At 39.8% G+C, this 57,671-nt stretch carries 54 protein-coding genes, 2 tRNA genes and 1 rRNA gene (1 of these 57 running past the window's edge); 55 read left to right on the top strand and 2 right to left on the bottom strand.

Translation table 11 applies throughout. The features are described 5' to 3' along the window. The 20 genes from rpsM to F0Q01_RS06855 form a co-directional block, all read left to right on the top strand. Positions 1 to 45 carry the final stretch of a 30S ribosomal protein S13 gene (gene rpsM / locus F0Q01_RS06950; RefSeq protein WP_028234412.1) on the top strand. 324 nt of this gene lie to the left of the window's left edge, so the window shows 45 of its 369 coding nt (coding positions 325-369); the start codon falls outside the window, past its left edge; the stop codon is at positions 43 to 45. A gap of 35 nt (positions 46 to 80) precedes the next feature. After that, positions 81 to 473, top strand: a complete 393-nt coding sequence (gene rpsK / locus F0Q01_RS06945; RefSeq protein WP_015548335.1) for a 30S ribosomal protein S11 — start codon at positions 81 to 83, stop codon at positions 471 to 473. Between the two features lie 16 nt (positions 474 to 489). Beyond that, positions 490 to 1,083, top strand: a complete 594-nt coding sequence (gene rpsD / locus F0Q01_RS06940) for a 30S ribosomal protein S4 (RefSeq protein ID WP_090487767.1) — start codon at positions 490 to 492, stop codon at positions 1,081 to 1,083. A gap of 158 nt (positions 1,084 to 1,241) precedes the next feature. After that, on the top strand, positions 1,242 to 2,201 hold the full coding sequence (locus F0Q01_RS06935) for a DNA-directed RNA polymerase subunit alpha (RefSeq protein ID WP_090153824.1): 960 nt from the start codon (positions 1,242 to 1,244) through the stop codon (positions 2,199 to 2,201). A gap of 135 nt (positions 2,202 to 2,336) precedes the next feature. Beyond that, positions 2,337 to 2,861 (top strand): bL17 family ribosomal protein, encoded by a 525-nt coding sequence (locus F0Q01_RS06930; protein WP_090487765.1) that lies wholly within the window; start codon positions 2,337 to 2,339, stop codon positions 2,859 to 2,861. Positions 2,862 to 3,003: 142 nt separating this feature from the next. Further along, the gene (locus tag F0Q01_RS06925; protein WP_177209276.1) at positions 3,004 to 4,368 is read left to right on the top strand and encodes an MATE family efflux transporter; all 1,365 of its coding nucleotides are present in this window, start codon (positions 3,004 to 3,006) and stop codon (positions 4,366 to 4,368) included. Positions 4,369 to 4,510: 142 nt separating this feature from the next. Then, positions 4,511 to 5,536, top strand: a complete 1,026-nt coding sequence (locus F0Q01_RS06920; protein ID WP_090487758.1) for an ABC transporter substrate-binding protein — start codon at positions 4,511 to 4,513, stop codon at positions 5,534 to 5,536. A gap of 74 nt (positions 5,537 to 5,610) precedes the next feature. Next, complete coding sequence (locus F0Q01_RS06915; RefSeq protein WP_090153815.1) at positions 5,611 to 6,540, top strand: ABC transporter permease; 930 nt, start codon at positions 5,611 to 5,613, stop codon at positions 6,538 to 6,540. Continuing rightward, positions 6,533 to 7,330, top strand: coding sequence for an ABC transporter ATP-binding protein (locus tag F0Q01_RS06910; RefSeq protein ID WP_090153813.1), 798 nt, complete (start codon positions 6,533 to 6,535; stop codon positions 7,328 to 7,330). Before F0Q01_RS06915 ends, F0Q01_RS06910 begins: the two co-directional genes overlap by 8 nt. A 236-nt stretch (positions 7,331 to 7,566) precedes the next feature. Beyond that, positions 7,567 to 9,606 (top strand): ATP-dependent zinc metalloprotease FtsH, encoded by a 2,040-nt coding sequence (ftsH, locus tag F0Q01_RS06905; RefSeq protein WP_177209275.1) that lies wholly within the window; start codon positions 7,567 to 7,569, stop codon positions 9,604 to 9,606. 3 nt (positions 9,607 to 9,609) lie between these two features. Next, on the top strand, positions 9,610 to 11,484 hold the full coding sequence (gene uvrC / locus F0Q01_RS06900) for an excinuclease ABC subunit UvrC (protein ID WP_090487752.1): 1,875 nt from the start codon (positions 9,610 to 9,612) through the stop codon (positions 11,482 to 11,484). Positions 11,485 to 11,519: 35 nt separating this feature from the next. Next, positions 11,520 to 12,455, top strand: a complete 936-nt coding sequence (gene hprK, locus F0Q01_RS06895; RefSeq protein WP_090487749.1) for an HPr(Ser) kinase/phosphatase — start codon at positions 11,520 to 11,522, stop codon at positions 12,453 to 12,455. Between the two features lie 32 nt (positions 12,456 to 12,487). Further along, positions 12,488 to 13,885 carry an aminopeptidase gene (locus F0Q01_RS06890; protein ID WP_090487746.1) on the top strand — a complete coding sequence of 466 codons (1,398 nt, stop codon included), beginning with the start codon at positions 12,488 to 12,490 and terminating at the stop codon, positions 13,883 to 13,885. After that, the gene (gene murB, locus F0Q01_RS06885) at positions 13,878 to 14,804 is read left to right on the top strand and encodes a UDP-N-acetylmuramate dehydrogenase (protein ID WP_090487742.1); all 927 of its coding nucleotides are present in this window, start codon (positions 13,878 to 13,880) and stop codon (positions 14,802 to 14,804) included. Before F0Q01_RS06890 ends, murB begins: the two co-directional genes overlap by 8 nt. Next, positions 14,801 to 15,673 carry an RNase adapter RapZ gene (gene rapZ, locus F0Q01_RS06880; protein ID WP_090487739.1) on the top strand — a complete coding sequence of 291 codons (873 nt, stop codon included), beginning with the start codon at positions 14,801 to 14,803 and terminating at the stop codon, positions 15,671 to 15,673. The genes murB and rapZ overlap by 4 nt, the downstream gene beginning before the upstream one ends. Then, positions 15,674 to 16,519 carry a DNA-binding protein WhiA gene (whiA, locus tag F0Q01_RS06875; RefSeq protein WP_090487737.1) on the top strand — a complete coding sequence of 282 codons (846 nt, stop codon included), beginning with the start codon at positions 15,674 to 15,676 and terminating at the stop codon, positions 16,517 to 16,519. A 37-nt stretch (positions 16,520 to 16,556) separates the two neighbouring features. Beyond that, a complete protein-coding gene (locus tag F0Q01_RS06870) occupies positions 16,557 to 16,805 on the top strand; it encodes an HPr family phosphocarrier protein (protein WP_090153799.1) in 249 nt (82 codons plus the stop codon). 20 nt (positions 16,806 to 16,825) lie between these two features. Next, positions 16,826 to 17,719 (top strand): diacylglycerol/lipid kinase family protein, encoded by an 894-nt coding sequence (locus F0Q01_RS06865; RefSeq protein WP_090487735.1) that lies wholly within the window; start codon positions 16,826 to 16,828, stop codon positions 17,717 to 17,719. Positions 17,720 to 17,793: 74 nt separating this feature from the next. Continuing rightward, the gene (fba, locus tag F0Q01_RS06860; protein ID WP_090153795.1) at positions 17,794 to 18,657 is read left to right on the top strand and encodes a class II fructose-1,6-bisphosphate aldolase; all 864 of its coding nucleotides are present in this window, start codon (positions 17,794 to 17,796) and stop codon (positions 18,655 to 18,657) included. A 103-nt stretch (positions 18,658 to 18,760) separates the two neighbouring features. Beyond that, on the top strand, positions 18,761 to 20,881 hold the full coding sequence (locus F0Q01_RS06855) for a glutamine synthetase III (protein ID WP_090487732.1): 2,121 nt from the start codon (positions 18,761 to 18,763) through the stop codon (positions 20,879 to 20,881). A gap of 415 nt (positions 20,882 to 21,296) precedes the next feature. Here the strand turns inward: F0Q01_RS06855 and F0Q01_RS06850 are convergent, their stop codons facing one another. Next, entirely contained in the window at positions 21,297 to 23,957 is a 2,661-nt protein-coding gene (locus F0Q01_RS06850; RefSeq protein ID WP_090487729.1) for a transglycosylase domain-containing protein, read from the bottom strand. 83 nt (positions 23,958 to 24,040) lie between these two features. On the opposite strand from F0Q01_RS06850, the gene F0Q01_RS06845 reads away from it, so the two are divergent. The 22 genes from F0Q01_RS06845 to F0Q01_RS06740 all read left to right on the top strand — a co-directional run bounded on the left by F0Q01_RS06845 (position 24,041) and on the right by F0Q01_RS06740 (position 45,893). Continuing rightward, a complete protein-coding gene (locus tag F0Q01_RS06845; protein ID WP_090487727.1) occupies positions 24,041 to 24,694 on the top strand; it encodes a YigZ family protein in 654 nt (217 codons plus the stop codon). 98 nt (positions 24,695 to 24,792) lie between these two features. After that, positions 24,793 to 24,864: transfer RNA gene (locus tag F0Q01_RS06840), tRNA-Gln, on the top strand. A 51-nt stretch (positions 24,865 to 24,915) separates the two neighbouring features. Further along, a complete protein-coding gene (locus F0Q01_RS06835; RefSeq protein ID WP_090487724.1) occupies positions 24,916 to 25,617 on the top strand; it encodes an acyl-[acyl-carrier-protein] thioesterase in 702 nt (233 codons plus the stop codon). Continuing rightward, positions 25,617 to 26,441: a S1 RNA-binding domain-containing protein gene (locus F0Q01_RS06830; protein WP_090153785.1), complete on the top strand. Its 825-nt coding sequence runs from the start codon at positions 25,617 to 25,619 to the stop codon at positions 26,439 to 26,441. The genes F0Q01_RS06835 and F0Q01_RS06830 overlap by 1 nt, the downstream gene beginning before the upstream one ends. Before the next feature lie 70 nt (positions 26,442 to 26,511). Further along, a complete protein-coding gene (locus tag F0Q01_RS06825; protein WP_090153784.1) occupies positions 26,512 to 26,886 on the top strand; it encodes a RidA family protein in 375 nt (124 codons plus the stop codon). 21 nt (positions 26,887 to 26,907) lie between these two features. Beyond that, positions 26,908 to 27,822 (top strand): thioredoxin-disulfide reductase, encoded by a 915-nt coding sequence (gene trxB, locus F0Q01_RS06820; RefSeq protein WP_090487722.1) that lies wholly within the window; start codon positions 26,908 to 26,910, stop codon positions 27,820 to 27,822. A gap of 152 nt (positions 27,823 to 27,974) precedes the next feature. Further along, complete coding sequence (locus tag F0Q01_RS06815; protein WP_090487719.1) at positions 27,975 to 29,204, top strand: C40 family peptidase; 1,230 nt, start codon at positions 27,975 to 27,977, stop codon at positions 29,202 to 29,204. Between the two features lie 651 nt (positions 29,205 to 29,855). Further along, positions 29,856 to 30,944, top strand: coding sequence for a PucR family transcriptional regulator (locus F0Q01_RS06810; RefSeq protein ID WP_090487713.1), 1,089 nt, complete (start codon positions 29,856 to 29,858; stop codon positions 30,942 to 30,944). Between the two features lie 37 nt (positions 30,945 to 30,981). After that, positions 30,982 to 31,662: a cell division ATP-binding protein FtsE gene (gene ftsE / locus F0Q01_RS06805; protein WP_090153776.1), complete on the top strand. Its 681-nt coding sequence runs from the start codon at positions 30,982 to 30,984 to the stop codon at positions 31,660 to 31,662. Then, entirely contained in the window at positions 31,652 to 32,560 is a 909-nt protein-coding gene (ftsX, locus tag F0Q01_RS06800; protein ID WP_090153774.1) for a permease-like cell division protein FtsX, read from the top strand. The genes ftsE and ftsX overlap by 11 nt, the downstream gene beginning before the upstream one ends. Before the next feature lie 95 nt (positions 32,561 to 32,655). Further along, a complete protein-coding gene (locus tag F0Q01_RS06795; RefSeq protein ID WP_090487710.1) occupies positions 32,656 to 33,936 on the top strand; it encodes a S41 family peptidase in 1,281 nt (426 codons plus the stop codon). Between the two features lie 205 nt (positions 33,937 to 34,141). Next, positions 34,142 to 35,279, top strand: a protein-coding gene (prfB, locus tag F0Q01_RS06790; protein ID WP_143096641.1) for a peptide chain release factor 2 whose coding sequence is annotated in 2 segments (ribosomal slippage) — positions 34,142 to 34,216 and positions 34,218 to 35,279 — 1,137 coding nt in all. Because the reading frame shifts where the segments join, the coding sequence is not laid out codon by codon here. Between the two features lie 127 nt (positions 35,280 to 35,406). Further along, the gene (locus F0Q01_RS06785; RefSeq protein ID WP_090153767.1) at positions 35,407 to 35,850 is read left to right on the top strand and encodes an ACT domain-containing protein; all 444 of its coding nucleotides are present in this window, start codon (positions 35,407 to 35,409) and stop codon (positions 35,848 to 35,850) included. Between the two features lie 4 nt (positions 35,851 to 35,854). Continuing rightward, a complete protein-coding gene (locus tag F0Q01_RS06780) occupies positions 35,855 to 37,051 on the top strand; it encodes a homoserine dehydrogenase (protein ID WP_090153765.1) in 1,197 nt (398 codons plus the stop codon). A 180-nt stretch (positions 37,052 to 37,231) separates the two neighbouring features. After that, positions 37,232 to 37,834: a bifunctional phosphoserine phosphatase/homoserine phosphotransferase ThrH gene (gene thrH / locus F0Q01_RS06775; RefSeq protein ID WP_090153763.1), complete on the top strand. Its 603-nt coding sequence runs from the start codon at positions 37,232 to 37,234 to the stop codon at positions 37,832 to 37,834. Positions 37,835 to 38,202: 368 nt separating this feature from the next. Continuing rightward, complete coding sequence (locus F0Q01_RS06770) at positions 38,203 to 38,781, top strand: glycerol-3-phosphate responsive antiterminator (RefSeq protein WP_090153761.1); 579 nt, start codon at positions 38,203 to 38,205, stop codon at positions 38,779 to 38,781. Positions 38,782 to 38,844: 63 nt separating this feature from the next. Next, positions 38,845 to 40,344 carry a glycerol kinase GlpK gene (gene glpK, locus F0Q01_RS06765; protein WP_090153759.1) on the top strand — a complete coding sequence of 500 codons (1,500 nt, stop codon included), beginning with the start codon at positions 38,845 to 38,847 and terminating at the stop codon, positions 40,342 to 40,344. 250 nt (positions 40,345 to 40,594) lie between these two features. Next, positions 40,595 to 41,317, top strand: a complete 723-nt coding sequence (locus F0Q01_RS06760; RefSeq protein WP_090487704.1) for an MIP/aquaporin family protein — start codon at positions 40,595 to 40,597, stop codon at positions 41,315 to 41,317. Positions 41,318 to 41,513: 196 nt separating this feature from the next. After that, positions 41,514 to 42,971: an NAD(P)/FAD-dependent oxidoreductase gene (locus F0Q01_RS06755; protein WP_090153964.1), complete on the top strand. Its 1,458-nt coding sequence runs from the start codon at positions 41,514 to 41,516 to the stop codon at positions 42,969 to 42,971. After that, on the top strand, positions 42,971 to 44,233 hold the full coding sequence (locus tag F0Q01_RS06750) for an NAD(P)/FAD-dependent oxidoreductase (RefSeq protein ID WP_090487699.1): 1,263 nt from the start codon (positions 42,971 to 42,973) through the stop codon (positions 44,231 to 44,233). The genes F0Q01_RS06755 and F0Q01_RS06750 overlap by 1 nt, the downstream gene beginning before the upstream one ends. 15 nt (positions 44,234 to 44,248) lie before the next feature. Continuing rightward, positions 44,249 to 44,614: a DUF1667 domain-containing protein gene (locus F0Q01_RS06745; RefSeq protein WP_090487694.1), complete on the top strand. Its 366-nt coding sequence runs from the start codon at positions 44,249 to 44,251 to the stop codon at positions 44,612 to 44,614. A 181-nt stretch (positions 44,615 to 44,795) separates the two neighbouring features. Further along, complete coding sequence (locus F0Q01_RS06740) at positions 44,796 to 45,893, top strand: hypothetical protein (protein ID WP_090487691.1); 1,098 nt, start codon at positions 44,796 to 44,798, stop codon at positions 45,891 to 45,893. A 79-nt stretch (positions 45,894 to 45,972) separates the two neighbouring features. On the opposite strand, the gene F0Q01_RS06735 is transcribed toward F0Q01_RS06740, so the two are convergent. After that, positions 45,973 to 46,554, bottom strand: a complete 582-nt coding sequence (locus F0Q01_RS06735; RefSeq protein WP_090487688.1) for a DUF4309 domain-containing protein — start codon at positions 46,552 to 46,554, stop codon at positions 45,973 to 45,975. Between the two features lie 157 nt (positions 46,555 to 46,711). On the opposite strand from F0Q01_RS06735, the gene F0Q01_RS06730 reads away from it, so the two are divergent. The 13 genes from F0Q01_RS06730 to F0Q01_RS06670 all read left to right on the top strand — a co-directional run. Then, a complete protein-coding gene (locus tag F0Q01_RS06730; protein WP_090487685.1) occupies positions 46,712 to 47,767 on the top strand; it encodes an acyltransferase family protein in 1,056 nt (351 codons plus the stop codon). 64 nt (positions 47,768 to 47,831) lie between these two features. Continuing rightward, the gene (locus F0Q01_RS06725) at positions 47,832 to 49,982 is read left to right on the top strand and encodes a Tex family protein (protein WP_090153746.1); all 2,151 of its coding nucleotides are present in this window, start codon (positions 47,832 to 47,834) and stop codon (positions 49,980 to 49,982) included. A gap of 300 nt (positions 49,983 to 50,282) precedes the next feature. After that, positions 50,283 to 50,786 carry a YcxB family protein gene (locus tag F0Q01_RS06720; protein WP_163927175.1) on the top strand — a complete coding sequence of 168 codons (504 nt, stop codon included), beginning with the start codon at positions 50,283 to 50,285 and terminating at the stop codon, positions 50,784 to 50,786. Further along, positions 50,783 to 51,220 carry a tRNA (adenosine(37)-N6)-threonylcarbamoyltransferase complex ATPase subunit type 1 TsaE gene (tsaE, locus tag F0Q01_RS06715; RefSeq protein ID WP_090487683.1) on the top strand — a complete coding sequence of 146 codons (438 nt, stop codon included), beginning with the start codon at positions 50,783 to 50,785 and terminating at the stop codon, positions 51,218 to 51,220. The genes F0Q01_RS06720 and tsaE overlap by 4 nt, the downstream gene beginning before the upstream one ends. A gap of 2 nt (positions 51,221 to 51,222) precedes the next feature. Next, the gene (gene tsaB / locus F0Q01_RS06710; protein WP_090153739.1) at positions 51,223 to 51,936 is read left to right on the top strand and encodes a tRNA (adenosine(37)-N6)-threonylcarbamoyltransferase complex dimerization subunit type 1 TsaB; all 714 of its coding nucleotides are present in this window, start codon (positions 51,223 to 51,225) and stop codon (positions 51,934 to 51,936) included. Next, the gene (gene rimI / locus F0Q01_RS06705; RefSeq protein ID WP_090487682.1) at positions 51,933 to 52,376 is read left to right on the top strand and encodes a ribosomal protein S18-alanine N-acetyltransferase; all 444 of its coding nucleotides are present in this window, start codon (positions 51,933 to 51,935) and stop codon (positions 52,374 to 52,376) included. Before tsaB ends, rimI begins: the two co-directional genes overlap by 4 nt. Positions 52,377 to 52,419: 43 nt before the next feature. Continuing rightward, complete coding sequence (locus tag F0Q01_RS06700) at positions 52,420 to 53,331, top strand: ribonuclease Z (RefSeq protein WP_090487681.1); 912 nt, start codon at positions 52,420 to 52,422, stop codon at positions 53,329 to 53,331. 1 nt (position 53,332) lies between these two features. Then, a complete protein-coding gene (locus tag F0Q01_RS06695; RefSeq protein ID WP_090487679.1) occupies positions 53,333 to 53,917 on the top strand; it encodes a DUF6715 family protein in 585 nt (194 codons plus the stop codon). Next, positions 53,907 to 54,932 carry a tRNA (adenosine(37)-N6)-threonylcarbamoyltransferase complex transferase subunit TsaD gene (gene tsaD, locus F0Q01_RS06690; protein WP_090487676.1) on the top strand — a complete coding sequence of 342 codons (1,026 nt, stop codon included), beginning with the start codon at positions 53,907 to 53,909 and terminating at the stop codon, positions 54,930 to 54,932. Before F0Q01_RS06695 ends, tsaD begins: the two co-directional genes overlap by 11 nt. 48 nt (positions 54,933 to 54,980) lie before the next feature. Then, positions 54,981 to 55,667, top strand: a complete 687-nt coding sequence (gene ispD, locus F0Q01_RS06685) for a 2-C-methyl-D-erythritol 4-phosphate cytidylyltransferase (RefSeq protein ID WP_090153728.1) — start codon at positions 54,981 to 54,983, stop codon at positions 55,665 to 55,667. Positions 55,668 to 55,806: 139 nt separating this feature from the next. After that, positions 55,807 to 55,892, top strand: a tRNA-Ser gene (locus F0Q01_RS06680). Between the two features lie 123 nt (positions 55,893 to 56,015). Continuing rightward, positions 56,016 to 57,038, top strand: a complete 1,023-nt coding sequence (locus F0Q01_RS06675; RefSeq protein WP_090487673.1) for a threonine aldolase family protein — start codon at positions 56,016 to 56,018, stop codon at positions 57,036 to 57,038. Positions 57,039 to 57,544: 506 nt separating this feature from the next. Beyond that, positions 57,545 to 57,671, top strand: a 16S ribosomal RNA gene (locus tag F0Q01_RS06670); the annotation flags it as partial.

Genomic DNA, 57,671 nt, shown 5'->3' with positions numbered 1-57,671 from the left:
ACTCGCAAGGGTCCAAAGCGTACAGTAGCAAATAAGAAGAAGTAATTTATTCAATAGAAAGAAAGTAGGTTAGTTTAATTATGGCTAAAGTTGCAAAGAAGACAACAAAAAAGCGTGTAAAGAAAAACGTTGAACACGGACAGGTACATGTTCAGGCATCTTTCAATAATACTATCGTAACTATTACAGATGCTCAGGGTAATGCTCTTTCATGGGCAAGTGCTGGTGGTCTAGGATTTAGAGGTTCAAGGAAATCTACTCCTTATGCTGCACAGATGGCAGCAGAGACAGCAGTTAAGGCTGCATTAGTTCACGGATTAAAGAGTGTAGATGTATTCGTAAAGGGACCAGGTTCAGGACGTGAGGCAGCAATCAGAGCGATTGACGCTAACGGCGTTCAGGTTCTTACAATCAAGGATGTTACTCCAGTTCCACATAACGGATGTCGTCCACCAAAGCGTAGAAGAGTCTAATTAGGAGGAAAATCTAATGGCAGTTAATAAGACACCAGTTCTTAAAAGATGTAGATCTCTTGATTTAGATCCTACATTTTTAGGATATGATAAAAAGTCACGTAGACAGAAGAATAGAGGAAGAGGCAAGAAGTCTGAGTACGCTCTTCAGCTTCAGGAGAAGCAGAAGGCTAAGTTCATCTATGGCGTACTTGAGAAGCCTTTCCGTAATTATTATGAGAAGGCTGACCGTCAGAAGGGTATGACAGGTGAAAACCTTATGACAATGCTTGAGAGCCGTCTTGATAACGTAGTATTCCGTATGGGATTCGCTCGTACAAGAAAAGAAGCTCGTCAGGTTGTTGATCACAAGATGTTCCTTGTAAACGGCAAGCCAGTTAACATTCCTTCATACCTTGTAAAGGCTGGAGATGTTATTGAGGTTCGCGAGAAGTCAAAGAGCCTTCAGAGATTTAAGGACATTACAGAAATCACAGCAGGCAGAACAACTCCTGAGTGGGTTGACGTTGATGCTGAGAACCTTAAGGGTACAGTTAAGGAGCTTCCTAATAGAGAGCAGATTGATGTTCCTGTAGACGAGATGCTTATCGTCGAGTTATATTCAAAATAATAAATTTTAGTAGATGTTTACAAAAAGCACTTATACAAGCTTGCTTGTATAAGTGCGATTTGTTACAATTTTATTATGCGGCAATGAGCAATTTAGCAGGATATTTTAGAATATTCTGTTTTTTAGAGTCTATTACATTATATTAAGGAGGCAATGTAGTGTTAAATTTTGAAAACCCAAACATTGAAATCGTAGAGATTTCTGAGGACAAAAAATACGGCAGATTTGTTGTAGAACCTCTTGAGAGAGGATATGGTATAACACTTGGTAATTCTCTTCGTAGAATTATGCTTTCATCTCTGCCAGGAGCTGCAGTTAGCCAGATTAAGATCGAGGGTGTTCTTCATGAATTTAGCGCCATTCCAGGTGTTAAGGAAGATGTTACTGAGATCGTTATGAATATCAAGGAGCTTGCTATTAGAAATAACAGTAGCTCTGATGAACCTAAGACAGCATATATTGAGTTCGAAGGTGAGGGAGTTGTAACAGCTGCTGATATCCAGGTAGATTCAGATATCGAGATTATTAACCCAGATTTAGTTATTGCACACCTTAATGGTGGTAATGATTGCAAGCTTTACATGGAGCTTACTATCACAAAGAATCGTGGTTATATCTCTGCAGATAAGAACAAGACTCCAGATACTCCAATCGGCAAGATTGCAGTTGATTCAATTTACACACCAGTTGAGCGTGTAAACATGACAGTAGAAGACACTCGTGTAGGCCAGGTAACAGATTACGATAAGCTTACACTTGATGTATATACAAATGGCACAATGGGTCCTGATGAGGCTGTTTCTATGGCTGCTAAGGTACTCAGTGAGCATTTAAATCTTTTTGTTAATCTTTCAGAGGCAGCACAGGATCTTTCAGTTATCGCTGACAAGCCAGATGATACAACAGGTAAGACTCTTGAGATGAGCATTGATGAGCTCGAGCTTTCAGTTCGTTCATACAACTGCTTAAAGAGAGCTGGTATCAACACTGTTGCTGAGCTTTGCGACAAGTCACCTGATGACATGATGAAGGTACGTAACCTTGGTCGCAAGTCTATGGAAGAAGTAGAGCAGAAGCTTAGCGAGCTTGGTCTTTCACTTAGAATGGTAGAGGACTAAATCGCCTAATATAGTTACAGGAAATAATACGTGGAGGGTAAGACCGATGAGCACATCTGCGTAAGCCTTTCCATAATCAAGTTACGGGATAAGACCGATGAGCACCTGTGACGCCAGTTATTAAGGAGAAAAGAAATGGCAAAGTACAGAAAGTTAAGCAGAACATCTTCACAGAGAAAAGCACTTTTAAGAAATCAGGTAACTGAGCTTCTTTATCACGGCAAGATCGTTACAACTGAGGCTAAGGCTAAGGAAGTAAAGAAGATTGCTGAGCACATCATTACACTTGGTGTAAAGGAAAAGGATAACTTCGAGGAAGTTACAGTTCAGGCAAAGGTTGCTCGTAAAGATAAAGATGGTAAGAGAGTAAAGGAAGTTGTTGATGGCAAGAAGGTTACTGTATACGATACAGTAGACAAGAAGATCAAGAAGGATTCAGCTTCTAGACTTCACGCTCGTCGTCAGATGATGCAGGTTCTTTACACTCCAACAGCTAAGGGCGACAAGAAGAGCCAGGCACACAAGGTAGATATGGCAAACTTCGTATTCGATGAGATCGCTCCAAAGTATGTTGATCGCAAGGGTGGTTACACACGTATCGTTAAGATCGGACCACGTAAGGGCGATGCAGCTATGGAAGTTGTTCTTGAGTTAGTATAATAAATATTGACTTATTTCCCAGGACCTTTGTCCTGGGTTTTTTTTATTCTATTATGATTAAAAATAAGTATTTTTTATTAGTAGATTGTTGTATTATGAGCATAAGAGGGTTAAATAATTATTAAAGGACAAGAGGAATATTATGGCAAGAACTTCAATTACTAAAATGACAGAGGGCAATCCACTATCTTTAATTCTTGGCTTTTCAATCCCTATGTTGGCTGGGCTATTATTCCAGCAAATGTATAATCTGGTAGATACAATAATTGTAGGTCAGACCCTTGGCGATAGTGCACTGGCAGCAGTTGGTTCTACAGGTTCAATCAACTTTTTAATTAATGGCTTTTGTATGGGTATGTGCTCTGGATTTGCCATACCTGTAGCACAGAGATTTGGTGCAGAGAGCTACGATTCAATGAGAAAGTTCGTTGGAAATTCAATAATACTTTCAGTTATTTTTTCAGCAGTAATTACTACAATAGTTAGTATTTATTGTTATCAGATACTGGCAATTATGAGGACTCCTGATGATATTATTGACTTAGCCTATTCTTATATTTCGATAATATTCTTTGGAATACCAGTCACCTTCCTTTATAATTTGACGGCGGGTATAATCAGATCTCTCGGTGATAGCAAAACACCTACATATTTTTTGATTATGGCCGCTGGTATCAATATAGTTCTTGATATAGTTTTTATTATCGTATTAAAAACTAGTGTAAATGGTCCGGCTCTTGCTACTGTTATATCTCAATTAATAGCAGGTTTAAGCTGTGTCATATATATGAAGCTTAAATTCCCAATTTTAAAGATGAAAAAAACGGATTTAAAGCTTGGACCACATCATTGTAATGTACTTGTTACAATGGGCATTCCTTTTGGATTACAGTATTCTATTACGGCTATAGGCTCTGTAATTTTACAGACTGCAGTCAATGGACTGGGCACAATTGCGGTAGCCTCAATGACAGCCGGTGCCAAGGTATCTATGTTTGTAGTTTGCCCGTTTGATGCACTGGGCGGAACAATGGCAACCTACGCAGGACAAAATGTTGGAGCTAAAAATATACCTAGAGTGAAAAAAGGTGTGTGGACAGCTCAGATGCTTGGTACAATTTATGCTGTATTTATCCTTATAGTATTATTTTTCGCTGGAAAATATTTGCTTAGGATGTTTACGGATACATCAGTTGTAATTGATCAGGCAAGGATGTTTTTGCTTGCTAATGCAGTTACATATACTTTGCTTGCAGCTGTTAACATATTTAGATTTGCAATACAGGGTATGGGATTCTCGGGATTTGCAATTTATTCAGGTGTGATGGAGATGGTGGCAAGAATACTTGTGGCATTTACATTAGTACCAATGATTGGATACGCAGGAGCGATATGGGCAAGCCCTGTTGCTTGGTTATTTGCAGTATTTTTCCTTATTCCAGGATTCTATTATTGCTGTAGAAAGCTTGAGTATAAATTCTGTGATGAAAACTGCCATCACCTATAGAGTAGGACAGTTTTATAAATTATTAAAATCAAGAGCTTTACCGCGGGGTGAGGCTCTTTTTTACATTCTCTTTTAATTATTGACTTTAGCCATTAAAAGTGCTAAAGTGTTCACCATAAGCGAAAGAGGAGGAGAAAATATTATGAAGAAATTTCTCGGTTTAGTCACTGCATCAGTTTTGGCTTTTGGTTTAGTTGCATGCGGCACTGATTCAGCTAAGGAACGCACAGAGGCAAATACAGACAGTGCAGCTACAGAGGCTACAGCAGAGTCTACTGATGGTCAGACTTACAAAGTGGGAGTTATTCAGCTTGTACAGCATCCAGCACTTGATGCGGCTACTCAGGGCTTTGAGGATGCTCTTAAGGAAAAGCTTGGGGATAATGTAGAAGTCACAGTTGAGAATGCATCTGGTGATAATGCTACATGCGCTACTATCGCCAATACATTTGTTTCAGACAATGTAGATCTTATCATGGCAAATGCTACACCAGCACTTCAGGCTGCTCAGACAGCTACAAGTGATATCCCAATCGTAGCTACATCTATTACAGATTATGCTACAGCACTTGGAATTAGCGACTGGAAGGGTTCCACAGGAATCAATGTAACAGGTACTTCTGACTTGGCACCACTTGATGGTCAGGCACAGATGCTCAATGAGCTTTTCCCTGATGCTAAGGAAGTTGGAATTATCTATTGCTCAGGTGAGGACAACTCATTATATCAGGCAAACAAGATGACAGAGTACTTAGAGGGTTATGGCTACAATGTTAGCGCATATACATTCTCAGATTCTGCAGATGTATCTACAGTAGTTCAGACTGCTTGCGGTTCATCAGATGTTATCTATGTTCCAACTGATAATGTAGCTGCAAGCTGCGCAGAGACAATCAACAATGTAGCACTTTCAGCAGGTGTTCCAATTGTTGCAGGTGAAGAGGGTATCTGCAAGGGTTGTGGTATCGCTACACTTTCAATTCAATACTATGACATCGGATACGAAGCAGGTCTTATGGCATACGACATCTTAGTTAACGGCGCTGATCCAGCAACATTCGAGATTAAGTATGCAAGCGATTTTACTAAGGAATATAATCCAGTAATTGCTAAGACACTTAATATTGAGTTACCAGACGATTACGTAGCAATCGAGATGGAAGACTAAGAAGATATTTCTTCTACATAAAATATTAAAATGCGGGCAAGGTCATTAACTGACCTTGCTCTTTGGAGTTTAAAATGGGAATCGAAACATTAATAGCAGGAATGCCTGGTACCGTTGCACAGGGTATCATCTATGGAATAATGGCACTGGGTATTTTCATTACATTTAAATTATTGAATTTTGCTGATTTGTCAGTTGATGGCTCGTTTGCTACAGGTGGAGCTGTGGCAGCTATGGTTATCGTATCTGGAAAATCATGGGTATTGGCATTAGTACTTGCTTTTGTGGCAGGTGCATCAGCAGGTTTAATTACAGGTATCCTCCATACAGTGCTTGGTATACCTGATATTTTGGCAGGTATTTTAACACAGTTGGCTCTTTATTCTATCAACCTTAGAATTGCCAACAACCAGCCAAATACACCTATTTCAGTTGATAAATATAATTTAGCAGTATCTCTTAGATATAAGGAAGATGCCCTTATTACAGTATTAATATTTGCGGTTATCATTATTGCAATTATGTACTGGTTCTTCGGTACTGAGGTAGGTTCGGCAATCCGTGCCACAGGTACTAATCCAGCTATGGCAAAGGCTCAGGGAATCAATGTTAATTTTATGAAGGCATTAGGTCTTGTTATCTCTAATGCAATTGTTGCCTTTGCGGGTGCTTTATTTGCTCAGTTTAATGGCAATGCAGATGTAAATATGGGCCGTGGCGCTATCGTTATTGGTCTTGCATCAATTATTATTGGTGATGTTCTTTGCAATGCATTATTTAGAAAGAAGAGAAACTTCATTTCTACTCTTTCATTTGTAGTATTTGGTGGTATTCTCTACTATCTGTTTATTGCGATTGTATTGTGGATGAAGATGCCAGCAAACGATATGAAGCTATTTACAGCTATAATTGTTGCTATTTTCCTTGCTGTTCCTTACCTTAAAAATAAGGCAAACAGCTCATTTAGAAAAGCTGCTAGGGAAGGAGGTAAGAACAATGCTTAATGCTATTAACTTACAGAAGACCTTTAACCCAGGCACAATCAATGAAAAGGTTGCATTGGCAGGCGCTACACTTCACCTTGAAGAGGGCGAGTTCTGCACAGTAATCGGAGGAAATGGAGCTGGTAAGTCTACATTTCTTAATGCAGTAGCAGGAGTTTGGCCAGTTGATGGCGGACAGATATTAATTGACGGTACAGATGTTACTGGTCTTCCAGAACATATGAGAGCAAAATATTTAGGTCGTGTATTCCAGGATCCTATGACAGGAACAGCTGCAAGCATGCAGATTGATGAGAATATGGCTCTCGCAGCAAGACGTGGCAAATCAAGAGGCTTAAGCTGGGGCGTTACTAAGTCTGAGCGTGTGAAATATCATGAGATGTTAAAGGAATTGGGACTTGGTCTTGAGGATAGACTTACAGCTAAGGTAGGCTTGTTATCAGGCGGACAGCGCCAGGCCCTTACACTTCTTATGGCTACAATTCAAAAGCCAAAGCTTTTACTTTTGGATGAGCATACAGCAGCCCTTGATCCAAAGACAGCAGCCAAGGTTCTTGAGATAACAGATATGCTTATCAAGGAGCACAATCTTACAGCTATGATGGTTACTCACAACATGCGTGATGCTATCAGATATGGTAACAGACTTATCATGATGAATGAGGGTAGAGTTATCCTTAACATCAGTGGTGAGGAGAAGAAGAAACTTACCATCGAAGACTTGCTTCACAAGTTTGAGGAAGTTTCTGGTGAAGAGTTCACTAACGACACTGAAATATTGTCTAAATAATACAATATAAACATAGAGCAGCTTGTTATACTTTCAAGTCTAAGCGATTGTTTTTGTTCACTAAAATGTGGACTTGTAGCAACGCTTAGAGCTTGATTGTCACAAGCTGTTTTTTTATAAATTTTAAAAAAAGATTGTTTACCATTAATTTGTATTAAAAATTTATTAAAATCGACATTTTTACACCAATATATGATAAATTAGAATAGACGATTTTAGATAATACGGAGGCAGATGTGAACGATAATAATAACAACCAAAATGGTAATAATAAGAAGAATCATCAGCCATTTTATACATTGGGAATTCTAGTGCTTATAGCACTTTTCTTTACAAGTATGGTGTATAAAGGTGCTTCTTCTAATTCTTCTCAAGAGATTAAATACTCAGAGTTTTTGAATTTAGTAGAAGAGGACAAGGTTGCTGAAGTCACATTTAAAGACGACTTAATCAATATTACCCTTAAAAAGGGCGAGACTTATGGACTCAGTGAAGAGGAAGCTGATTTGATGCAGCAGATATATGAGTCTACAGGTCAGAAAGCTTCGACTAAGCTATACACAGCCTATGTTAGAGATGATGATCTTGTTCCACTTTTAAAGGAACACAAGGTAGAATTCGAGGGTACAGAGGCTGATTCTACAGCAGCTATTATTTACAATATCCTTTCATTCATTCTTCCACTTGTGCTTCTTTGGGTGGTACTTGGATTTTTAATGAGAAAGATGGGCGGAGGCCCTATGGGCGTTGGTAAGTCAAATGCCAAGCTCTACAACATGGAAAAGGCAACAGGCGTTACGTTTAAGGATGTTGCCGGACAGGACGAGGCTAAGGAATCAGTGCAGGAGATGGTAGATTTCCTCCACAATCCTAAGAAATACACAGAGATTGGTGCGAAGCTACCAAAGGGAGCACTTCTTGTAGGCCCTCCTGGTACAGGTAAGACTCTTCTTGCAAAGGCAGTTGCTGGTGAGGCGGGAGTACCTTTCTTCTCCCTTGCAGGTTCTGATTTTGTAGAGATGTTTGTAGGTGTTGGTGCATCTAGAGTTCGTGATCTCTTTAAAGAGGCTCAAAAGGTAGCTCCTTGTATTGTATTTATTGATGAGATTGACGCCATCGGTAAGAGCAGAGATGCTCATTACGGCGGCGGTAATGACGAGCGTGAGCAGACACTTAACCAGCTTCTCTCAGAGATGGATGGTTTCGATTCAAACAAGGGTCTTTTGATTCTTGCAGCTACAAATAGACCAGAGGTACTTGATAAGGCACTTCTTCGTCCAGGACGTTTTGATAGACGTATTATTGTAGATAAGCCAGATCAGAAGGGACGTCTTGAAATCCTCAAGGTACATGCCAAGGATGTTAAGATGGATGAGTCTGTAGATTTAGATGCTATGGCCCTTGCTTCAGTTGGATTAGTAGGTTCAGATCTTGCTAATATCATAAATGAGGCCGCAATTTTAGCAGTTAAGGACAAGCGCAAATACGTTAATCAAAAGGATTTATTTGAGGCATTTGAGCTTGTTGCTGTAGGCGGTAAGGAAAAGAAAGACAGAGCTATGAGTGAGAAGGAACGAAAAATTGTTTCTTATCACGAGGTTGGACATGCACTTGTTTCTGCACTTCAAAAAGATGCAGAGCCAGTTCAGAAGATTACAATTGTACCACGTACAATGGGAGCCCTTGGTTATACACTTCAGACTCCTGAGGAGGAGAAGTTCCTTGAGACTAAGGACGAGCTTATAGCTAAGATTGTCACCTATATGGGGGGTCGTGCTGCAGAGGATATCAAGTTTGGTAGCTACACTTCAGGAGCAGCTAACGATATTGAGCAGGCTACTAAAATCGCCAGAGCGATGGTTACACGCTTTGGTATGTCAGAGAAATTTGGAATGATGGGACTTGCTACTGTTGAGAGTCAGTATCTTGATGGAAGAGCATCTCTTATTTGCGGCGATAATACAGCAGCCCAGATTGACGAGGAAGTTCTCAAGATGATTACTGATGCCTATTCCAAGGCAAAAGAGCTTCTTGCAGAAAATATGGAATGTCTCGACAAGATTTCTGAGTATCTCTTTGAGCACGAGACAATTACTGGTAAGGAATTCATGAAGATCTTTAGAGAGATTAAGGGATTGCCTGATCCAGAAGAGGAAAAGGATTCTTCTGAAACTGAAGATGATGAAAAGTCAGTTCCAGAAGAGACAAAAGAGTACAAGAGCATCTTTGATGACAATGATTCAAAAGATGATCATGATAGTATTTTTGATGAGTAATTTATGGTAACAGAAAAAGACCTTAGTAAACTCCCGGATCAACCGGGAGTTTATCTCATGCATGGACGAAATGATGAGATAATTTATGTAGGCAAGGCGCGTTCTCTTAAGAATAGAGTTCGCCAGTATTTTCAGCCTAGTCACGATGAGGGGCTCAAGAAAAAGCAGATGGTGGCAAATATAGACTATTTCGAGTTTATTGTTACAGATTCTGAGCTTGAGGCCCTTATTTTAGAATGCAATCTAATAAAAGAGTACAGGCCGAAATACAATACCATGCTTCGAGACGACAAGACATATCCTTACATCGAAGTCACACTTACAGAGGACTACCCAAGGGTGCTCTTTTCTCGTCGTATGAAAAAGAATGGCAGCAAGTTCTTTGGCCCATTCACTTCTGCAGGGGCGGTACATGATACAGTTGAGCTTGTTCAAAAGCTTTATAAAATTCGCACATGTAACAAGAAATTTCCTGAGAGTTTTGGCAAGGGAAGACCTTGTCTTAACTACCATATTGGCCAGTGCCTTGGAGTTTGTCAGGGCAATGTTTCAAAAGAGGAATATGGTAAAAACGTAGAAAAAGTAATCCAATTTTTAGACGGTGATTACAACGACACTTTAAAAGATTTACAAGAAAAAATGCTTGCGGCTTCTGAGGAGATGGACTTTGAAAAGGCGGCAATCTACAGAGATTTGATTGAGTCTGTAGAGGCCTGTGCTGGAAGACAAAAGGCCACTCAACTGGATGGAGAGGATAGAGATATTATTGCGATGGCAAGGACTGCAGAAGATGCAGTTGTTCAGGTTTTCTTTATCCGTGGCGGCAAGATGATTGGCAGGGAGCATTTCTTTATAAATGTTCGCGTGGATGACAAAAAAGAAGATTTGCTGGAGTACTTCATAAAGGATTATTACACTGGCACTCCATTTATCCCAAGGGAGATTTTTGTACAGTTCGAGATAGATGAAGTGGAGCTTTTGGAAAAATGGCTTACAGACAAAAAAGGTTCTAGGGTTTACATCAGGACGCCTAAGCGAGGGGATAAGGAAAAGCTTGTGGAACTTGCGGCAAAAAATGCCCAGATGGTTTTAGATCAGGATAGAGAGAAAATCAAAAAGGAAGAGGGCAGAACTATTGGAGCTATGAAGGAAATAGCAGAGCTTCTGGGGCTTCCAGGTGCCAGCCGTATGGAGGCTTACGATATATCGAATATTTCTGGTTTCCAATCAGTAGGTTCAATGGTGGTATTTGAAAAGGGCAAGCCTAAACGTTCAGATTACCGCAAATTCAAGATTAAAACCGTAGAGGGGCCAAATGATTATGCTTCTATGCATGAGGTGCTTACAAGGCGTTTCTCTCATGGTATTGAGGAGCTGGAAGCCAATGGAGGAGTCATTGAGGACAGCTTTACTAAATTCCCAGACATTATCATGATGGATGGTGGCAAGGGCCAGGTGCATATTGCAAAGCAGGTATTGTCGGAGCTAGGACTTCATATTCCAGTAGCTGGTATGGTAAAGGATGATCATCATAGGACCAGGGGATTATACTTTAATGATGTGGAGCTTCCAATAGATACCCACTCAGAAGGATTCAAATTGATTACAAGACTTCAGGATGAGGCCCATAGATTTGCTATTGAATATCATCGTAGCCTTAGAAGCAAGGGACAGGTTCACAGTTTCCTTGATGATATTGATGGAATTGGTCCGAAGAGAAGGAAGGCGCTTATGAAAAAATACGTCTCAGCAGAAAAGATGGCACAGGCTTCTATTGAGAATTTGATGGAGACGGAAGCTATGTCAAAAGAGGCTGCAGAGAATGTATACAATTACTTTCACCCTGTTAATTCTAAGGGAAATGATATACAATTTTAATAGTGATTTTATAGTATAATGTGGGAGGAATTTCTATGGCAAATACAAAATATGTTACTGTTGCAACTGTGCAGGAGAGATTTAATCTTATTAACTATACACCTGAGCTCAATCTAGAAGATATTCATGTAACTGTTGCTGATGTCAACAGACCAGCTCTTCAGCTTCATGGATTCTATGAGCATTTCGAGCCAAAGCGTATCCAGGTAATCGGAAACGTTGAGGTTGCATATATTGCTAAGAAGACAGATGCAGAAAAGGCAGAGAGTTTTAGAAAGCTTTTCTCTTATGATATTCCATGTATTATTTTCTGCCGTGGTGAGAAGCCAGGAGATATTTTACTTGAGGAAGCAGTTAAGGCTAACGTTCCAATTCTTGGAACAGAGCGAGCTACATCTGAGTTTATGTCAGCTTTGATTTTCTCCCTTAATAAGGATTTTGCTCCATACACTACAATTCACGGCGTACTTGTAGATGTATATGGTGAGGGACTTCTTATTACTGGAGAGTCTGGAATAGGTAAGTCAGAGGCAGCATTGGAACTTATCCGAAGAGGCCACCGACTTGTTTCAGATGATGTGGTTGAGATTCGTCGTCCTAATAACGAGAGACTATATGGTAGAGCACCATCTATCACTCAGTATCTTATCGAGCTTAGAGGTATTGGCATTATCGATGTTAAGTCACTCTATGGTGTTGAGGCAGTTAAGGATGAGCAGCGTATTGATCTTGTTATCAAGCTTGAGGATTGGACAAAAGAAAAGGAATACGACCGTCTAGGTATGACAGACGAGTACATGAATATTCTTGGCATTGATGTAACATGCCATTCTCTTCCAATTAGACCAGGTCGAAATCTGGCTATTATTTGTGAGACAGCAGCAGTTAACCATCGTCAGAAAAAGATGGGTTACAATGCAGCAGAGGAGCTTTATCGTAGAGTACAGGACAATCTAGACGAGAATAAATAAAGCTTAAGTTATAGAGTTAGGAGTTATAAATAATGGAACGTAAAAATGCATGGCAAAAATATACCTCAGAGAAAGATAAGAAAAAGGTATTTAAGTTTGCTGAAGATTATAGAAAATTCTTATCAGAATGTAAGACAGAGAGAGAATGTGTAAGCTTTTTTATTGAGAAAGCTGAGAAAGCAGGCTACAAGAATCTTGATAAGATTATAAAAGAAGGCAAGAAGCTCAAAGCTGGTGACAGAGTATACACAGCTAACAAGGGCAAGGAGATTATTTTATTTAATATTGGTACAGAGTCACTTGAAAATGGTATCAATATTCTTGGGGCGCACATCGACAGCCCACGTATGGATTTAAAACAGAATCCAGTTTTTGAAGACAGCGATTTAGCTATTTTAGATACACACTATTATGGTGGAATCAAGAAATATCAGTGGGTAACTATTCCACTTGCACTTCACGGTGTAATGATTAAGAAAAATGGTGAGTCTGTCATAGTAAATATTGGCGAGGACCCATCTGATCCAGTATTTGGTATTTCTGATTTGCTTATCCATCTTGCAGCAGACCAGATGGATAAAAAGGGAGCCAAGGTTATAGAGGGCGAGGACTTAAATGTCATCGTTGGAAGTATTCCTGAGTTCTCAAAGAGCGGTAAGAAAGAAAAGGAAGCTGTTAAGGCAAATGTGTTAAAGCTTCTCAAGGACAAGTACGGCATTGAGGAAGAAGACTTCATCTCAGCAGAGATTGAGGTGGTTCCAGCTGGTCCAGCTAGAGATTTTGGATTTGACCGTTCTATGATTTTGGGATATGGCCATGACGATAGAGTTTGTGCATACCCTTCATTTATGGCATTAGTAAATTGCAAAGAGCAGCTTAAGAAGACAGCTTGTGCAATCCTAGTGGACAAGGAAGAAATCGGCTCAGTAGGTGCTACAGGTATGGAATCAAGATTCTTTGAGAACACTGTGGCAGAACTTTTCAATTGCTTAGGTGATTATTCTGAGCTCAAGCTTCGCAGAGCTCTTACAAATTGCAAGGTTCTTTCATCAGATGTATCAGCAGCATTTGATCCTACTTACGCTTCAGCATTTGAGAAGAACAACTCTGCATATCTTGGACGTGGTGTTGTATTTAACAAGTACACTGGTGCAAGAGGCAAGGGCGGCTCTAACGATGCTTCAGCTGAATACGTTGGCGAGATTCGCGGCATCATGGAAAAGGAAAATGTATTCTGGCAGACAGCAGAGCTTGGCAAGGTAGACCAGGGGGGTGGCGGAACAATCGCCTACATCATGGGCAATTATAACATGCAGGTAATTGACTCTGGAGTTGCTGTGCTTTCAATGCACGCTCCATGTGAGATTATCTCAAAAGTAGATTTATACGAGGCATTATTAGGTTACGAGGCATTTATTAAACATGCTTAATAAGAACTATAAAGAATTAGCAGAAGATTTAAATACAAAATTTCCAGAGGCATTAGTCTTTGTGGATGAACCTATGAAGGGGCATACCACTTTTAGAATTGGCGGTCCGGCAGATATTTATATTGAGCCAGACTATGCATCTATTATCCCGTTGATTAAGTACCTTAAGGAGCAGGATGTTCAGTTCATGATCATTGGCAATGGCAGCAACCTTCTTGTATCTGATGAGGGAATTGACGGTGTAGTGATTTCCTTAGGCAAGAATTCAGATGCTATCACAATCAATGGAGACACTATGGTTGTGGAGGCAGGTGCAATGCTTTCTTCGGTTGCCAATGCAGCTGCAAATGCAGGTCTTACAGGCTTAGAATTTGCATCCGGCATACCAGGTTCCATTGGTGGTGCGGTATATATGAACGCAGGCGCCTACGGTGGAGAGATGAAGGACATAATAGAGTCAGTGCTTATTCTCACAGACGATTTAGAGACTAAGGTAATGACACCAGATGATTTACACATGTCCTATCGCCATTCTTCTTTAATGGAAGATGGAGGTTATGTGCTTTCAGCGGTGATTAAGCTTGATAAAGGTAACGAAGAGGAGATTAAGGCCAGAATCGATGACATCAGACAGCAGCGTATTTCTAAGCAGCCTCTTAATTTCCCAAGCGCAGGTTCTACATTTAAGAGACCTGAAGGATATTTTGCAGGCAAATTAATAGATGATACAGGCCTTAGAGGCTATAGCGTTGGAGACGCTCAGGTTTCTGAGAAGCACTGTGGATTTGTAGTTAATAAAGGAAATGCTAAGGCAGCAGATGTACTACAATTGATGAAGGATGTAGACGTAAAAGTTTTTGATAAATTTGGCGTTCACCTTTCACCAGAGGTAAGAATAGTTGGGAGGAACATCCATTGAAGCTACTTATTTTGACAGGAATGTCTGGAGCAGGTAAAAATACAGCTTTCAAAATGCTTGAGGATATGGGCTATTATTGTGTGGATAATTTGCCTATACAATTACTTAAGTCAGTGGTAGAATTGGCTGAAAATGGTACCTTCGACAAGAAAATTGTAGTTGGAATAGATGTGCGAGGCGGCAACGCTGTAAAGCTTTTACCAGATATATTGCAAGAATTGGACAATGATCAGCGTCAATATTCTATATTGTTTTTGGATGCTGAGGACGATGTACTTGTTAAAAGATACAAGGAAACACGTAGAAACCATCCTCTTTCTGGTAAGGAGCGCATCATGGCTGGTATCCAGGAAGAGCGAGAATCTATCGGATTCCTAAAGGACGAGGCTGATTATGTAATAGACACTACTCATCTTCTTACAAGAGAACTGAAGGAAGAGCTTGAAAAGATTTTTGTTGAGGATGCAGATTACAAGAGCCTTTTCGTAACAATCGTGTCATTTGGTTTCAAATATGGTATCCCAGAGGATGCGGATTTGGTTTTTGATGTTAGATTTTTACCAAATCCATATTATGATACTGACTTGAGACCTTTTACCGGCAACGACCAGCCCATTAAGGATTTTGTTTTAAAATATGATGAGGCTCAGACATTCTTAGCTAAGACTACTGACTTGATAAAGTTTCTCATTCCAAATTATATTAAGGAAGGAAAAAATCAGCTTGTCATTGCAGTTGGTTGTACTGGCGGCAAGCATCGTTCAGTATGTTTGGCTGACGAGATTTTTGAGGCACTTAACAATGATGAGTCTTACGGACTTAAAATAGAGCATCGTGATATAGGAAAAGATGCATTGAGAGGAAAATAATTGTCATTTTCAAAGAAAGTTAAAGAAGAGCTTTTTAAAGTAATCCCTAAGAGCAGACACTGCATAGTTGCAGAGCTCGCGGGGATTATAACATTGCATGGAATTGATTCATTAGAACATGATTCAAATGATGTATTAAATAGAAAGGTCTTTACTTTATTAAATAAAACACTTAATATAGGGAAAGATGTCACAGCATTTAATGGGGATGTCTTATTTGAGACTCGTAAAATGCTCAAGCTATCAGATGATAATACATCGGTAGATGAATTAGTATTGCAGCAGCCTTGTTGCAAGCGAGCATTTATACGTGGCGCTTTTTTAGCGGCTGGCTCAATCACAGATCCTAACAAGGGATATCATTTCGAGATTGTATGCTTTAATGATAAACAGGCTGATTTAATTATTAGAGCAATGAGTGCTTTTGATGTAGAAGCTAAGCAAGTAGAGCGAAATGGTAAGATTGTTGTTTACCTTAAGGAGGGAGCTCAGATAGTTGAGGCTCTTCGTATAATGGAGGCAGCACACTCTGTAATGGAGCTGGAGAACATCCGTATAGTTAAAGAAGTTCGTGGCACAATAAACCGCAAGGTTAACTGCGAGACTGCTAATATCAGCAAGACTGTTAGTGCAGCAGTTCGTCAAATCGAGGACATCAAGCTTATAGATGAGAAGCTTGGCCTTGATACATTGCCTGTCCAATTACAGGAAATAGCCCAAATACGACTCGATTATCCGGACACACCTTTGGGAGATTTAGGTCAATATCTAGACCCACCAATTGGCAAATCAGGAGTTAATCACAGGTTAAAAAAGCTGGCAGCTATAGCTAGGGAGTTGAGGTAGCCAGTAGAGGTTTTATTTAGTTATTCAGGAGGACGTCATGCAAAAAGAAGTTACTATCCAGATGTCGAATTCGATGGAAGCAACACCTATCGCACATTTGGTGCAGCTTGCGAATCAGTTTACCAGCTCAATCTATTTCGAGATGGATGAAAAGAAAGTTAACGCAAAGAGTATCATGGGAATGATGAGTTTAGTTTTATCATCAGGCTCTAGAGTTGTAATTGATGCAGCAGGAGATGATGAGGAAAAGGCAGTAGAGGAGCTCTCAGAATTCCTTACAAAATAAACTTATTTAGGTAGAGGCTTATGTCAAAGAGATTATTATTTATTATTAATCCCCGTTCAGGTAAGGGGCAAATAAAAGCACATCTTGCGGACATCCTCGATATTATGATTAAGGCAGGTTTCGAAGTCAGTGTTCATATTACACAGGCTGGAGGCGATGCTACAAAGCAGACAATAGAGCAGGCAGAGAATTTTGATAGAATCGTTTGTTCCGGTGGTGATGGTACCTTGGACGAGGTCGTAACAGGTATGATGACCCTAGAGCCATCTAAGAGAAAGCCTATTGGATATATTCCGGCTGGTTCTACAAATGATTTTGGAAATTCTCTGGGCATAGATAAGAACATGTTAAATGCAGCCCAGATTAGTGTATCTGATCACCTATTTCCATGTGATATAGGTCGATTTAATTCAGATTCATTTGTTTATGTGGCTGCATTTGGTATCTTTACAGAAGTATCCTATGCTACCTCTCAGGACATGAAAAATATTCTTGGACACGCTGCTTATATCATAGAGGGTGCTAAACAGTTGCGTGATATTCCATCATTCAGAATGCAGGTGGAGCATGACGGCAACGTAGTTTATGATGAATTTATTTACGGAATGATTACTAATTCCAAATCAGTAGGTGGCTTCCAGGGTATTATCAGAGGCGATATAGGCCTCAACGATGGAGTATTTGAGGTCACTCTTATTAAGATGCCTAGAAATCCAATCGAACTCAACGAGATTCTTGGCTTTATGACAGGCATTATACCTGATTCAGATATGGTTTACTCATTCCAGACTAGTGATATAAAATTCACCTCTGCAGAGGAAGTCCCTTGGACTTTAGATGGAGAATATGGTGGAAGTCACAAGTCAGTAGAAGTATCGGATGAGCAAAGTGCCCTACAAATAGCTATTGAATAGACTTTATCGTTATGTTAAAATTTGCGTTAGATGGGGTCAAATGACCCAAATAACGTTTTTATGGAGGAATAATTATGTTAGTTTCTGCAAAAGAAATGCTTGATAAGGCAAAAGCAGGCCACTATGCAGTTGGTCAGTTTAACATCAACAACCTTGAGTGGACAAAGGCCATTCTTCTTACAGCTCAGGAGCTCAATTCACCTGTAATCCTTGGTGTTTCTGAGGGCGCTGGTAAGTACATGACTGGCTTCAAGACAGTAGCTGCTATGGTTAAGGCTATGGATGAGGAGCTTGGTATTACAGTTCCTGTAGCACTTCACCTTGATCACGGTTCATACGAAGGATGCTACAAGTGCATTAAGGCTGGTTTCACATCAATCATGTTTGATGGTTCACACTATCCATTCGAGGAGAACCTTGCTAAGTCTACAGAGCTCGTTAACGTAGCTCACGGTCTTGGTCTTTCTATCGAGTGCGAAGTTGGTTCAATCGGTGGTGAGGAAGACGGCGTTGTAGGTATGGGCGAGTGTGCTGATCCTAACGAGTGCAAGACAATCGCTGACCTTGGCGTTGATATGCTTGCAGCTGGTATTGGTAACATCCACGGTAAGTACCCAGAGAATTGGCAGGGACTTTCATTTGAGACACTTGATGCTATCCAGCAGAAGACAGGTGCTATGCCACTCGTTCTTCACGGTGGTACAGGTATCCCTTCTGATATGATTAAGAAGGCTATCGAGCTTGGCGTTTCAAAGATCAACGTTAATACAGAGTGCCAGCTTTCATTTGCTGATGCTACACGTAAGTACATCGAGGCTGGTAAGGACCTTGAGGGTAAGGGCTTCGATCCACGTAAGCTTTTAGCTCCTGGTACAGATGCTATCAAGGCAACAGTTAAGGAAAAGATGGAGCTTTTCGGTTCAGTTGGAAAGGCTTAATTTATCATGATGTAATAGCTCTTACATGAGCTTTTAGAATAGACAATCGGTGCATTTTACTGATTGTCTATTTCTATATAATGTTTGAAAGGATTACAAATTAATGGAAGAATTTTTTAATGTGGCAGACATCTTTGGCGAGAATGTTTTTAACGATTCTGTTATGCAGGAGCGTCTCCCAAAGAAGACCTATCAGAAACTGAAGCAGACAATTTCTGAGGGTAAGGAGCTAGATTTAGAGACAGCAGATGTTATTGCTCACGAGATGAAAGAATGGGCAATTGAAAAGGGAGCAACTCATTATACTCACTGGTTCCAGCCACTTACTGGTATAACAGCTGAAAAGCATGATTCCTTCATTTCAGCCCCACTTCCTAGCGGCAAAGTTTTAATGAGCTTTTCTGGTAAGGAATTGATTAAGGGCGAGCCAGATGCATCTTCTTTCCCTTCAGGTGGCCTTAGAGCTACATTTGAGGCAAGAGGCTATACAGCTTGGGATCCTACTTCTCCTGCATTTGTTAGACAGGATGCAGCAGGTGCAACGCTTTGCATTCCTACAGCTTTCTGTTCATATACAGGCGAGGCTTTGGATCAGAAGACTCCACTTCTTCGTTCTATGGAAGTTGTTTCAGAGCAGGCTGTTAGATTGCTTAGATTATTTGGAAATACTACATCAAAACGAGTTATTCCTTCAGTCGGCGCAGAGCAGGAGTATTTCCTTATTGATCGTGAGATGTATCTTGCTAGAAAAGATTTGATGTATACAGGTCGTACTCTCTTTGGAGCTATGCCACCAAAGGGACAGGAAATGGATGATCATTATTTCGGTACAATTCCAGAGCGTATAGAGGCTTATATGCGCGATGTAAATATAGAGCTTTGGAAGCTTGGAGTATCATCAAAGACACAGCACAATGAGGTTGCACCAGCTCAGCACGAGCTTGCTCCTATTTATGCACAGTGCAATGTTGCAGTTGATCACAACCAGATTATTATGGAGACTCTTCGTAAGGTGGCTAATCGCCATGGACTTCAGTGTCTACTTCACGAGAAGCCATTTGATGGTGTCAATGGTTCTGGTAAGCATGACAACTGGTCACTTGTAACAGATGATGGTATCAATCTATTTGAGCCAGGTAAGTCACCACATGAGAATGTTCAGTTCTTACTTATTCTTTGCCTTGTACTTAAGGCAGTAGATAAGCATGCAGATCTTCTTAGAGAGTCTGCTTCAGATGTAGGAAATGATCACAGATTAGGTGGTAACGAAGCACCTCCAGCTATCATATCTGTATATCTTGGAGAGCAGCTTGAGGATGTATTGACTCAGCTTATCTCAACAGGTACAGCTACAAAATCTAAAAAGGGCGAAAAGCTTGCTACAGGTGTTAAGACTCTTCCTGATTTCAGAAAGGATGCAACAGATCGTAACCGTACATCACCATTTGCATTCACCGGAAACAAATTCGAGTTCAGAATGCCAGGATCTCAGGATTCAGTTGGTGAGCCTAATGTAGTTTTAAATACAATCATGGCAGAGGCACTTTGTGAGGCATGTGATGAGCTTGAAAAAGCTAAGGATTTCGACAGTGCAGTTCATGATATGATTAAGAAGCTTGCTACAGAGCACCAGCGCATCGTATTTAGCGGTAATGGATATGCAGACGAGTGGATTAAGGAAGCTAAGAAGAGAGGTCTTCCAAGCATTAATTCTCTTGTAGAGGCTATTCCAGCCCTTACAACAGAGGCTACAGTATCTATGTTTGAGAAGTTTAAAGTATTCTCTAAGGTAGAGCTTGAGTCACGTGCAGAGATTGAGTATGAGCAGTATATTAAGTCAATCAATATTGAGGCTCGTACAATGATAGATATGGCGTCAAAGCAGATTATTCCAGCTGTAATTAGCTATGCTACAGAGCTTGGACTTTCTATTGGCACTATTGCAGATGCATGTCCTGAAGCTGATGTAAGCACTCAGAAGGAGCTTCTTATCAAGGTATCTAATTACCTTCGTGAAGCTAAGGATGCACTTGTTAATCTCCGCGAGACTAATGAGAAGGCATACACAATGAAGGCTGATAGCTGCAAGAAGGCTAACTTCTATCACGATAAAGTTGTTAAGGCTATGGAAGAGCTTCGTGCTCCTGTAGATGCACTTGAGATGATTGTGGATAAGGAATCATGGCCAATGCCAAGCTACGGCGATATGATTTTTGAAGTTTAATTAATAATAACATTGGAAATCTGGAAATCCCCCTAGTTACACTCTCAAGCCTTTGATATTCCTTCCGGTCACTAATATGTGACCTGCAGGAACACAAAGAGCTTGATAGCTACTAGGGGGATTTATTATTGCTAGTTTTTAATTATAATACAAAAATCTATCCCCCTATTTACGAACTCTCAAGCCTTTGATATTACTTCCGGTCACTAACATGTGACCTGCAGGAACACAAAGAGCTTGATAGCTACTAGGGGGATTTATTTATGTTTAGCTTTTTATAATAATACAAAAAATCCCCTAGTTATACTCTCAAGCCTTTGATATTCCTTCCGGTCACTAACATGTGACCTGCAGGAACACAAAGAGCTTGATAGTTACTAGGGGTTTTTATTATAAAAATTATAAATCACCTAATTTATTGCGGCGGTGCACCTGGTACTCCTGGCACCACAGGTGCTACTGGAGGTGTTGGTGCGGCAGGTGCCGCAGGTGGCGCTGCAGGAACTACTTCTACTGTGCCTTCGCCTCCTGGATTGGCTGGAGCAATTGCTCCACCACCTCCGATTGCTCCGGAGTTAGGTAGCGGATATCCACCATGAATAGGGCAATACTGTCCAAATGTAGCGGCATCTAATCCATACTGTGCATCTGCAGAACCAGGTGCTGCACCTAGGATAAATACACCGGTGTAATATGGACATTCTGAATTAGCAAACATGTGAGTTGCGGTACATACATTTCCGGCGTAGTGATGATCACATGTTTCGGTAGGTTCTGTACCTTCTTCGAAGTACTCTGTGTAAACTTGAGAACCACGAGGGTCACAATCACATACACCAGGAATAGCAAGCTTACCAGATTTCTTACAAACTTGTTTGGTAACTATCCCGCTAGGCTTAGTGAAATCTTTGTACTCAAGATTCTCGTGAATTCGGCTCATTACTGCCTTCCAAATTACCTTAGAGTATGTTGTATAGCTCTGAGGGGTATTGTCATCAAATCCACCCCAGATAACTGCTGTATAGTAAGGTGTGAAACCGGCAAATACTGTATCTTTGTTTTTGGTTGTAGTACCTGATTTACCAGCTATAGCCATACCTTCAAAGTTGGCAGCTTTACCAGTACCGGTTGTCATAACATCTTCCATAGCGCTTGTAAGTAACCAAGAAGTAGTTTCTTTTAAAACACGCTTTGATTGATTCTCTCTGTTATCAAGAATTATATTTCCTTGATGATCAACTATAGTCGTATAGAAGATTGGTGAATTATACTCACCGCCATTTGCTATTGTTGCATAGGCTGTAGTTAAATCTAAGTTTGTAACACCCTTAGTGATACCACCAAGTGCAAGAGCAGCATTGTTATCTGTATCAGTCAGGGTAGTGATGCCAAGGTTCTGAGCATATTGATAACCAAGGCTTGTACCAATATCCTGCATAACCTCAACTGTAACTACGTTAATAGAATATGTAATAGCTGTACGAATATTGGTCCAGCCCAAGTATTCCTTATTGTAGTTGGAAAGCTTAGTACCATCAGCATATGTGGTAGGCATATCATTTTCAACAGATGCAAGTGTCATACCGCCTGCATCAAGTGCTGCAGCATAACATGCTACGACCTTGAATGTAGAACCAGGCTGTCTAGTAATGCCTGTTGCTCTGTTAAGAGTCTTGGCCGCTTTTTTATCTCCACGACCACCAACTAAAGCCACAACCTGACCAGTGGAATGATCAATAACTGTCATAGCTGCTTGAGGCTGTAATGTGTAGGTGACGGATTCAGCAAGAACTTCGTCACCATCTTCCATGATGGCGTCTTTATATGCTGCGATGGCTGCGTCTGCTTCTTCTTGAGAATCAAATTCCAAATCATAATTTTTGTCGCTTGCTTGGTAGTAAGAAAGCATTGTTATATCTGAATAGTTTGCAGTGGAACCATCGGCCTTTGTTATTGTAAGTCTATATGAGAAAGAAATTTTTTCTATATCATTGTAGTTTTCAGTGTTGTTTACTTCTTCCTCTACGATAGTCTGAATTGAACTGTCCTGTGTAGAATAAATAGAAAGTCCACCAGAATATAAAAGATTATAAGCTTCTGTTTCAGAATATCCTAACTTAGTCTGTAAATCATCGATGACTTGATCTGTTAAAGCATCAACGAAGTAAGAAGTAGAAGAAGTACCATAATCTGTATTAGCAACCTGAATCCTATCATATACATCATCTGCAATAGCTTCTTTGTATTGAGATTCGGTTATATAACCCTGTTTAAGCATATCGCCTAAGACTTTCTTACGACGCTTTGCATTGTCCTCGGGATGAGAAATAGGATTATATTTTGTAGGGTTCTGAGTGATACCTGCAATAACAGCACATTCTGAAAGGCTAAGGTCTGAAACTGACTTACCAAAATATCTTTGGGAAGCAGCTTCAACGCCAAGAGTATTCTGACCTAAGTTGATACTATTGAGATAGTTTTCAAGGATGGTATCCTTGCTGACTACCTTTTCTAGTTGAACTGCTAAATACTGTTCCTTGATCTTACGATTGATACTGTCGATAAAGGTATGCTCTGAAGTCCAAGTTGTAAAGTAGTTGTTTTTAAGCAACTGTTGGGTGATTGTACTAGCACCCTGTGAGAAATCAAAACCATTTGTAACACCGGTGTACGCTGCACGAATGATACCTTGAATATCTACACCATTGTGTTCTCTAAAACGTGAATCCTCGATAGCAATGAAAGCATTTTGAAGATTCTCTGGAATATTCTCTAGCTTCACATAAGTTCTGTTTGAACCGGTAGCTGCAAGAGTCTCGATTTCATGACCATCTGAATCGTAAACCTTACTTAAATAACCAGTAGGGGAAATATTAATCTCTGACACATCTTCAGGAAGTTCGGAGATGAGATTTTTTGCGTAGAGGTAAGCAAATATTCCACCAGCAACAAATACAGAGACAATGCATATCAATGATATACGAATGATGGCAAGCCCTGCACTGTGGCGTTTGCGTTTGCCTCGTCCTGCAAGCTGTGCGGATCGCTTAGCTGCATTTTCTTTTCCGTAATTCATAATAACCTCCAATTTAGACTTCATTATAGCAAACTCTTCATTTATAATAAAGAGAATCGGTATTTTAAAAGAATAGGACAGATATGGAAGAAAAAGAGTTTAAGATAGTATATGAAGCAGGCCAGGGTGAAATAGAAGAGAAGAAGTCTAGATTTATTGCTCACGTGGCACCTGTTACCTCTGAGGAGGAGGCTGTTTCATTTATTAATGGAAAGAAAAAGGAATACTGGGATGCCAGACACAATTGCTCTGCCTTTGTAATCGGTGACAACAATGAAATAACCCGATGCAACGACGATGGTGAGCCGGCCCAGACTGCAGGCAGACCAATGCTTGATGTACTTCTCAAGGAAAATGTTCATAACTGTGTAGTTGTGGTTACCAGATATTTTGGTGGAGTTTTGCTTGGAACTGGCGGATTGGTTCGCGCCTACCAGAAGTCTGTCCAGGAAGGACTTAAAAACGCAAGACTTATTGCGCCTAAAAAGGGAAGAGTCTGTCATATTACTACCGATTACAATGGTTATGGAAAATTAGAATACATTCTACGTGAAAAAGATTTTCCTATTTTAAATACAGATTTTGGTGCTGATGTAGTAATTAAATCTGTAATACCATCTGAATTTGTTGAGGAATTTACAAAAGCGGTAGCTGATAAAACCGCTGGAAGTGCCCTAATTTCCTGGGATGACGAGATTAAGTACGCCATTTTAGATGGGCAATTGATAAATTTTTAAAAAAGGTTTGAAAAAGTGCTTGCTATTTTAAAATCTATGCTTTATAATAGCATTCGTTGACGCCGATAAGACAGTCAGCCAGCTAATTTAAGCTATATTGGCCCATCGCCAAATGGTAAGGCAACGGACTCTGACTCCGTCATTTCAAGGTTCGAATCCTTGTGGGCCAGCTAAGACCTAAGCATAGCGCTTAGGTCTTTTTCTTTTATGGAGGTAACATAATGTATCAGTATAGTGACAGGATCAGCTACAGTGAGGTAGATGCTAATCTTAATCTTACATATTATAATTTGGTAAATTACATGCAGGATTGCAGCTGCTTCCATTCTGATGATGTGGGAGTTGGAGTTCATTATCTTGCACCACTTAATCTAGGCTGGTTCGTTACAACATATGAGATTCATATTAATCGTCTTCCTAAATATATGGAGCGTATCAAGATATCGACTTATCCATATCAGGTTCGCGGAATGATGGCGCGCCGTGTATATGTTATTGAATCAGAAGAAGATGGAGAACTTCTTATATATGCAGATTCTCTTTGGGTGCTGATGAATCTTGAGAGTCTTCACCCTGCAAGATTAAATGATAAAATTATAGAAGCTTATCCTCTTGATGATGCTAAGCCGGATTTTAAATTTGACAGAAGTAAGCTTCAGTACAGAGATGAGGGCGAGCTTGTTGGTAAGTTCAAAGTTAATGAAAATCACATCGATACTAATGGTCATATGAACAATTCCTTCTATATAGATGTGACCAGAAGATATCTTCCAAAAGAGGACTTTTCTCAGATTACAGTCAACTATAAAAAAGCAGCTCTGCTATTTGATGAGTTGGATGTATATTTGGTAGAATTAGAAAAGGGTTACCAGGTAGTTCTTAAAAAGGACGATGAAGTTTATACAATAGTGGAGTACAAATAATGAAGCTAGGAGAAATACAAAAGCTTAAGATAGAAAAAAAGGTAGAATTCGGAGTATACCTATCTGATGGTACAGATAGAGTCTTGCTTCCTAAAAAGCAGGTTCCAGAGAATTATAAAATTGGCGATGAGATATCTGCCTTCATATATAAGGATTCCAAGGACAGGCTTATTGCTACCACCAACACCCCAAAACTTACTTTAGGCCAGTACGGTCTGCTTACCGTTAGCCAGGTTAATAAAGTTGGTGCATTTATGGATTGGGGTCTTGAAAAGGATTTATTCTTACCATTTAAGGAAATGACTCGTCAGCCAAGTGAAGGTGATGAGATTTTAGTAAGAGTCTACATTGATAAAAGCGAGAGATTATGTGCCAGCATGAAGGGCATCTATGATATGCTTTCCAAGAAGCCACCTTATCAGGTGGGAGATGAGGTTGAGGCTAGAATTTATGAGTTCGGTCATGACTTCGGTACATTTGTTGCACTTGAGGATAAGTATTCTGCTATGATTCCTCGTCATGAGGATGTATCCAAATTTAGAATTGGAGATGTTCTTATGGTTAGAATCACAGGAATAAAAGAAGATGGCAAGTGTGACGTTACAATCAGAGACAAGGCATACGTTCAGATGGATGAGGATGCAGAGGCTCTTCTTGATTTGATTGATAGTTATGCAGGAGTATTACCTTTTACAGAAAAGGCATCTCCAGAAGTTATTAAGAGAGAGACAGGACTTTCAAAGGCTGCATTTAAGCGAGCCGTAGGACGTTTATATAAGGAACGTAAAATTTCTCTCGAAGGTGGTAAAATTCGCCGCATATAATATCAGATTAGTGATATACTATATATAATTTATGCTAGAAATGAGTTGAAAGACAAAAGGAGGAAATGTAATGAAAAACGTAATTGCAACAGACAAGGCACCAGCAGCTATCGGACCTTACTCACAGGCTATCGAGGTCAATGGAATGGTTTATACATCAGGTATTATTCCAGTAGATCCAGCTACAGGAGAGATTCCAGAGGGTGCAGCTGCACAGGCAGACAGAGTATTCAAGAGCATGACAGCTCTTTTAGAGTCAGCAGGTACATCTATGAAAAATGTTGTTAAGACTACAGTCTTCATCAAGAACATGGATGATTTCGCAGCTATTAATGAAGTATATGCTAAGTATTTCCCAGAGCCATTCCCAGCTCGTTCTTGCATTGAGGTGGCACGTATTCCTAAGGATGTTTTATTAGAGGCAGAGGCCATCGCTACAAAGTAATTTTTCGGAGAATAAAGTTTTATGGTTTATGATGTAATTGTAATAGGTGCAGGCCCAGCTGGGCTTACAGCTGGTATTTATGGCAAGCGTGCGGGGCTTGACATTCTTGTCTTAGATACCAGTTCTATTAGTGGGGGGCAAATTCTTAATACATACGAGATAGATAATTATCCAGCACTTCCCGGTGTATCAGGCACCCAGTTGGCAGAGAGCATGCGCAGCCATTGCGAAAAGCTTGGAGTTGAGTTCGCTAGAGGACGAGTTACTTCTATTAATGAGAAGGATGGCCTCAAGGAGCTCATTACTAAGAAGGCTACTTTTTTAGCAAAGGCTGTAATCATCGCTACAGGAGCTTCCAATACAAAGCTTGGTTGTCCTGGCGAAGAAGAATTTTCAGGTATGGGCGTTTCTTATTGTGCAACATGCGATGGAGCCTTCTTCAAGGACAAGACAGTGGCTGTAGTTGGTGGCGGAGATGTAGCTCTTGAGGATGCAGTTTACCTAGCCAGATTCTGCGAAAAGGTATATCTAATTCACAGGAGAGCTGAGTTTAGAGGCGCAGCTTCTTTGCAACAGCAGGTTCTTTCATCTGACAAAATTCAAATAATCTATGACACTACAGTTGAGGCAATCAATGGAACTGAGGCTGTGGAGTCAGCTACAATTAAAAACAAGAAGACAGGAGAGACTTCCACTCTTAAGGTGGATGGAGTGTTTATTGCGGTTGGTACTGCTCCAAACACAGCATCAATAGCAGGTCTGCCTGAGCTTGATGAGAGAGGTTATATCATAGCTGATGAGACTTGCGAGACAAATGTGCCAGGCATATTTGTTGCAGGGGACGTAAGAGCTAAGCAGCTTAAGCAGGTTATTACAGCTACAGCAGATGGAGCTAATGCCATTACATCTGCCCAGAGATATTTACAGGCTAAATAACTTACTAAAATATTACGAATATTACGGATTTTAAACTCCTAAAAAACATAAAACTTTTGAGGTAATTTACGGGTTGACAGAGGCAAATTTAGATTATATAATGTCAACACAGTCGTAACAAGTTTGTAATAAATTTGGAGGTTTTCTTACAAATGAATTTAAAATTGACAAAAGCTGTTAGCTATTCACTTGCAGCGTGTGTTTTAGCATCTAGCATAGCTCTTACATCAGATGCTGCTAGTGCTGTATCAGGCGTTAGTGCTTTGTCTAGTGTGACAGGTACATTAGAGGATTCTGATTACAGTGCATACGCTGGTGCACAGCTTACAGTTGACTATATGCTTGCTGATGCTACTGCTATTTCAGCAGAGTCACAGCTTGCCGCTAACGAGGCAGAGAAAGTTGCCTCAGCGGATGATCCTTATGCAAATATAGCAATTGCGCAGGTTGATAACTATGTATATATTCGAGAGTCAGCATCTCCTGATAGCGAATATGTTGGAAAGCTTTATAACAATTCAGCAGCTACAGTTTCAGAGACTGTTGAGGCAGCGGATGGTACATGGCTTAAGATCACATCTGGTGATGTTACAGGTTATGTTAAGAGCGAGTACGTAGTACAGAATGACGAGGAGCTTGCTAAGTCAGTTTCTAGACGTCTTGCTACATGTCATACTACTACTCTTTATGTTAGAGAAGAGGCTACTACAGATTCAGACGTTATTGATATGATTCCTGACGGCGATGATGTTACAGTTATCGATGAGTCTACAGCAGCAGATGGCTGGGTTAAGGTAACATGTAATGCTGGAGAGGGTTACGTTAGTTTAGATTATGTTTCTCTTTCAACAGACTTTACAGTAGCTGAGTCAAAGAATGCTGAGATTGCTCGTTTGGCTCGCGAGGAAGAGGAAAAGCAGAAGGCTAGAGAGGCAGCTGAGAAGGCTACAATTACTGCACAGGCAGTTCAGGCTAATGAATCATCATCTTCATCGTCATCATCTTCATCATCAGGAAAGACTTATGCAGCACCTTCAGGTAGCACTGGTGGTTCAGTAGTTTCTTATGGTGCACAGTTCGTTGGTAATCCATATGTATATGGTGGATCATCACTTACTAATGGTACAGACTGTTCAGGATTTGTTATGAGTGTATACTCAGCATTTGGTGTTAGTCTTCCTCATTCATCAAGTGCACTTCGTAGCGTTGGTTACGGTGTATCTTATGATGAGATGCAGCCAGGTGATATTGTATGTTACTCAGGTCATGTTGGTATCTATGCTGGTAATGGTCAGTTATTACATGCATCTACATACAGAACAGGTATCACATATTCAAATGTTAACTACAAGAATATCTTAGCTATTAGACGAATCTTCTAAAAATATAAATAATTTAGGGCACCGGAGTTTCGGTGTCCTTTGTTTTTGTAATATTCATCAAGTTACGAAAACGATTTATGTGTCTTGAAACAGGAATTTTGTAATATTGGATGATAAGAAACACTAATTGTCAGAATTTTAAATTTCAAAAAACTTGGCTTGATTTTAAAAATTGCACAAAAACAGAAGAAGTTAAAAATACATATAATATAGTATGTGGGGAGTCGGTAACAATTAATCAACAAATTGTCAAACAATCAAGGCTGAAAATCGGACTTGTAAACGAGTTATCCACTTTATCCACCGAAAACGATGAAAATTGTGAAAAGTTATCCACAATCCACATAAACGAATGTTTTGTCTTAATTTTACAAAAGTTGGCATTTTGTAGTAAAAGATTGACAAAATAGAGAAAGGCTTTTTATCAGAAAAAAGCTGACGTTTTCTGAAAACAGAGAGAATTGTATCAATATTTACAAATGATATTTGGGCAAAATGGATACTAGTTGTAAATTTGCATAACAAAATCCCAGTTTCCTATTTTATTTTTTGGTTATTTATATTAGAATGGGCATAGGTTATGTGAAATAGTATGCAAAATTAGGATTTAGCATTGTTTATATTGCATATATTACATAGGAGGTATTCGATATGATTTCGAATCAGATTATGCAAAATACAATAGAGGGCTTGCATCAGCTCACAAAAGTTGATTTGGCTGTAATGGATTCCGAGGGTACTGTATGTGCCAGCACATTTATGGATACTGCTGGATATACAGATGCTGTTTCGGTATTTGCTTCTTCTGAGGCAGATAGTCAAGTCGCACTTGGATGTCACTTTTTTAAGGTGTTTGATGATCAGCAGCTTGAATTTGTGATTTTAGCCCAGGGTGATGATGAGCAGGCTTCTACTATTGGAAAGATTGCTGCTTTCCAAATTCAGGAATTGATGATTGCCTATAAGGAGAGATTTGATAAGGACAACTTCATTAAGAACTTGCTCCTTGATAACTTACTTCTTGTAGATATCTACAATCGTTCTAAAAAGCTTCATGTAGACATAAATGCACGTCGTGTAGTTATGATTGTTGAGGTAGGCCCTGATAAGGACGGAGATGAGCTTGATAGAGTTCGCTCCGTGTTTGGTGGCAAGACAAGAGATTTTGTTACTGCTGTAGATGAGCACAATATCATAGTAGTAAAGGAACTTGGAGAGAATGACACATACGCAGACATTGATAAGATTGCTGCGGTTATTATCGATGCGTTCCATGACAAGAATTCTAAAGACATTAGAGTTTCCTATGGTACAGTTGTAGGAGAGATTAAGGAAGTTTCTCGTTCATATAAGGAAGCATCTATGGCTATGGATGTTGGCAAGATTTTCTTTGCTGACAAGCGAATCATTGCATACTCAGCTCTTGGAATTGGCCGTCTCATATACCAGCTTCCAATTCCACTTTGCAAGATGTTCATATCAGAGATTTTTGAAAATAAGTCTCCAGACGATTTCGATGAAGAGACTTTGACTACAATCAGCAAATTCTTCGAGAATAGCTTAAATGTTTCTGAGACATCTAGACAGCTTTATATCCATCGTAATACTCTTGTTTATCGTTTGGATAAGCTTGAAAAGAGCACAGGTCTCGACTTGCGTATTTTCGAGGATGCAATCACATTTAAGATTGCGCTTATGGTAGTAAAATACATGAAGTACATGGAAGATGAAAAATTCTAGCACTTCATATTAGGTAATAAAGAAAGAGGTACTTACATTGATACGATTAGATCACGTTAGCAAGTCCTATGAGGTTGGTAAGCCAGCCTTAGAGGATGTGACTATACACATTGATCCAGGCGAGTTTGTTTTCGTCGTTGGTGATTCAGGATCTGGTAAGTCTACACTTATTAGACTTCTCCTTAAGGAATTGGAGCCAACAAAAGGCAAGATTTACATTAACGGTCAGGACCTTAAAAAGGTTACACACAAAAAGATTCCAATGTACCGTAGAAATGTTGGCGTTGTATTCCAGAACTTTAGACTTCTTCCAGATAGAAATGTATATGAAAATATAGCATTTGCTATGAAGGTTGTTGAGTCATCAAATCGTGAGATTAAAAAGAGAGTTCCTACAATGCTTTCTCTTGTAGGACTTGCAGCAAAATATAAGTCAAGACCTAGCCAGTTATCTGGTGGTGAGCAGCAGCGTGTTGCTATTGCTAGAGCTTTAGTAAATGAGCCTAAAATCATTCTTGCTGACGAGCCTACAGGTAATCTTGACAGCGATAACACATGGGAAATCATGCGATTGTTAGAAGAGATTAATCGCAGAGGCACAACAGTTGTTGTGGTTACCCATAACATGGAAATAGTTAGAGCTATGAATAAACGAGTTATCACCATTAAAAAAGGCGTGGTAGTAAGTGACGTTGGAGGTGATGACTATGAAGATTAGCACTCACTTATATAACATTGGCCAGGGTATTAAAAATATTTGGAGAAACAAGCTTTTCTCATTGGCATCTATAGCGACTATGACAGCTTGTATTTTCCTTTTTGGTATATTCTATTCACTTGGCACCAACTTCCAGACTATGCTTAAGGAAGCTGAGGAAGGCGTTGCAGTAACTTGTTTCTTTGACAAGGGTATTACTCAGGAGCGTATTGATGAAATAGGTTCAGAGATTAAAAAACGCCCAGAAGTAGCTTCTTACAATTTCGTTTCAGCTGAAGATGCTTGGGAGAATTACAAAGAAGTTTATTTTGAGGGACACCCAGAGGCAGCTGAGAGTTTTAGAGAGGATAATCCTCTTGCAGATTCTGCTAACTATGAGATATATCTCAGTGACGTTTCTATGCAGTCTACTCTTGTATCTTATCTCGAAGGACTTGAAGGCGTCAGAAAAGTAAACAAATCTGAGGTAGCAGCTAAGACACTTACGGATATCAACAGTGCGATTACGATAGTTTCAATGGCAATTGTCATTATTCTGTTATTCGTATCTGTATTCTTGATTAGTAATACAGTTATGGTTGGTATTTCTGTCCGTAGAGAAGAAATTGCCATTATGAAGTTGATAGGAGCCAAGGATGCATTCGTCAGAGCTCCATTCGTAGTAGAGGGTATTGCAATTGGTCTGATAGGTTCTATCATTCCTCTTGTATTATTGTTCTTTATATATGAAAAGGTAGTTGCTTATGCAGCAAGCGAGTTTAATTTCTTAAGTAGCATGGTTTCTTTCATACCAGTAAAGACAATATTTAACACTCTTGTACCGATATCATTAATACTTGGTGTGGGAATCGGTTGGGTAGGTTCTAGACTGACCTTGCATAAACATCTTAGAGTTTAGTATAATAATGAAATCTGGGGAGTGCCTTGGCAGACGCCGAGGCACTTTTAGTATATGGTTAGCAACTAGTTTTATTTTGAACAGAGGGAATAGTAATGAATGAAGAATTTGAAGAAGTAAACACAAGTCTTAACACAGAGGCGAGTTCTGGGGAAGTCGAAAATCTAAACCCTGTAGAGGAGAATCCTCAGGGTGAAAAGAAAGTGCATAAGAGTTTAGCAATAGCGCTATACGTATTTATAGGAATAATTGTTGGCACTAGCATTACCATGGCTATAAGCAAAAGCTATATAGATACACAGAATGCTAAAATCATGCAAAATGCCGATTCTAAACTGTCATATTTAGAGAACTTGATAGATGCTTATTATTATAATGATGTGGATCAAGAGACACTTCAAAATGGAGCATATCATGGAGTATTTGAAAGTCTTGAGGATCCATATTCTCAGTATTTTACACCAGAAGAATATGAAGAATATAGTAGCGTAGTCAATGGCAATTTTGGTGGAATTGGCGCAGGTCTTCAGAAGGATGCAGACACAGGAGAGGTAGTAGTTACAAAGGTATATGCTGATTCTCCAGCTGAAAAGGGAGGCGTCAAAGAAGGAGATATTATTGTTTCTGCTGATGGCCATAAGGGTGTCAACTATTCACTTGAGGATTATGTATCTAAATATCTTCGCGGCGATGAAGGCACAGAAGTGACTATTGTTATTGATAGAGACGGCGAAGAAATAGAGATTACATTAGTTAGAGATATTATTGAGGTTGAGACAGTTTCCTATAAGATGCTGGATGACAATATCGGTTATATCCAGATTTCTCAATTTACAGGAAGCACAGATAAGGAATTTGAAAAAGCATTTGAGGATTTACAGGCTCAGGGCATGACATCTGTTATCTATGATTTGAGAAACAATGGTGGCGGTATAGTTGATACAGCTACTAATATATTAGATTATCTTTTGCCAAAGGGTACTGTAATGTACACAATGGACAAGGCGGGCAATCGCAGAGATTACAATTCAGATGCTAGCCACAAAGAGATTCCTACAGTAGTACTAGTTAATGGAAATACAGCATCTTCTGCTGAGATTTTTACAGGAGCTATACGTGATTTTAAGTATGGCACTATTATTGGCACACAGACCTATGGTAAGGGTATTGTTCAGACAAGTTTTCAATTACAGGATGGTTCAGCTATTAAGCTTACTACTAATAAGTACTACACTCCAAGTGGAGAGTGTATCCACGGCCAGGGCATCACACCGGACGTTGTCATAGAATATGAATTCTTAGGTGGCGAGGATGATGAATATGCTGTAGAGTTTGATAATCAGCTTCAGAAGGCCTTAGAAGTATTGCGCCAGTAGTACAAGTGGCAGAGCAAGTTATAGCAAGAAATAGTGGTGGATAATAGTTTTATCAGTAATAGCTATTTTAAAATAGCCTGTAGCTATCAATCTCTTACTGTTGCTTAGCGAGACGTGTTAGTCGAGTGATGCAATAGTAAGGATTGAGAGCGTAACAGGCGGGTGTAAAAAGCGTAACAAGCGAGAATTGAAAAGAGGTGATTTCGTGATAGAACTTGATCAGTTCAAACAGCGACTTGCGTCGCACAAAAATTCTATGACGGAAGTGAGGGATTCACTTTGACGTCGCAGCTAAGAAGGCTCGTATAGAAGAGCTTGAGCGCGAGATGGAAGCTCCTGATTTTTGGGCAGATGCGCAAGTGTCTACCAATAAAATGAAAGAGCTTAAGTCCATGAAGGATGATGTTCTAATCATCGATAAGCTTGAGGACTTATATAAGGAAATAGAAGATTACATCGAACTTGGAAATGAAGAGGAGGACCAGGAGATAGTTGATACTGTTGGCCTTCTTATAGAAGAGTTTGAAAGTGACTTAGAGACTCTTAGAATGAAGACTCTTTTATCGGGAGAGTATGATAGTGACAGCGCTATTGTGACACTTCATTCTGGAGCAGGTGGCGTTGAGGCATGTGATTGGGTGCAGATGCTTTATCGTATGTATTCTCGTTGGGCTTCTGATGCTGGATTTTCCGTTGAGGAGCTTGATTACCAGGAGGGAGATGAGGCTGGTATCAAATCAGTCACATTTCAGGTTAATGGAGAAAATGCATACGGCTACCTTAAATCAGAAAAGGGAATTCACAGACTTGTTAGAATTTCTCCATTTAATGCACAGGGTAAGAGACAGACTTCATTTGCATCATGCGATGTTATGCCTGACATAGAAGAGGATGTGGATGTTGAAATCAAAGAAGAGGATATCCGTATTGATACATATCGCTCATCAGGTGCTGGTGGCCAGCATATTAACAAGACCAGCTCGGCTATACGTATCACACATTTCCCTACAGGAATAGTTGTTACTTGCCAAAATGAGCGTAGTCAGTTCCAAAACAAGGATAAGGCAATGCAGATGTTAAAGACTAAGCTCCTTCTTTTGAAACAGGAGGAGAATGCAGCCAAGGCTAGTGGAATCAGAGGCGAAGTCTCAGATATAGGATGGGGAAATCAAATACGTTCATACGTATTACAGCCATACACTATGGTCAAGGATCTTCGTACAGGCGAGGAGTCAGGCAATGCAGATGCAGTATTAGATGGCAAGCTTACACCATTTATGAATGCCTATCTCAAGTGGCTTTCTCTTGGTTGTCCAGACCGTGGAGCTACTGCTGAGGACTAAAAAACGAAAAAGCCTAATTTTACTAGGCAATAATTTAATATAGTACTTGAAATTAGGTAGTGTTTAATGTTATTATCTTCTGAGCGTGTACAAATGTTTTTGTGCTAAAGACACTTATGGAGGATATATGGCAGAGAAGACTACCTATTTTGTTTTAAAAGAAAAGGCGGTTCCTGAGGTTTTGCTTAAGGTGGTAGCTGCGAAGAAGCTTATTGAAACTGGCAAGTGTGATTCAGTTCAAGAAGCTACAGAACAGGTTGGAATTAGTCGTAGCTCTTTTTATAAGTATAAGGATGACATTTTTCCATTCCACGAGGATGCAAAAGGGAAAACCGTTAATATGGTCATCCAATTAGAGGATGAGCCTGGAATTCTTTCCAAGGTACTTGAGGAGATGGCTCATTTTCATGTGAATATTTTGACAGTACACCAAAGTATTCCAGTCAACGGATTCGCTACAGTTACTATTTCAGTAGATGTTCTTGAGGATTCAGGAGATTTCTCCGAATTAGTTAATTCTATCGAAAATGTTGGCGGTGTTAACTACGTAAAGATTTTAGCAAGGGAGTGACAACATGAAAGCAGCAATTATGGGATACGGAACAATTGGTTCCGGTGTAGCAAAAGTTCTTGATACAAACAGAGATATTATCAAGGCTAGATTAGGTGAGGAACTTGAGCTTAAATATATCTTGGATTTGAGAGATTTTCCTGGTGACCCTCACGAGGATTGCTTCGTCAAGGATTACAAGAAGATTGCACAAGATGAAGAGGTACAGATTGTCGTTGAAACTATGGGTGGTGTGGAGCCTGCCTTCACATTTGTTAAGGAAATGCTTGAGGCTGGAAAGTCTGTCACTACTTCAAATAAAGCCCTAGTAGCGGACAAGGGCGCAGAGCTTATGGAAATCGCTGACAAGCACGGTGTTAACTTCGTGTTCGAGGCAGCAGTCGGCGGTGGTATTCCTATTATCCGTACACTTACTGCATGTCTTACAGGTGATGTTATCGAGGAAATCGATGCAATTTGCAACGGTACTACTAACTACATGCTTACAAATATGGAGCAGTTTGGCAGTGATTACAATGAAATCCTTGCTGAGGCACAGGCTCTTGGTTATGCAGAGAAGGACCCAACAGCTGACGTTGAGGGTCATGATAGCTGCCGTAAGATTGCAATTCTTACATCACTTATTTCTGGAAAGACAGTTGATTTCAATGATATTCCAACAGAGGGTATCAGCAAGATTTCTTCTACAGATTTTAAATATGCTAAGGAAATGGGCTGCAGCATCAAGCTTGTTGCTCGTAGCGTTAAGGAGGGAGACACATATTCATGCCGTGTAGCTCCATTTATGATTAAGCCAGAGCAGATGCTTTACCATGTAGCAGGTGTTATGAATGCTGTTTCTGTAAAGGGAAATATGCTTGGTGAGTCTATGTACTATGGTGCAGGCGCAGGTGCTCTTCCTACAGCATCAGCAGTAGTTGGTGATATGGTATTCCTTGCTAGAAATACAAATAGACAGGTTAAGATTGGCTGGGAGGCTGAAAAGCTTACACTTGCTAATCCATTAGAGCAGAGATATCGTTTCTTTGTTAGAACTTCAGCTTTACAGTCTAATATCGAAAATGAATTTGGCAATGTTGAGTACGCAAGCCTTGATTTAGACAATGAGACAGGTTTTGTTACAGCAGAGATGTCTGAGGCAGAGTTCGAGGAGCGTGCAGCAGCACTTGGTGGCATCATTTCAGTGATTCGTTTCTACTAAAATTTGTGGTAGATAAATCTAATGTAATGCTGTAAATTGAAAACTTAATGTAACTATGTTGTTAAAATGAGCCAGCAGCTATCAAGCTCTAAGGTCTCTCAAGTGAAATATGTAGTTGAGCTAAGAGACTCTAAGGCTTGTAGCCGTAACTGGCGTACTAATAGAAATTGGAGAATTGTTATGTATATTACTTGCTTAGATTTAGAAGGTGTTTTGGTTCCAGAGATTTGGATTGCTTTTGCAGAGGCTACAGGTATTCCTGAGCTCAAGAAGACAACAAGAGATGAGCCAGATTATGACAAGCTTATGAAATATCGTATTGATATTTTAAAAGAGCATGGCTTAGGTCTTAAGGAGATTCAGGAGACTATCGCTGGTATCGATCCACTTCCAGGAGCTAAGGAGTTCTTAGATAAGCTTAGAGCATTTGGACAGACAATTATTATCAGTGATACTTTCTCACAGTTTGCAGGACCTTTAATGGAAAAGCTTGGCATGCCTACAATTTTCTGCAATGAGCTTATTGTTGGAGACAATGGTGAGATTACAGGATATAAGATGAGATGCGACAAGAGCAAGCTCACTACAGTTAAGGCTCTTCAGTCTTGCGGTTTTGAAACAATCGCCAGCGGTGATAGCTTTAATGATTTAGCTATGATTCAGGCATCAAAGGCAGGCTTCCTTTTCAGAACTACTGAGGCTATTAAAAATGACTATCCACAGTATCCTGCTTTTGAAGAGTACGACGACTTATATAACGCTATTGTGGCAGTACAGCAGTAATTAATAATCAAAGCAAGTTTTATTATCAAAACTTGCTTTTTTTATGTCCAAATTTAATAAAAATTGCGGTTAAAAGGACAGACTGTCCAATAAATAAAGTCCGGGAACCGTCTTAATTAGTGCAAAGTTGACAGATTGTTAATAATAAGACAATGACAATATTAGTCAATTGTGCATACATAAGCTAAATTATGTGAAAAATTTATGTTGATATTTACCTATAACTGCGTTATGATTTAATCAGATAAGTTAATAAATGCCCGTGAGAGATGAGAATGTGGCTGTGACAAGAGATGAGCTCTTGCTCCTTTAGGCATGTTCTTTTTTTGTGCCTAAACTTAGGCAAAGGTGCTAGGGAGGAGTATAAAATGCATAGAGAATTCATCGAAAAGCTGGAGGTTAATCCAGTTATCGCAGCCATAAAAGACGACGAAGGTTTGGCTCATGCTTTAGAGACGGATTGCGAGATAATCTTCATATTATACGGAGATGTTTGTACGATTCCGGATATTGTACAAAAAATAAAATCAGTCGATAAGGTAGCTATGGTGCACCTGGATTTGATTACAGGCCTCAATAACACCAAAGAAATCTCAGTCGACTTTATTAAAAATAATACTGAGGCAGACGGTATTATCACCACCAAAGGAAATCTCATTGGACGGGCGAAGGAGTTAGGCTTATATACGGTGCTTAGATATTTTGTAATTGATAGTATGGCTCTTGTGAACATTGAGAAGCAAGACCGTCATGGAATATCTACACCGGACGTCATCGAGATTCTTCCTGGCATAGTCTTACCTAAGATTATCCAGAGGGTGAACAGAGCTAGTAGAGTTCCTGTCTTAGCGGGGGGCCTTATTAGTGACAGAGATGATGTTATGAATGCACTTAATAATGGGGTGCTGGCAGTATCGACTACTAATGAAGAGGTCTGGCAGCTATAAGTGTTAAAAGCCTTCTCCGAAACTAGCCAATGCCAAATGGCGCAAAAAGAAGGAGGAGTAATAATGGCAAAATACGTAATGGCTCTTGATGCCGGAACAACAAGTAACAGATGTATCCTTTTCAATGAAAAGGGCGAGATGTGCTCTGTTGCACAAAAGGAATTTACGCAGTATTTTCCACAGCCAGGTTGGGTAGAGCATGATGCTAATGAAATCTGGCAGACACAGCTTTCTGTTGCTCGTGAAGCTATGAGAAAAGTGGGTGCTACATCAGATGATATCGCAGCAATCGGTATCACAAATCAGCGTGAGACAGTTATTGTTTGGGACAAGGCTACAGGACAGCCTATCACACATGCTATTGTTTGGCAGTGCCGTCGTACAGCTGACTTTGCAGAACAGATGAAGGGTAAGATACCTGGAATTGTTGAGAAATTCCAGCAGAAGACAGGTCTTAAGTTTGACCCATACTTCTCAGGAACAAAAATCCGTTGGATTCTTGATAATGTAGAGGGTGCTCGTGAGAGAGCAGAAAAAGGTGAGCTTGCTTTTGGTACAGTAGATTCTTGGTTAATCTACAAACTTACAAAGGGTAAAGTACATGTTACTGATTACTCTAATGCGAGCCGTACATTATTATTTAATATTAATACTCTTGAATGGGATGATGAGCTTTGCCAGATCCTTGAGATTCCAAAGAGCATGCTTCCAGAGGCTAAGCCTTCTAGCTGCATCTATGGAGAGACAGATCCAGAATTCTTTGGCGGCCCTATCCGCATCGCAGGTGCTGCTGGTGACCAGCAGGCAGCTCTTTTCGGACAGACATGTTACAAAGAGGGTGAAGCTAAAAATACATACGGAACAGGTTGCTTCATGCTTATGAATACAGGTGAGAAGCCAATATTCTCTAAGAATGACCTTCTTACAACTATTGCTTGGGGACTTGATGGTAAGGTTACATACGCACTTGAAGGTTCTGTATATGTAGCTGGTGCAGCTATTCAGTGGCTTCGTGATGAGTTGAAGATTGTTGATTCTTCACCAGATTCAGAATACTTTGCAACACGTGTTAAGGATACAAATGGATGCTATGTTGTACCTGCATTTACAGGTCTTGGCGCTCCATACTGGGATCCATATGCACGTGGAGCTATCACAGGACTTACACGTGGTGTTAATAAGTATCACCTTATTAGAGCAACACTTGAGTCACTTGCTTATCAGACATACGATGTATTACATGCTATGGAGCTTGACTCAGGAAAGCATCTTACAGCACTTAAAGTTGACGGTGGTGCATCAAACAACAACTTCTTGATGCAGTTCCAGTCAGATATTATTAATACAGACGTTCTTCGTCCAAGCTGTGTTGAGACAACGGCTATGGGTGCTGCATATCTTGCAGGTCTTGCAGTTGGCTACTGGAAGAGCAAGGAAGATGTTATCAAGAACTGGTCTGTAGACCGTGAGTTCAAGCCAGCTATGACTGATGCAGACAGAACAGCAGCTATTAAGGGCTGGTCAAAGGCTGTAGCAGCAACACGTGGTTGGGCTAAGGAATAGCCTGTGGTAAAGCAACGTTAAGTAAAAATATAAGCACCTTTCGTAAAGTGGGGAAGCGCGAGTAGGGTGCTGAATGTCCAGGGGACATTCGCCCAGCACCGACCGTAGTGGAACGGAGATGGCATCCATGCCGGGGAAGGAGGGTGCCCCTTTAGGGGAGTTCCCTTGCCCGAGTATGGAAGGTGGCCTACGGGAGCATGTAGTGCTAAATAGGTGCTTATAAAGTTATTAATTAAAGGGGGTAATATTTATGTCAGTTTATGTAGGCGAGTTTATTGGTACTATTATACTTGTATTACTTGGTGATGGTGTTTGCTGTAACGTTTCTTTAAATAAGTCTGGTTTTAAGGGCGGCGGAGCAGTTCACATCCTTATCGGTTGGGGAATGGCCGTTATGGTTCCTGCATTTGCAATGAGCAGTTTCACAGGATGCCCTTCAGCATTCAACCCTGCAGTTACAATTGGTATTGCAATCAGAAGCGGTGATTGGAGCACAGTACCTGGGCAGATAGTTGCTCAGATGCTTGGTGGTTTTGTAGGTGCAGCTATATTGATGCTTCTTTATCACGATCATATCAAGGCTACTGCTGAGGATGATGTTGTTAGAGGTTGCTTCTGTACAGCACCTTCTATCCCAAATCAGTTCCTTAACTTTATGTCAGAGTTCGTAGCTACATTTATTCTTGTATTTACACTTGCTCTTATTCCAGCAGGTTCTGACCGCACAGTTTGGGTACTTGTATATGGTGTAATCGTTGCTTGTGGTGCTTCATTTGGTGGTCTTACAGGATACGCAATGAATGCAGCAAGAGATACAGCTCCTCGTATTGCTTATCTTTGCCTTGCACCAAACTTTGGTAAGAAGAACGGAAATTGGAGCTATGGATGGATTCCAGCTGTAGCACCTATCTGTGGTGGTGTTGTTGCATCCCTTCTATACAACGCACTTGCTGCAGCTCAGATGTTTGGTTAAAAGAACTGTTCACAGAAATGTAATCTATGTGAGTTATTATTAATTCAGTATTCAATACTGAAACCTGTAACCATTTTTTAAACTTTATTATTGATACACTGAGGATTGGAGTCGGTATTGAACGCATGATGAGATGCGTCTAATTGCCGACTCCTTTTTTCAAAAGAATATGTAAAAGGTAGGAGAAAAAACTATGTTGTATGATGTCATAATCATAGGCGCAGGCGTTTCCGGTAGCGCAATTGCAAGAGAACTCTCACGCTATGAGGCAAATGTCTGTGTACTAGAAAAATGTGAGGATGTATGTGAGGGTACCTCAAAAGCTAATTCGGCAATTGTACATGCAGGCTTTGATGCAGCAGCTGGATCATTAATGGCAAAATTAAATGTCAGAGGAAACGAGATGATGGACGACCTTTGCCGTGATTTGGACATTCCGTTCAAAAGAAATGGTTCCATGGTTGTATGCATCCACAAGGAAGCACTTCCAGGGCTTCAGGATCTCTATGACAGAGGTATTAAAAACGGTGTAAAGGGTATGAAAATCTTGAGCCGTGAAGAGGCACTTGAGATGGAACCAAATCTTTCTGACAACGTAGAAGGAGCACTTTATGCACCAACTGGCGGTATTATCTGCCCATTTAAGCTATGTATTGCAATGGCAGAAAATGCAAATGTAAATGGAGTTGATTTTAGATTTAATACCAAGGTAGAAGATATTAAAAAGAGCGAGGATGGATTGTGGCACATTCGCACTAACAATGGTGAGTATGTTTCTAGATACGTAGTAAATGCTGCAGGCGTTTATTCAGGCGTGATTCACAATATGGTAAGTGAGGATGATGACAAAATTGAGATTATCCCAAGAAGAGGAGATTACTGCTTACTTGATAAAGAAGTAGGAAATCATGTTAGTCATACGATTTTCCCACAGCCAACAAATCTTGGTAAAGGCGTGCTTGTTTCACCTACAGTTCATGGAAATCTTATTGTTGGACCAACAGCAATAGATATTGATGACAAAGAAGGAACAAACACAACTGCAGAAGGAATCAATGACCTTATTGCAAAGGCTAATGACCATGTGAAAAACCTTCCAATGAGAAAGGTAATCACATCATTTGCAGGTCTTCGTGCTCACGAGGCTCGCCATGAATTTATCATCGGTGAGGTAAAGGGAGCAAAGAATTTTATTGATTGTGCAGCTATTGAGTCTCCTGGTCTTACCTCAAGCCCAGCCATAGGCGAAATGGTTGGAAATATGTTAAAGGATATGATGGGACTTACTCCTAAGGCTAACTGGATTAGTAAGCGTAAGGATGTAATGAATCCTGAAAATCTATCCATTGAAGAAAGAAATGAATTAATTAAGAAAAATCCGGCGTATGGTAACATTATTTGCCGCTGTGAGTCTATTTCAGAGGGAGAAATTCTTGATGCAATTCACAGACCACTTGGAGCTCGTTCATTGGACGGAGTAAAGAGAAGAACGAGAGCTGGAATGGGAAGATGTCAGGCAGGTTTCTGTTCTCCAAAGACAATGGAAATTCTTCACAGAGAGCTCGGCCTTGATTATGAAGAAATAACAAAGAGTGGTGGTCGTTCAAATATCGTTATTGAGCGCACCAAAAATCAGAAGGGAGGCGAGCAGTAATGATGAACTATGATATTGTTATTGTTGGCGGCGGCCCAGCAGGACTTGCAGCAGCTGTTGCAGCACGAAATGCCGGAGTAGATAAAATCCTTATATTGGAAAGAGATAAGGAGCTAGGTGGAATTTTAAATCAGTGCATCCACAATGGTTTTGGACTCCACACATTTAAAGAAGAGCTTACTGGTCCAGAGTATGCTTATAGATTTATTGAAAAAGTATTAGATGCAAAAATAGAGTACAAGCTTAACACAATGGTAATGGATATCTCTGAAGACAGAGTTGTAACAGCTATGAGCCGTGAGGATGGAATGTACCAGATAAAGGCAGGGGCTGTTATCCTTGCCATGGGATGCAGAGAGCGCCCAAGAGGAGCTTTAAATATTCCTGGCTTTAGACCGGCAGGTATTTTCTCGGCAGGTACTGCTCAACGTCTTGTAAATATTGAAGGTTACATGCCAGGTAGAGAAGTAGTAATTTTAGGATCTGGTGATATTGGCCTTATTATGGCACGCCGTATGACACTAGAGGGTGCCAAGGTAAAAGTTGTTGCAGAGCTTATGCCATATTCAGGTGGTTTAAAGAGAAATATTGTACAGTGCCTAGATGACTTTGGAATTCCTCTTAAGCTTTCGCATACAGTTGTTGATATTGAAGGCAAGGAAAAAGTAACAGCAGTTACTATCGCTGAGGTTGATGGTAAGGGCAAGCCAATCCCAGGTACAGAGGAGAGATACACATGTGATACCCTTCTTCTTTCCTGTGGACTCATTCCAGAAAATGAGCTTTCACGAAATGCAGGAGTTGAGATGAGCCCTATCACAAGTGGACCAATAGTCAATGAATCACTTGAAACAAATATTCCAGGCGTGTTTGCTTGCGGTAATGTTCTTCATGTTCATGACCTTGTGGACTATGTCTCAGAGGAGGCAGACAGAGCTGGTCAGAATGCAGCCAAGTTTGTTAAGGGTGAACTTTCTGATGCGAAATCAGATATTGAGATTGTTGCTACAGAAGGTGCTAGATACACTGTGCCTTCTACAATCAATGTAGACAGAATGGATGATAAACTTACAGTTCGTTTCCGTGTAGGAGCAGTGTACAAGGATTCATTCGTGAGTGTTTACTTTGACGACGAGCGTGTAATGCACAACAAAAAACGTATCATGGCTCCAGGTGAAATGGAGCAGGTTATTTTACTTAAGGACAAGTTGAAAGAAAAATCAGGTCTTAAGAAAATAACTGTAAAGATAGAAAATGAATAGGAGGCAGAAGATAAAATGGAAAAGAGAGAATTAACATGTATCGGCTGCCCAATGGGTTGTGCCATTACGGTAGAATTAGAAAATGGAGAGGTTGTTTCAGTGACAGGTAACACCTGTGGCATCGGTGATAAATATGCAAGAAATGAAGTTACTCATCCAGAGCGTACAGTCACATCTACAGCTGTTATCCTAGGAGGAGACAAGCCTCGCGTTTCAGTGAAGACTAAATCTAACATACCTAAGGACAAAATTGATGCAGTCATGAAAGAAATTGATGCAGCAGTTATGTCCGCACCAATCCGCATAGGCGACGTGGTAGTTAAAAATGTCTGCGGCACAGGCGTTGACGTAGTAGCCACACGCAACGTAGAAAAAATTTGACCCTAGGGGACGGGGTTAGTGGTTCATTTTAAGGGGTAGGAAACATCCTACCCCTTTTTTATTGTGCTTTTGTATATTGGTAGTATGGTAAGATGGTACGAGAACTGTATTACTTGACATAGTACAGAAAGTAAAATACTATGTGAAAAGAATGTCATTCAATACGGGAGGATAGTAGTTTATGAAAAACAGAAAAATTATTAGTATAGTTATGGTTTTGCAGATTATATTATTAGCTGCATGCGGTGTATCAAAAGATACAAATGATACTAAGATTGATACTGAACAAGTTGATAAAGATAATGAGAAGGATAACAAAAATGAAGAAATAAATGAGGAACAAGATGAGGGACAGTCTATAGGGACTGCACTTATACTTCCAGAGGATGACACAGATCAAGATACTCAAATATATAGGGATTTTCTCACGGGAAAGAGTGAATTGAGCTTGGCGTTTTATTGCGATAATGTTTTCGATGAAGAAAATTATGGGACGTACGATTTTGGTGATATAAGAGATAAGTCAATTTCATTTATGGAGTTTATAGATGAATTTGAAAAGAAAGCTAATGTAGAAATTGGTACTGTAGCATATGCTTACATAGATTGTGGAGATGATGGGAAAAAAGAATTGGCATTAGACCTTAAAGCAAAGTCAGGTAGCGGTCCTTTTGCAAATGATTATGTTGTTATAAAAGATATTGACGGAGAACTACAGCTAATCTACACCCTAGATGGCGAATGCGGTGCTAATGGTTGGAATGATTTAAATGAGTATGGCTATATAGGTACATATGGTCAAGGAATTAGTACATCGCGATACCATGAGGCTGCTTTAATTGATGCTGATGGAAATTACAAGTATGGATATTTCGATTACAGTGGGGATCCAGGCATGGATTTGGAACAGTTTTATGAAATAAATGCTGGCTCAACTGATTATGAGAAATGTGAAGAACTGAATGAAGCGGCAGAAGCGCATGGAATCAAGCCAATGTTTTATGAAGCTAGTATTCCTGACGAGAATAGCAACAGTGAAGAATATCCGAAGTATTATTGTGTTGAGTTCTATAATACAAGTAATGAAATAGTAGATGCTAAGGAAATCAAAAATGAAGAATTCTATATGAACATTATGGAAGTTTTTGAACATATACATTTTATTTCAAAGGAAGAATATGATAAAAAAATAGCAGATAGACAAGCGGATATAGGGTTAACAGATAAAATAGGCAGTGAGGCAATCCCAGAATATACAGTAATTCTAAATTTAAAATAGAATTTTTTTAATGCAAGAGAATACATGAAGAATATATACAAATGAAAAAGGAGGTGCTTGAATAGCACCTCCTAATATATTAGCCACGTCCGATACACATCTGGAAGAAGGCTACCTCGTTGTTGTCATTTATAGTAAAGTAAATGCTATAGCCGTTTTCGTAAGTATAGCTTATAATATGTTCGCCGTCTTCTGACTCATATTCACAAGCTGACTCACCATAAGCTTTTAAAATTTCATCTATAGTAGAACCAACTGTAATGCCTTTGCTTGTTTTCCAGTCATTGCTAAAGCTTTTGAACTCAACAATCTCTGTAGTATCTCCTTCAGTGCTATATGCCAATTCTCCTGCATTATAGTATTTGCTAGTGTGGTAATCACCGTCATCAGTTGTGCTAGCAGGCTCACCAAGTTTCTCGAGAACAGTCTTGCCATCATCTAAAATAGAAAAGCTAATATTTTCCTTTTCGTTTTCAACTGTCACCTCTAATTTATCATCTTCTGCAGTGAGAAGAGACTCCTCGGCAGAATCACACTCTGATGCGCATTCCTCAAGGCCAACACCACATCCGTTATCTTCATTATAAAAGTCATCGTTTTTTCCACAGGCTACAATTGATAAGCCCATTGTCATAAGAAGTACTAAAAATTTTTTGTTCATAACATAAATCTCCTAGCTGTATTATTTGTATTAATACGGTTATATCACTAGCTGTAAATCTTGTCAACAGAAAAAACAATGTGCAAGACGGCGCAAGTTGCTAACGAGTTTTATTTTATATATACTGAATTAGTAAAAATCCACAGGAGAAAATCATATGAAAAAGAGAATTATAGGCCTCGATATCCTCAGAGATATAGGTGTTATCTTTATATTTTTATATCATTTTTGTATAGAGTATATTAACTTGGCTCATGGCACAGATCCAATCATGCCTTCGGTCAATTATTTTGCTAATATATGGGCTCGTCCAGCTAGCTTGTTTTTGTTTATTATTTCAGGTTATGCGCTTATGTATAATCATGAGGATGAGCTGACTACAAAAGAATATTACATCCGAAGATTTAAGGGATTATTTATTCCATTTTATATCGCATATACGATAATGTTTCTTGCATACTTTGCAGTAAATAATGTTGCAGCAGGAAGCACTTCTCCACTTTACACTTTCGTATTTACGATTATTGGTGTAGATGCAATGGTACAGGAGATGAGTGGAGGACTGGACTTTTACCTTATTGGAGAGTGGTTCATGTCATGTATAGTATTTTGCTATATATTCTTCCCACTTTTTGCGAAGGCTGTTAAAAAGTGCAAATATGTTTTGCTTGTAGTGCTTGCTCTTTGGAGTGGATTTATGCTTTTTGTTTTCAATCCTTTTGATATGCAAGTGGAGCACAATCCATTATTTGTGTTGCTGTATTTTTACGTGGGAATGCTCCTTTATGAGCTCGTTGGACAAAAGCAGATTTTAAAAAATATAAGAATAATTTGCACTGTAATTTCAGTGGCCATATTCGTTTATTTACTGCTCGCTGGCTACACTGCAATTTTCCCTGTAGTTTTAAATCAGCCATTTGAAATTGTATGTGTCATATGGTCTGTTACTATGTTTTTAGCAATAAGGGATGTGGATATTAATCCTGAAAAGAGAATATATAAGGCGATTACTTATATTTCGGGCATTAGTTGGAATATAATTTTAGTTCACCATATGATAATCATTTTGTTATTTAAGCATTATGATATTTCTTTATACAGTCGTAGAGAGACCTTTACATTATTCTTATTAGCTATCGTTCTTACATGGATAGGAGCGAAAATAGTAAGAAATCTAAATGCTAAAGTAAAATCAGCATTTGTAAATAAATAGCATCCTATATTTAGCTTGGGCTTATAAAAGGAGCTTTTTATATAAAAAGAAAGAGAGTTACAACATGGATATTACTAAACAGATTGCAACAGAGCTTCAGGTTAGACCTGCACAGGTTGAGGCTGCAGTGAAATTATTAGATGAGGGGAATACAGTTCCATTCATTTCCCGCTATAGAAAAGAGGCTACAGGCGGACTTAATGATGAGCAGTTACGTGCTCTTTCTGAGAGACTTACGTATTTACGAAATCTTGAAGAGAAAAAAGCCACATGTCTTGCGTCCATTGAGGAGCAGGGCCTTCTGACAGATGAGCTTAAAAAAGCTATTCTTGAGGCAACCACTCAGGTTGCTGTTGATGATTTATATCGTCCATACAGACCAAAGCGCAGAACTCGAGCTACTATAGCCAAGGAAAAGGGCTTAGAGCCACTTGCAAATATTATTATCCTTCAGATGACAGACAAGTCTCTTGAAGAGGAGGCAAAGTCATTTATCAATCCTGAAAAGGAAGTTAACACACCGGATGAAGCTATTGCTGGTGCTTGTGATATTATTGCAGAGAGCATTTCTGACGATGCTGATTATCGTACCTGGATTCGCGAGAAAACATTTAAAAATGGTCGCATTATTTCAAAGGCAAAGGATGCAGAGGCGGAGTCGGTCTATGAGAATTACTACGACTATGACGAGGCAATTGCTAAGCTTCCAGGGCATAGAATCCTTGCCCTTAACCGTGGCGAAAAGGAAAAGATTCTAAAAGTGAGCATTGAGGCTCCAGTTGATGATATTTTAAATTATTTGGAAAAGAAAATTATCAGCAGAGATAACGTAAATACGAATCAGACTCTGCAGACAACAATCGAGGATGCATACACAAGACTTATTGCACCTTCTATTGAAAATGAAATCCGAAACAACCTTACAGAGATGGCAGAGGATGGAGCTATCAAGGTATTTGGAAAGAATCTTACTCAGCTTCTTATGCAGCCACCGATTGCAGGTCGTAATGTATTAGGCTGGGACCCTGCCTTTAGAACAGGATGTAAAATCGCAGTTGTGGATGCTACAGGAAAGGTGCTTGATACAACAGTAGTTTATCCAACCGCTCCTCAGAACAAGGTAGAGGAGACTAAAAAGGTGATTAAGTCCCTTATTAAAAAGTACAACGTATCTCTTATTTCCCTGGGCAATGGAACAGCCAGCCGTGAGTCTGAGCAGATTATCGTTGATATGTTAAAAGAGATTCCTGAAAAGGTTGAATACATTATCGTTAATGAGGCCGGGGCTTCTGTTTATTCAGCAAGCAAGCTTGCTACAGAAGAGTTCCCTAATTTTGATGTAGGACAGCGTAGCGCTACATCTATGGCTCGCCGTCTTCAGGACCCACTTGCAGAGCTTGTTAAAATTGATCCAAAATCCGTAGGTGTTGGTCAGTATCAGCATGACATGAATCAGAAAAAGCTTGATGAGACCCTTGCAGGAGTAGTAGAGACATGTGTTAATGCTGTTGGTGTAGATTTAAATACAGCTTCGGCATCATTGCTTGAGTATGTTTCAGGTATCAACAAAACCCTTGCAAAAAATATCGTTGCATACCGTGAGGAGAATGGAAAATTCAATTCTCGCGCAGAGCTTAAGAAAGTTCCTAAGCTTGGACCAAAAGCATTTGAGCAGTGCGCAGGTTTCATGCGAATTACAGGCGGAAAGAATCCTCTCGATGCTACAGCTGTTCATCCAGAGAGTTATGATGCAGCTAAGGCTCTTCTTGAGAAGCTTGGATTTGATGTAAAAGACATTGCATCAGGAACACTTAAGGAAATCCACAAGAGTATAAAAAATATCAAAGAGTTATCAACAGAACTTGGCGTTGGAGAGATGACTTTAGAGGATATTGTAAAGGAACTTGAAAAGCCAGGACGCGATCCACGAGAAGATATGCCAAAGCCAATCCTTAAGAGTGATGTTCTTGAGATGAAGGACTTAAAGCCTGGTATGCAGCTTAAGGGGACCGTTCGAAATGTTATCGATTTTGGTGCTTTTGTAGATATTGGAGTTCACCAGGATGGATTGGTTCATATTTCACAGATGACTGATCGTTATATTAAGCATCCGTTAGAGGTGGTTTCTGTTGGAGATATTGTAGATGTGGAGGTTCTTTCTGTGGATGAAAAGAAGGGAAGAATAGCCCTTACTATGAAGCTTTCAAAGAAATAACAAAACCATGGAAAGAATATGGGATACGGGTCTTTATTTTTACTTAAAGGTTTTCGTATTATCATCACATTATGCCCAGAGATTTTGTGGCATTTATACAAAATAATACCCTGAATAGTTCAAACTGTTGACATTCTTGTCATAGATACCTATACTGAATTTCAGTAAGAAAAGTAACAGACAGTTTGCTTTTTAGGAGAAATGGTTTAAGAATGAGTCGTAAGGGGTTTCGACTCGTTCTTTTTTTGTATATAGAAGTATATTATGGTAAAATACACTATATATAGGGAGATTTTGATTATGACAAATATTAAGTTTAGCACCAAAATATCAGAGAATGATTTATATAGATACAACTTACATCACACATATACTTCCAATCAGGGGATTCTTTCTATTTTACTGTTTGTCCTTTTGATTACAGTATGGATTTTACGTTTTCAACAGCTGTCCCTTGCATATAGAGTTATGTATCCAGTTGTGGCAATTGTGTTTTTGCTTTACATCCCTATGAGCCTTAAGCTTAGGGTTAAAAATCAAATGCTCCAGGATGTATTTCAGCACCCACTTACTTATGAGCTTACAGAGACAGGCATTTTAATTAGCTCACCTACTACAGAGCAGCCTGCAGAGTTGCCATGGGAGTACATTTACAAGGTATCTTCTTGGAAGGAATATTTTTTGATCTATTCAAATAGAGTCAATGCATATATTATTCCAATGTCAGATATTGAAAATGAATATTCTTCAATCAAAGAATATATTACAAATCATGTAGAGGATTATAAATTACAATTAAAATGATAGAGATTATTGAAACTAATTCACCAGAAGAAACAGAAGCCTTAGGAAAGCGTCTCGCAACAGAGGCCACCCCAGGACAGGTGTTTACTCTCATTGGAGATTTGGGAGTGGGCAAGACAGTCTTTACACAGGGATTTGCTACGGGTCTTGAGATTGATGAGGCTATATGTAGTCCTACTTTCACAATAGTTCAGGTATATGATACAGGTAGGCTTCCTTTTTACCATTTTGATGTATATCGTATAGGCGATGTAGAGGAGATGGACGAGATAGGATATGAGGACTACATTTATGGAGATGGAGTGTCTCTTATCGAGTGGGCTAATCTTATAGAGGATATTTTGCCTGATAATTATACTCAGGTTACAATAGAGAAGAATTTAGAAAAAGGATTTGATTACCGCAAGATTACGGTAGAGAAGATACAGAAATAACTATGAAAATATTGGGAATAGACGGCTCTGGGCTAGTGGCTTCAGTTGCCATTGTAGAAGACGATAATTTAATTGGCGAATATACAACTGGATATAAAAAGACACACTCGCAGACATTGCTTCCAATGCTTGATGAGTTGTCAAAGATGGTTGAGCTTGATCTTAATTCTATAGACGCTATTGCTGTTGCAGCTGGCCCTGGCTCATTTACAGGCCTTAGGATTGCATCGGCCACAGCAAAGGGACTTGGCCTTTCTCTTGGCTGTCCTATTATTTCTGTACCTACAGTAGATGCATTGGCATATAATATGTGGGGCAGTTCAGATGTTATATGTCCGATTCTTGATGCGAGACGCGGACAGGTATACACAGGCTTATATGAATTCGACCAGGATGGTAGCTTGCATGTGTTAAAAGAACAGTGTGCAGTAGATTTTCATGATATTGCAGAAGAGATTAATTCCCTTGGCAGGCCAGTCACATTCTTAGGTGATGGCACTCCTGTATTCGCAGAGATGATTTCATCCATTATAAAGGTTCCATATAGATTTGCTCCAGCTCATGTAAATCGTCAGCATGCATCATCAGTTGCAGCGCTTGGAGCTGTTTACTATGCAAATGGTGAATGTGAGCCAGCTGCTGATCATAGACCTGAGTATCTTAGACTTTCCCAAGCTGAGAGAGAGCGTCTTGAAAAGAAAGGTAGTTTGCAATGAGTATAGAATTTCGCTTTGCAAATGACCGAGACCTGGATACTATAGTAGAAATAGAAAATTCCTCTATGAGTTGTCCTTGGTCAAGAGATTCTTATAAAGAGGCTATGGATTCAGATCATGCATTTATCATGGTTGCTACAGAGTCAGATTCATGTGTAGGTTTTGCAGTTTTTTATTTGACTGTTCCAGAGTCTGAGCTACCTGATATAGTTGTAGCGGAGTCACATAGAGGCAAGGGCGTTGGAAAAGCTCTTCTTGATGCTAGTCTTAGAGAACTTACATCAAGAGGTGTGGATACAGTCTTTTTAGAGGTTAGAGTCTCTAACGAAAGGGCCAAGGCTCTCTATGAGAAAGTTGGTTTCGAAGAGATAGGTAGGCGCAAATACTTCTACTCTGATCCAGTTGAGGATGCAATATGCATGCGCCTTGAGATGAATTAATACTTTTTTATTTAGCTAGAGTAATAGAATTTGAGGATATAAAATGTTAGATGTTTGTTTGTTGGGGACAGCTGGAATGCTGCCTTTGCCAAACAGGTGGCTTACATCCTGTTTGATGAGGTTCAATGGTGAGGGCCTCCTGATAGATTGTGGCGAGGGCACCCAGGTGGCTTTAAGGGAAGCAGGTTTTTCACCTAACCCTATTTCCATAATCTGTCTTACTCATTATCATGCTGACCATGTTAGCGGTTTGCCAGGATTTCTATTATCAATGGGCAATTCAGATAGGACAGAGCCGGTCACAATAATTGGACCAAAGGGGCTTGAGAGAGTTGTTAATTCCCTTAGGGTGATTGCTCCAGAGCTTCCATTTGAAATTAGATTACATGAGATTACAGAGCCGGAAGATACCATTGAAATAATGGGTTATCATATCCATGCTTTCAAGGTTAATCATAATGTTCTTTGTTATGGCTATAGCATTGAGATTCCTAGAAAGGGCCGTTTCAATGTTGATGCAGCTAAGGAAATGGGGATTCCAATCCAGCTATGGAACCCACTTCAGAAGGGCCAGAATGTAGAGCTCGAAGGCAAGACCTATACACCTGATATGGTGATGGGAGCTGCTAGAAAGGGCATTAAGGTCACATATTGTACTGACACGAGACCTACCGCATCTCTTGTTGATGGGGCTAAGGATTCGGACCTTCTTATTTGCGAGGGCATGTACGCAGAAGAGGAAAAGCTGGCTAAGGCAAAAAAGAATAAACACATGACTTTCTATGAGGCAGCAAAGGTTGCTAAGGATGCAAATGTATCCAAGCTTTGGCTTACTCATTTTTCACCATCTATGACGGGACACAAGCGATATATGAAAGCTGTCTGTGATATATTTCCACAGGCTGAGCTTGGAGAAGACGGCAAGTTCTTAGAGCTAGATTTTGCGGAGGAGTAATATGAGAAAGGTACTGCGAATTGGAATAGCGGTAATCTGTATGGTATCCCTGGTTGTGGGATACTATGCCTATTTGTCTAAAAGAAACTCTCAGTCCAAAGCTGAAGAAGCTACTGAGGTATCTGAGGTTCAGGCTATTATCAATAAGAATTTTAAATCAGATTATCCTGCTACAGCCCGTGCAGTTGTCAAATGGTACAATCGAATTATTACGGCCTATTATAGTGAGGATTACACTCAGGAGGAGCTTGAGAAGATGGCAGATCAGGCTCGTATGCTAATGGATGACGAGCTTTTAGCATACAACCCTAGAGATACATATTTAGCCTCTCTTTCTATGGAGATAGAGGATTTTCATAACAGATCTAGGACTATAGTCTCAGCGACTATCAGTGATTCCAAAGAGGTCCAGTACAAAAAGGTTAATGGTTATGACTGTGCGTTCATATCTGTATATTATTTTATCAGAGAGGGCAGCTCATACGACCGTACATACGAGGACTTTTGCTTGAGGAAGGACAAAGATGGTAATTGGAAAATCCTTACCTGGAGATTGGCTACAAAGGATGAAATAAATGGATACTAAAGAAATAAAAATACTTTCTATAGAGAGCTCCTGCGATGAGACTGCAGCGGCTGTTGTTGTAAATGGAAGGGATGTTAGAAGCAATATCATTTCTACACAGATTCCTCTTCATACATTGTATGGGGGAGTTGTTCCAGAGATTGCTTCTAGAAAGCATATAGAGAGAATTAATCAAGTTATAGAGAAGGCTTTAGAAGAGGCGGATATGGGCCTTGAGGACATGGATGCTATAGCAGTAACATATGGCCCTGGCCTTGTTGGAGCGTTGCTTGTAGGCGTGGCAGAGGCCAAGGCTATTGCGTTTGCCACAGGAAAGCCTCTTATTGGCGTTCATCATATCGAGGGCCACATAAGTGCTAACTACATAGAAAACAAAGATTTAGAACCACCGTTTTTATGCCTGGTGGTTTCTGGTGGTCATACACATCTTGTGCGTGTATCTGATTATGGCAAATACGAAATACTTGGTCGTACTAGAGATGATGCCGCAGGAGAAGCCTTTGACAAGGTGGCTCGTGCTATAGGTCTTGGTTATCCAGGTGGACCGAAGGTAGAAAAGGCAGCTCATGATGGTAATCCTTTTGCTATTCAGTTTACACGACCTAAGGTTACGGATGAGCTATATGATTTTTCCTTTAGTGGTTTAAAATCTCAAGTATTGAATTATATTAATGGAGTGCAGATGAAGGGCGAGACTGTTAACGAAGCAGATATAGCAGCCTCTTTCCAACAGACTGTTATAGATACTCTTTGTGACCATGCGGCTCGTGCTATAGATGAGTTTGGCATGGATAAATTTGCAATAGCAGGTGGAGTTGCATCCAACCAAACCCTTAGAAATGCAATGGAAAAAATGTGCCAGGAAAAGGGCGTGAAATTTTACCACCCATCTCCAATACTATGTACAGACAACGCAGCTATGATTGGCGCGGCAGCGTATTATGAATATTTGGCTGGCCGAAGAGATGGCTGGGATTTAAATGCGATACCTAATTTAAAATTAGGAGAACGTTAATGTAACTATTGTTTTATGGCTTACTTAGAATACTAAAAGGGAACAATAATGAACAAGTTTACAGCGATAGTTCTTGCAGCAGGCAGTGGCAAGAGAATGGAACAGGAAATACCAAAACAGTACATGAAGATAGGCGATGCACCATTGATGGTTCATTGTTTACGAACATTTCAAGAGAGCAAGGTGACTCAGATTGTTCTTGTTGTAGCGCCTGGAGATGTTGAGAAGTGTCGCAAGGAAATCATTGAGAAATATCATATTGATAAGTGCGTTGCTATCGTTGAGGGCGGTGAGGAGAGATACAACTCTGTATACGCTGGTCTTAAGGCTGTTGACGATGGCTATGTTTTAATACATGATTGTGCAAGAGCTTTTGTTACAGTAGATATTATTCACCGCTGCATGTCTTCTGTAGCCTTGTATGAGTCCTGTGTAGTAGGTATGCCATCCAAGGATACTGTTAAAGTTACTGACTCTCATCGCAAGGTTCTTGATACACCTGATAGAAGTAATGTGTGGATTGTACAGACTCCACAGTGTTTTGAGTACAATCTTATCCGTGGCGCCTATGACAAGATTATCCCTACAGCAGATAGCTCTATCACGGATGATGCTATGATTGTTGAGATGGCTACAGACCATGAGGTTCATATGATAGAGGGTTCCTATATGAATATAAAAGTGACCACACCTGAGGATGCTGCATTCGGAGAAGCCATCCTGAAAAGGAGGTAGAAAAATAGCCTTAAATCCTAGCGTTGTCGCAATTTTCTGAATTCAAGGATTTTAGAAAAAACTTACATCTTTTTTGTTGACATCTGATGTGTTGGATGATATTATACTATTCGTGTCCGAGAGATGCATAACAGAATATGGAGAGGTATCGAAGTGGTCATAACGAGGCGGTCTTGAAAACCGTTTGTCCGCAAGGGCGCGTGGGTTCGAATCCCACCCTCTCCGCTTGATAGGCAATCACAATAGTGGTTGCCTTTTTTGTTGTATATATACTTGCATAAAATATAGTTGTGTTTTAATGAATTTTGAGCTAGTCTAAATTCAATATGTGATTTGGAGGAAAAGGATATGCTTTATTTTTCTTGCGACTATGCTGAAGGATGTCACCCAAAGGTTTTGGAAGCTCTTTCGAAAACTAATATGGTGTCTACACCAGGATATGGAGAAGACGAGTTCTGCCAACAGGCCAAGGCTAAGATTCGCGATTATATAAATTGCCCAGATGCTGATATCTACTTCTTGGTTGGAGGTACACAGACTAATCAGGTTGTAATTGATTCTATGCTTTCTAATTATGATGGTGTTGTAGCAGCTGCAACTGGTCATGTGGCAGTTCATGAGGCTGGCGCCATTGAATATAGCGGTCACAAGGTAATAACTATTCCTGGCCATGAAGGCAAGATTGATGCGACAGAATTAAAACAAATGCTTGTGGACCATTATGCTGACGATAGTGCAGAGCATATGGTGAATCCTGGGATGGTTTATATATCATATCCAACAGAGTATGGAACCCTCTATTCACGAGATGAATTAGAAGCTGTTTCTTCTATATGTAAGGAATACAATATACCTCTATTTATAGATGGGGCTAGACTAGCTTATGGTCTTGCAGCACAGGATGATCTTTCTATGGAAGATATTGCTTCATATGCAGATGTATTTTATATAGGAGGAACAAAAGTCGGAGCTCTATTTGGAGAGGCTATTGTTTTCACCAAGGGTAATACACCTAAGCATATGATTACTCAGATTAAGCAGCATGGAGCTCTTCTTGCGAAGGGAAGACTACTTGGTGTTCAGTTTGATGCATTATTTACAGATGACCTTTATATGCAGATGGGAAAGAATGCAATTGCACATGCTAATACTATAAGAGAGGATTTGAAAAAGAAGGGGTACCACCTCTATATGGAGAATCCTACTAACCAGATATTTGTTGTAATGGAAAATAGTAAGCTAGAGGACCTTAAAAAAGAGGTAGCTTATGGCTTCTGGGAGAAGTATGACGAGGCTCATACAGTCATCAGAATTGCCACCAGTTGGGCCACTGAAAAAGCCTCTGTTGAAGCTCTAAAAAAAATCTTATAAAATTTGAAAAAAGCTGTTGACATTTAGTTGTCTCCTTGCTATTATAAACAAGCTGTCGCGTGAGCGAGAACACCTTGAAAAAGCGTGTGATATCTCACAAAATCAGCTGAAAAAATTTAGTAAAAAGTGCTTGACAAAAAGCCATCCACTTGATACTATATACAAGCTGACTCGAGAGAGCTTCAGCCCTTGATTTTCCTAAGAAAGTCAAGAAAAAATAAATAAAAAAGTTGTTGACAAAAAGCTTGCGACATGATAGTATAAACGAGTTGCTGCTGAGGGCAACAACAAAGCGAAGATTGATAACTGAACAGTGAAACAAACCTTGAATTAATACAAGTTTTTAAAACATGTATCCTTGAAATTCATTTAGTTTCTAAGACGAAACAAAAACCTTTATTAGTAAAGTCAGATTTATTTTGACTAGCGATTGAACTTATTGTAGCGAACAAGTTCGCTACTTGCATAACTTTTTGCTTCACTTCGTGAACAAAAAGTCATGATTCTAACATGAGAGTTTGATCCTGGCTCAGGATGAACGCTGGCGGCGTGCTTAACACATGCAAGTCGAACGAAGCAATTTTCTACGATCCCTTCGGGGTGACGGATTATTGACTGAGTGGCGGACGGGTG

This window comes from Pseudobutyrivibrio xylanivorans (assembly GCF_010906925.1).
Classification (GTDB): domain Bacteria; phylum Bacillota; class Clostridia; order Lachnospirales; family Lachnospiraceae; genus Pseudobutyrivibrio.
Note: the sequence above shows the minus strand (reverse complement) of the source record. Positions and strands in the feature narration are given on the sequence as shown.

Coding starts and splice junctions, on each gene's coding strand:
- rpsK (WP_015548335.1), top strand. CDS start 81: ATGGCTAAAGTTGCAAAGAAGACAACAAAAAAGCGTGTAAAGAAAAAC.
- rpsD (WP_090487767.1), top strand. CDS start 490: ATGGCAGTTAATAAGACACCAGTTCTTAAAAGATGTAGATCTCTTGAT.
- F0Q01_RS06930 (WP_090487765.1), top strand. CDS start 2,337: ATGGCAAAGTACAGAAAGTTAAGCAGAACATCTTCACAGAGAAAAGCA.
- F0Q01_RS06925 (WP_177209276.1), top strand. CDS start 3,004: ATGGCAAGAACTTCAATTACTAAAATGACAGAGGGCAATCCACTATCT.
- F0Q01_RS06920 (WP_090487758.1), top strand. CDS start 4,511: ATGAAGAAATTTCTCGGTTTAGTCACTGCATCAGTTTTGGCTTTTGGT.
- F0Q01_RS06915 (WP_090153815.1), top strand. CDS start 5,611: ATGGGAATCGAAACATTAATAGCAGGAATGCCTGGTACCGTTGCACAG.
- F0Q01_RS06910 (WP_090153813.1), top strand. CDS start 6,533: ATGCTTAATGCTATTAACTTACAGAAGACCTTTAACCCAGGCACAATC.
- uvrC (WP_090487752.1), top strand. CDS start 9,610: ATGGTAACAGAAAAAGACCTTAGTAAACTCCCGGATCAACCGGGAGTT.
- hprK (WP_090487749.1), top strand. CDS start 11,520: ATGGCAAATACAAAATATGTTACTGTTGCAACTGTGCAGGAGAGATTT.
- F0Q01_RS06890 (WP_090487746.1), top strand. CDS start 12,488: ATGGAACGTAAAAATGCATGGCAAAAATATACCTCAGAGAAAGATAAG.
- murB (WP_090487742.1), top strand. CDS start 13,878: ATGCTTAATAAGAACTATAAAGAATTAGCAGAAGATTTAAATACAAAA.
- F0Q01_RS06870 (WP_090153799.1), top strand. CDS start 16,557: ATGCAAAAAGAAGTTACTATCCAGATGTCGAATTCGATGGAAGCAACA.
- F0Q01_RS06865 (WP_090487735.1), top strand. CDS start 16,826: ATGTCAAAGAGATTATTATTTATTATTAATCCCCGTTCAGGTAAGGGG.
- fba (WP_090153795.1), top strand. CDS start 17,794: ATGTTAGTTTCTGCAAAAGAAATGCTTGATAAGGCAAAAGCAGGCCAC.
- F0Q01_RS06855 (WP_090487732.1), top strand. CDS start 18,761: ATGGAAGAATTTTTTAATGTGGCAGACATCTTTGGCGAGAATGTTTTT.
- F0Q01_RS06850 (WP_090487729.1), bottom strand. CDS start 23,957: ATGAATTACGGAAAAGAAAATGCAGCTAAGCGATCCGCACAGCTTGCA.
- F0Q01_RS06845 (WP_090487727.1), top strand. CDS start 24,041: ATGGAAGAAAAAGAGTTTAAGATAGTATATGAAGCAGGCCAGGGTGAA.
- F0Q01_RS06835 (WP_090487724.1), top strand. CDS start 24,916: ATGTATCAGTATAGTGACAGGATCAGCTACAGTGAGGTAGATGCTAAT.
- F0Q01_RS06830 (WP_090153785.1), top strand. CDS start 25,617: ATGAAGCTAGGAGAAATACAAAAGCTTAAGATAGAAAAAAAGGTAGAA.
- F0Q01_RS06825 (WP_090153784.1), top strand. CDS start 26,512: ATGAAAAACGTAATTGCAACAGACAAGGCACCAGCAGCTATCGGACCT.
- trxB (WP_090487722.1), top strand. CDS start 26,908: ATGGTTTATGATGTAATTGTAATAGGTGCAGGCCCAGCTGGGCTTACA.
- F0Q01_RS06815 (WP_090487719.1), top strand. CDS start 27,975: ATGAATTTAAAATTGACAAAAGCTGTTAGCTATTCACTTGCAGCGTGT.
- F0Q01_RS06810 (WP_090487713.1), top strand. CDS start 29,856: ATGATTTCGAATCAGATTATGCAAAATACAATAGAGGGCTTGCATCAG.
- ftsX (WP_090153774.1), top strand. CDS start 31,652: ATGAAGATTAGCACTCACTTATATAACATTGGCCAGGGTATTAAAAAT.
- F0Q01_RS06795 (WP_090487710.1), top strand. CDS start 32,656: ATGAATGAAGAATTTGAAGAAGTAAACACAAGTCTTAACACAGAGGCG.
- F0Q01_RS06785 (WP_090153767.1), top strand. CDS start 35,407: ATGGCAGAGAAGACTACCTATTTTGTTTTAAAAGAAAAGGCGGTTCCT.
- F0Q01_RS06780 (WP_090153765.1), top strand. CDS start 35,855: ATGAAAGCAGCAATTATGGGATACGGAACAATTGGTTCCGGTGTAGCA.
- thrH (WP_090153763.1), top strand. CDS start 37,232: ATGTATATTACTTGCTTAGATTTAGAAGGTGTTTTGGTTCCAGAGATT.
- F0Q01_RS06770 (WP_090153761.1), top strand. CDS start 38,203: ATGCATAGAGAATTCATCGAAAAGCTGGAGGTTAATCCAGTTATCGCA.
- glpK (WP_090153759.1), top strand. CDS start 38,845: ATGGCAAAATACGTAATGGCTCTTGATGCCGGAACAACAAGTAACAGA.
- F0Q01_RS06760 (WP_090487704.1), top strand. CDS start 40,595: ATGTCAGTTTATGTAGGCGAGTTTATTGGTACTATTATACTTGTATTA.
- F0Q01_RS06750 (WP_090487699.1), top strand. CDS start 42,971: ATGATGAACTATGATATTGTTATTGTTGGCGGCGGCCCAGCAGGACTT.
- F0Q01_RS06745 (WP_090487694.1), top strand. CDS start 44,249: ATGGAAAAGAGAGAATTAACATGTATCGGCTGCCCAATGGGTTGTGCC.
- F0Q01_RS06740 (WP_090487691.1), top strand. CDS start 44,796: ATGAAAAACAGAAAAATTATTAGTATAGTTATGGTTTTGCAGATTATA.
- F0Q01_RS06735 (WP_090487688.1), bottom strand. CDS start 46,554: ATGAACAAAAAATTTTTAGTACTTCTTATGACAATGGGCTTATCAATT.
- F0Q01_RS06730 (WP_090487685.1), top strand. CDS start 46,712: ATGAAAAAGAGAATTATAGGCCTCGATATCCTCAGAGATATAGGTGTT.
- F0Q01_RS06725 (WP_090153746.1), top strand. CDS start 47,832: ATGGATATTACTAAACAGATTGCAACAGAGCTTCAGGTTAGACCTGCA.
- F0Q01_RS06720 (WP_163927175.1), top strand. CDS start 50,283: ATGACAAATATTAAGTTTAGCACCAAAATATCAGAGAATGATTTATAT.
- tsaE (WP_090487683.1), top strand. CDS start 50,783: ATGATAGAGATTATTGAAACTAATTCACCAGAAGAAACAGAAGCCTTA.
- tsaB (WP_090153739.1), top strand. CDS start 51,223: ATGAAAATATTGGGAATAGACGGCTCTGGGCTAGTGGCTTCAGTTGCC.
- rimI (WP_090487682.1), top strand. CDS start 51,933: ATGAGTATAGAATTTCGCTTTGCAAATGACCGAGACCTGGATACTATA.
- F0Q01_RS06700 (WP_090487681.1), top strand. CDS start 52,420: ATGTTAGATGTTTGTTTGTTGGGGACAGCTGGAATGCTGCCTTTGCCA.
- F0Q01_RS06695 (WP_090487679.1), top strand. CDS start 53,333: ATGAGAAAGGTACTGCGAATTGGAATAGCGGTAATCTGTATGGTATCC.
- tsaD (WP_090487676.1), top strand. CDS start 53,907: ATGGATACTAAAGAAATAAAAATACTTTCTATAGAGAGCTCCTGCGAT.
- ispD (WP_090153728.1), top strand. CDS start 54,981: ATGAACAAGTTTACAGCGATAGTTCTTGCAGCAGGCAGTGGCAAGAGA.
- F0Q01_RS06675 (WP_090487673.1), top strand. CDS start 56,016: ATGCTTTATTTTTCTTGCGACTATGCTGAAGGATGTCACCCAAAGGTT.